A 57,671-nucleotide genomic window follows, 5' to 3' on the forward strand; every position below is an offset into this window, starting at 1 on the left:
CATCTTTTGACCAGTCCCCAGAGCAAGCAGCCAAGTGGTGGGAAAGGCCTCGCGATATCACACGAATCCTTAATCACCTACTAACCGAAACTCAGTGGAAACACGCCATTAATACTGACCATATTTCGGCAATCGGGCATTCATTAGGAGGTTGGACAGTGATGCAATTAGCGGGGGCGAAAATCGATAGAGCAACTTTAGAGGTTGAGTGCCTTAAATACCCTAACCCTCGAACTTGTGGGCTTTCTGCAGAGTTAGGGCTGTCAAACATTCAAGCTACAGAGCCAAACAATAAAGACCTTTCAGACCCTCGAATACAGCGCGTGGTTAGCCTTGATTTAGGGCTTGCTCGTAGCTTTTCGGTGCAAAGCCTCAATGAGATCAATGTACCCACTTTAATACTGGCTGCAGGGATTGATATTGGCGACTTACCTCATGCATTAGAATCTGGCTACATGGCGGAGCATATACCTATTAGTTCGAGACAATACAAAGTCTACGAAAACGCCACTCATTTCAGTTTCATTCAACCATGTAAAGCGGGAGCCGAAGCGATGCTTGAAGAGGAAGTACCGGGTGATAGCATTATTTGTAAAGACGGCTTAGGAGCTTCACGCGGTGAACTACATCAATTGATATTGAATGAAATTGTTGACTTTCTAAATCGATAAACTGAAAAGTAAACAAACTCAATCTAACACTTATGGCGAGCTTCGAAACTCACTCGGAGTTTGCCCAGTAATCCTTGAAAACTCTCGATTGAAATTGGACTTGGTTTGAAAACCTGAATTAAGGAAGATATCAGTTATCGTCTCATCACTTTGCTTCAATAGAGTCTTGGCGTACTCAACTCGATAAGCGTTGATCACCTTCGAAATATTCTCATTATGAGTTTGATTAACTGCTGAAGATACTTTCCGAGCCGGGATACCTAGCTTTCTCGCCAATCGATTTAAGGACAAATCCGGGTCTTTGAACACCTGATGCTCTCTCATCAACGAATCAAACTTAGCGACTATCTGCGTGACGCCTTTGTCTTCGTCTCCATCTAAGCTTACCGTTGATATCAGTGCATTAGCTTCGTCAGGTAAGCTATTTAGTGTTGGAAGTTCGCTCTGTTGTTGATTTTGCTTCTGAATCGGAGACGTACTGGTGCTGACAACAATCACAGCCCCAATAATCGCGGGAATAAGAACTAAGTAGCTAATAGATAGGATCAAGTCAGTGTGTTGTGCGTTGAGCAGCAAAATATCATACGAGATAATACCGTCCACGAGAGCTGAAAACAGCAAAGCAGAACCAGCAACACGTTCAGCAAGCAAAACATTCGAGACATCACTCAGCCTGACGTGCTCTGGAAAGTTAAACGATGATTTCAACAACAAGCAGCCAAAGCCGAGATATAGCGAGATCAGTAATATATCTATCGCCCCGCCCCAAAGATGCTCATAAAAAAATGAGCCAACCAGAACAGCGACAGGACCTAACCAATGCAAATGTGTATTGGGCTTACTTCGGTGAATCCCAGCAAAACAGAGCCATGCCGTTACAGGTACGCTTGCCCCTAGAACTGGCTGTAAGAAACGAAACAATGCGATATCTAACGTCCAACGTAACCCAACAACAGTAATCATCAACGCACACAACATAATAAACCAAAACGGTTTTTGGCTTGTTTGTGGGTAACGATATCTAAGCAAAACAGCCGTGATAAATAACAACAGAGCAGCAACAAATGGCAAGGGAATAGCGAGCATCAAAATTCCATTTTAATAACTGAGTACATAGCGGCGATAGCTCAATAAGTATCGATGATAACTTGAACTCATGGTAATTCATTCGCCATATATAATAAAGACTCCTAGTCAGGAGCCTTCTTATCAAAATCAGTGATAACTAAGTTTGGTCAGTTGCTATTAAGCGTTAGCCACTTGGCGCGCTGGGTGTTTGATAAACACAGCAACCACAGCCACGATTGCAAGAGCAAAACAGTAGTAAGAGTTAGCCACGATATCCAAAGGCGATAGGTTAAACACCGAACCTAATAGCAATACCTGAGCACCGTAAGGCAATACGCCTTGAATCACACAAGAGAAAATATCCAACAAGCTGGCAGAGCGACGTGGAGACACGTTGTTCTCTTCCGCCAATTTGCGAGCCACGCTACCGGATACAATGATCGCTACTGTGTTATTTGCAGTACATAGATTCACCATAGACACCAAGCCAGCAATACCTAGCTCACTCGCACGGCCATTCGCTTGCTTAGAGTGTGAAGAACCAAACGCACGAATCAAACCGCTCACTAGATTAGTCAGAAACGCTAATCCACCTTGGCGACGCATTAGCTCACTCAAACCACCAATCAGCATCGATAGTAAGAAGATCTCCTGCATGTTGCCGAAGCCTGCGTAGATATCTTTAGCGTAATCCGTCATACCGTAGTTCTCAATAGAACCTAGGCTCACGCCACCTGCCAGTAAGATACCAATCGTCAGCACGACGAATACATTCATGCCCGATACCGCAAGAATCAGGATAGTGATGTACGGCAGTACTTTCAGCCACTCGATTGGGCCGGTTTCAGGAACCTGAGTTGCCGTGCTGTTGAAAGCAAAGATAACGATCGCGATAAAAGCAGCAGGTAGTGCAATGCGGATGTTCTCTTTAAACTTGTCTCTCATCTCACAGCCTTGCGAACGAGTCGCGGCAATCGTGGTATCAGAGATGATAGAAAGGTTGTCGCCAAACATCGCGCCGCTTAAAACAACACCGGCTGTCAGTGGGATGCTCATGCCTGCTGAATATGCAATGCCTAACGCCACAGGTGCAACCGCAGCGATGGTGCCCATCGACGTACCCATTGCTGTCGCGATGAAAGCTGAAATCAGGAATATACCCGGCAGGATCATGCTCGTAGGAATCGCCGATAGACCAAGGTTTACCGTAGCGTCCACGCCACCAGACGCTTTAGCCACAGCAGCAAAAGCACCCGCCAATAGGTAGATCATACACATTGCGATAATGTCTTTGTGACCGACTCCACCCAAGAATTGTTCGATAGCACGGTTCAATTTATCTTTGCTTAGCAGCAACGCCAACATCACAGCAGGCAAAGCTGCAATTGGAGCTGGAAGCTGATAGAAAGCAAAATCGACGCCTTGCAGTGACAAGTACGTACCTACGCCAATAAACAGTGCTAGGAACACGATCAGAGGGATAAGCGCCACTGCCGAAGGGGCAATTACAGCATTAGAATTTTTTGAATTGGACATGAAACATCAACGCAATAGAACAGGAAGGTGAGCAGACTAATGTCACACTTAGAGCTTGTCAACGTCTAGACGTCTAAACGCCCAATTTAATGCAAAGTAATAAGCACGCCATTGAACATCACATAATAGAAAAGGCTATTTACTCACCAGTAAATAGCCTTTTAGAACAGATTGCTTTTCGAGAACAGATAGCGTTTACACAGAAGCTCGCTTTTGCTTGCTTAGTGCTGTTGCTAACTTAGCTTTTTTCTTGCTTAGTTTTTTTGTTGGAACGTCACTTGGTATTCGCCAATGCCTTGGTAATGGAAGGTCGTTGGCTTATCGAATCCCACCTCCACGATACCGCAGTAAGAACCCGTGATGATTGCTTCACCCGCTTGGAAATCAACGCCACGACGAGTCATGGTGTTAATCAGCCAGTAAATTGGGCTTGGTGGCAGTGTATTCGGATGCTTACCGTCGAATGTTTGAACTTGTTCGCCTTGAGTCACTTCGATATTGATCTCAGCAGAAGTGAACGCTTTTTCACGGTCAATCTCTGGGCCAATGAACAAGCCTTGGTTTACTAGGCCATCAGCAAGCTTTTCGTAGAACTCAGCACCGCTGTCATCAGCAAAACGTGACTGCATCAGCTCAAGAGCCATATGGCAAGAACCGATAGCATCGTTGATCTGCTCTTCGCTGTAACCTTCTTGGCTTGCAGGCAGGCTCTTAGCAAGCGTAAATGCAATTTCAGGCTCAACACGTACTACGTCGTTGTCAGCAAACAGTTCGCAAACCTCGCCTTGTTGAACGCTGGCCGAGAAGATAGGCGCAACAATGAACTTGTCTTCAGCTAAAGGAAGCAAACACTTCCAACCACCGACTTTGTCGCTCTTGAGATCGATCATTGATGATTGGATCTTTAGCGCATCTTCCAAGTTGTTCGGACGGTACTGTTCGTTCAATCTTGGTGCTTTGGTTCCCGCAACACGGCGACTCAACAGTTCTTCAGCTGCTTGTTTAAATACATTTATCATATAATATCACCTTTAGTTTTATGACCAGTATAATATCGGATTTCTTGAAGATTGAATAGACAATTAAACAACGACGTAATACCAATATTTCAAACAACAATTTTCACAGATTCCAAGCTCACACATGAAGAATTATGGCTTTTATTAAACCAAAAACATCACGGCTGAAACTAATCAGCAGACCATACATTCTTGAAATCTGGCCATCCCCAGTTAGTGATGGCGACGTTTTTCAAAATGCCTTGGAAACGCACGGTCTGTAGGTGATGGAACATAGGTATTAGCCAATAATCAGAAATCAAAGTAGACGCGATAGGTTCTAGCTCAGTCAAGTAATTAGGCAGTTCTACAGAGGCTTTATGACTATCTAATCGCTGTTTGAGCCAATCACTGTTCATATCTCCCAAAGCCGAATGCAAAACAGGATCATTCATCATCCACGAAAACAGCGAAGACGGAGCATTGTCATCGAGATTCAAGTTACACAGCACCAAGTCTTCTTTTAAATCGCCACTCTGAGAGAGCTGCGCCAGTTCGCGAAAGCTGTAGGTGTTCACCTCAACTTCCACACCATATCGTTTCAATATGTCAGAAACGCAGATGGCACATCGGTACAACGCATAATAGTCGTAAACCGCAATGCTCATCTTTTTCGGCAGTTGTGCTTCTTTCGAAGGCGTTCGATACAACTTCTGCCAGTTTGGCAATATGTTTTGAGCTAGAGAGACACTGAACAACCCCTTATTATGTTCCAACTGAGATAAAATCGCTTGTGGGTTGGTCAGTTCTGAAAGGTATTTTCGCTGCTCATTATTAAGCGGAGTTGCCGCAGAGTTTTGATTGAACAGGATAAATAAGCACCCATCCTCGACTCGGCTACGAAGGCCGTCTGTGTCTGCAGAAACAAGTTCCGTATCGCTTTTCCCTAACTGATGGAAACAAGAAGAATCTTCATAAGACGAGACTTGCATTTGGCTGTCATCAAACCGAGCACTGCCCGTCATTTGTTCCTCAAACTGCCAGATGGTCACCTCATCAGTTAACGAGCGACAACCATAATAGTGCTCAAATGCGGCGAGCTTGATTCGTTCATTATTGGTCTCAACCACTTTAAATGGACCGGTTCCAATAACAGCATGTGACACCGAGTTTAATGGGGACGGTTCACCAGTGACTTGTGCCGCGGGTTGAATCGAATATTTAACGCCAGCAAGTAAACCAGAAAAACCAGTATCTGCTTTGGTGAGTTGGAAGCTGATACTCAATGGTTGTTCACTGTAAATCGAAGCGACATGGGCCAGCTCTGTCTGATAGAAAGGTAGTAATTGTAAGGCAGTAAACAACGAAACTAGCTGCTTGGCGTCGACGGGGCTGCCATCGTGGAAGGTTAGACCTGGGCGTAAATAGAAAGTCCAAACCAATTTTTCAGCATCATATTCCCAATGGTGTGCCAGTTCAGCCTTCAACGTGCCCTTGCCATTACAAGTGACGAGGCAACTGAAGACTTGCCTGATCAAAAATCGTTCGCTACTGCGGTGAATATGATGCGGGAAGAGATCTTCAAACTTACGTTTGTAGGTCAATTGGACGTGCAGTAACCCTTCTCGCATCGTCGCGCCAGAGGTTTCTTGGAGGAGAGAGCCAAATACAGCACGGTCGTTGTCTAGAATTGAGAGTGCTTTTTCGTATTTGCCCTGCTCTATCAGTTTACTGGCAACATGTTGAGTCAATTCTTGATTGCTAAAACGTAAAGTCAGATTAGAACGTTGATTCCTGCCGACTTTTGGTTCCCACACCACCCACTTAGCCTGATGCATTTTCCCTAGCAAGGTTCGTGCATGGCGCAAACTGGTGAACAGCTTATCTGCAACCTCGGTTAAGGTCACCGAATGTGAGAGGTTAGGCTCGAACGAATCTAGCCTTGTGTAGTAACGCATCATGTTTAGATCAGACAAATAATGAACCCTTTTAGAAACAACCCTTCCTCATAAAGCCCATTATAAAACACATTAACCAAAAAGTAGCGCTAAAAGACGAAAACAGGAACATCTTAGTGAAAACCCATCTGTTTATTACTTCCTGTTAAATAACCATAATGAAAGGGTCAGCAAGGAACGACGAGTTCCCACCAAAGCCTAATACAAGAGAAGTAATCATCATGAGAAAATACTATCTTAATAAGCTTAAAAACACCGGCAGCCAGCTCGAAAGAGAAGCACTACGAACACTTATAGAGCTATGTAACTGGCGTTATTAGTACACTTTTAAGCACCGAGTTAACGCGAGTTGAGTACAACCTAATAGGCTCCTACCCCCAATATGAGTTAGGTCTCAACTCGCTTTTCCATTCCCAACACCCTCTCAACCCAGTTGTACCAATCGCTCACGCATTCAATAAATTTCCGTTGTCGACTCGACAAATTTAATTCGTTTTCTTAGTCAAACGAAAAGCCTTAAGGTTCGCCCCGAAGCAAGCAAGGAGCCTCAGAAAAACTGAAAGCTCAGCTAACAACTCATTTATTTGCAGTTACCAATCAGGTATTAACTAAGGAAACGCCATGCGTATCGCAATTCTTTCTCGCAACGAAAACCTATACTCTACTTCTCGCTTAAAAGCGGCTGGAGAAGCTCGTGGTCACCAGGTCGATGTTATCGACACGCTGCACTGTGATATAGATATCGCGAGTAACAATCCGAAGATTCGCTACATGGGTGAAGAGCTACCTCAATACGATGCTGTTATTCCACGTATTGGCGCTTCCATTACCTTTTACGGCACTGCGGTTGTTCGCCAATTCGAAATGATGGGCACTTTTTGTATCAATGAGTCAGTAGCTATTAGCCGTTCTCGCGACAAACTGCGCTCACTACAACTGTTGTCTCGCAAAGGTATTGGCTTACCAAAAACAGGTTTCGCTAGCCGCCCAGACAAGATTCAAGACTTGATCAAAAACGTAGGTGGCGCGCCACTGGTTATCAAGCTTCTTGAAGGTACTCAAGGTATCGGTGTGGTTCTAGCAGAAACAAACAAAGCAGCTGAAAGCGTTATCGAAGCCTTCATGGGCCTAAAAGCGAACATCTTGGTTCAAGAGTTCATTGAAGAAGCTAATGGCGCAGACATCCGTTGTTTTGTTGTGGGTAACAAGGTTATTGCAGCAATGAAACGCCAAGCTGGTGAGGGTGAATTCCGCTCTAACCTGCACCGTGGCGGCACAGCTCAACTGGTTAAACTAACCAAAGAAGAGCGCGCTACAGCGATCAATGCAGCTAAAATCATGGGGTTAAACCTATGTGGTGTCGATATTCTACAATCTAAGAATGGCCCAGTGGTAATGGAAGTGAACTCTTCTCCAGGCCTAGAAGGTATCGAGAAAGCGACAGGTAAAGATGTAGCAGACATGATTTTCGAATTCATCGAGAAAAATGCAAAACCAAACGCTAACCGAACTCGTGGCAAAGGCTGATGAATTACGGCTCCTCACTTTGATAATTAGGAGTTGAAGTTTGGGTCTAATGCACCAGACTGACAATAAGTGTTATGATTGGAAAAAATATGAATCAAAAAATTATCATAGGAAATACAGAAGCGTTATGCTTACCCGAGCTAGGAATCGCTGGCTTACATACTCGTGTTGATACCGGTGCAAAAACATCATCTCTACATGTAGACAACATCATCTGCATTAAAGAGAATGGTCAAAAATACGTAGAGTTCGATTTACATCCAGATATTTACAACCTAGAAGAAACTGTTCGCTGTAAAAGTAAATTAAAAGCAAACCGCAAAATCAAATCATCCAACGGTGAGTCTGAGCACCGCTGTGTGATAGAAACAATGTTAGAAATTGGTGGTAAACAATGGCCAATAGAAATCACACTAAGCAACCGTCAGGATATGACTTATATGATGCTGCTTGGTCGTCAAGGTATGAGTGACAAAGTGATTGTTGATCCTGCGGGTGAGTTTCTGCTTACCCACTAATTTAGCTGCTCCACGGCTAAATTAGTGGGTCAACAACGCAAACCTAGAGGCAAGTCTAAATGACTAGCCTTTATTATTTATGCCTGTTTTTTTTATCTTTAAAACCAAATCGCCAAACAGATTTAACCAAACCTTTGAGTTTGATTTTAGTCACTCGCCAATGTGTCACTGGCCTTCTTGGTGCACTCATCAACAGATGTTCAAACGCTTGCTCATTCAATTTCACTTGCCCTCCATGCGCCACCAGCAAGGTGTCGAGCTGCATGTCATAAATACGCGAGACCGATTCTCGATACTTATTGGGATGAAAAATTGGGAAAGGCGGAATCAGCTTCTTTTTAACCTCAACCATTAAGTCCGCCACATAGGCAATACTGTGTGATGGGCAATAGACGGAAAGATCTCTGTCGGTATGGCCTGGTGTTTCTAGAACTAACCAGTCATCAAACCCCGGAATGCTATCACCATCCGACAACTTGAAGTCGGGCTTTAACTTTCTTGAATACCACAAATTTGCTTTTGGCTTACCCAACCGGTTCGCCATCCATCGTGCCAATGCCAGATCAGTCAAGTGCATCAAAATACCATCAATGCCGTGATACCAATCCTTATCTCGGTTTGCTGCAACCAAATGACAATTGGTCAGCTTTCTGAGCTTGTGCGCTGCTCCTGCGTGGTCTGGATGCATGTGCGTAACGACAACCGTATGCAAATCAGCAAAATCACGCATAAGCTCAGTTTCGATGAAGTCCTTCAAATGCGGGATGTCGGCTCGACACGCACCATCAAGCAAGAGCAACCTGTCAGGGTACTCTACGAGATACATGTCTTGGATATAGCCTTTAATGGTATGCAGCTGCAAACCCACTCCTTGTGATAAAACAACTGGTCAGACCTATACAATAGCAAACCCACTTTCAATTGTGATCATTTTGTTAAAATTAATAATCTAAAACCGGATAGATTGATCGCATCTAGATTTCCATTGGTATCCACTAAATTATTCAAATCCAACGTTACTCAAAACCTACGTTACTCAAATTCAATGTTACTCAAAACCAATGTTACCCAAGTCCAATTTAACTCAGAGTAATGAGGGCACATTCCAAAGATGATCATCAATTTCATTCGATATTTTTCAGCATTATCGAATGCTCACATTACCGAAAACCTTGCTCAACAAGCCTTGCGCTTTAAGCACTGAGCATCATTTATCGTAACGACAAAACATGTGATTTGGTGACCTGAGTTATTCGGACTATATATGCGCCTCTAATTTATTGTCTGAGTGCTATACATGAACCAACTTATCGATGCTCTTTCTACCCAAGGTTACTTTGTTTGGGATGACTTCTTAACTCACGAAGAAGTAGTGGCATTGAGGGATTGCATTCCAGAGAACTGGAAAAAGGCTAGGATCGGCCGTAATGATGAAGTAACGCGAGAGTCGGCCATCCGTAGTGACAAAATTCAGTGGGTACGCCGCGATATGGGTCAACCAGCATCTCTGTTCCTAGACAAAATGGAGCAAATTCGTTTAGAGGCAAACCAAGCATTCTTTTTGGGTCTGTTCGAATACGAAGCGCACTTCGCTAAATACGAAAAAGGCGACTTCTACCAGAAGCACCTGGACTGCTTTAAAGGCAATGAAAACCGCCGCCTGACCACAGTGTTCTACATGAATGACGAATGGTCTGAGCAAGACGCAGGAGAGCTCGTGGTTTACGATCTAAAAGACAACCACATCGCGACCATTCCACCAAAGTCAGGCCGCTTATTTGTGTTCTTGTCTGAACAGTTCCCACACGAGGTACTGCCGACAAACACAGAGCGGTTCAGTATCGCGGGTTGGTTCCGTATTAACGGTGTGAAAGACAACCAATTGGATATCGCGCATTAAAACGGTATCCACATCGAACCGTCTTCTAAACCTCTCCATCGAGAGGTTTTTTTATGTCCAAAAAACGTCTTACAAGCCAAATACATCAAACGTCAAAACCATCAATAACTTTTCTCTTAAATAAAATCGAAATGAATCTTTCATATCACTGAAACGGTTTAGCCACGTAAGTGAAATATCCCCTGTTCAAGATAGCTTCAAACGATACCCCTACCGTCTCGTTAATACTCAAATTCAATACCTCTATATCGATTTCATCCAAAAGGAAAAGAAGATGAATAAGCTAATTTTGGCAGGCGTTCTTTCTGCAACAGTAGCAATGCCGGCGTTCGCAACGACTCAAGTCACATGGTGGCACGCAATGGGCGGCCAACTTGGAGAAACAGTAAACAAAATTGCGACCGACTTTAATGCGTCACAAGATGATTACGAGATCACACCAATCTACAAAGGTTCATATACAGAGACCTTAACAGCAGGTATCGCGGCATACCGAGCAGGTGAAGCTCCCAATATTCTACAAGTCTTCGATGCCGGTGCTGCAACCATCATGAACGCTAAAGGTGTCGCGAAACCGGTACAGGATATTCTGGTTGAATCGGGCTATAACTTTAATTCAAACGACTACCTAGCGGGCGTTCGTAACTTCTATGCCGACAGCCAAGGCAAAATGGTTGGTATGCCTTTCAACAGTTCAACACCGGTTCTTTACTACAACAAAGACCTTCTTGCGGAAGTGGGTGCCAAAGCGCCTAAAACTTATGAAGAACTCGAAGTGGTTGCTAAGAAACTGAAAGCCGAAGGACACATCGCGTTTTCTCAATCTCTAACGCCATGGATCATGTTCGAGAACTTCAAGTCTCGCCATAACCTGCCAGTCTCTGACCAGAATAACGGCTATGACGGCCTATCCACTAAAATCATGTTTAATACCAAAGACATGATGATGCACGTTAGCAAGATGAAAGAGTGGTCGGATCTAGGTTACTACAAGTATTACGGCAGCGATTGGGACGCAAACCAAACACCTTTTGAGCGCCAAGAAGTGGCAATGTGGATGGGTTCTTCAGGTTCATTCGGTGGCTTGCGTAACCGCGTACCTTTCGAGTTAGGCACCACATACCTTCCATACTGGAAATCGGTCAACCCTGATGCTGGCTTAACCTTCATTGGTGGTGCCGCTCTGTTTGCACTCAATGGCCATGACCAGAAACAGGACAAAGGTGTTGCAGCGTTTTTTGATTACCTGACAAAGCCTGAAACTCAAGTGTACTGGCACAAAACAACAGGCTATGTACCTGTAACAACTGCTGCCTATGAACTAGCGAAAGAGTCCGGCTACTACACAGAGCAGCCAGACGCAGAAGTAGGCGTTAAGCAACTAAGCCTCAAATCGGGCGAGTGGACTAAAGGCTACCGCCTAGGTTATTACCCGCAGATCCGTGAAGTGATGCACCGTGAGTTCGATAACATCTTTGCCGACCGTTCTAGCGTCGAGAACAGCCTAGACAAGGTCGAAGATGAGAGCAGCAAACTGCTGAAACGCTTCGCTCGTACGATGAACTAGACCGGTTAATAACTAGATCGACCAGAAAACTGGATCGATTAATGAAACGAAACTATTCACAAGCTTAAGGCTTAGCGAATCAGAGCCGTTCATCACTCCTCACTACTTGTCACTGCGTCGTTGAAAACGCTATGGCAAGGCGTGAGGAGACTCTTCCCTAGCGCCATTTCTTGCTCCAACAACGATAACTCAACGGGATACATGCCTTGATATCGCGCTAGTGGTAACAGCCGCTCATAGTGGCCACTGTAATTATTTTTAGGGATTACCCTGTGGAACGACGTCAACAATTCTTTCACTCTCCGCTGCCTTACCTATTTTTGGCACCTCAGATACTCATCATTGCGGTTTTCTTTATCTACCCAGCAGCAAAGGCGGTTTACCTTTCATTTATGCTGGAAGACCCTTGGGGCACCTCATCTATATTCGTCTGGTTTGAGAATTACCAAATGCTATTCGAATCGAGCGAGTACCTGAACTCGATTGGCTTTACTTTGATGTTCGCGATTGTGGTCTCTTTCCTTTCGCTTGCCTTAGCGCTGCTGCTCGCCGTAAAAGCCGACAACATCATTCACGGACAAGGCGCTTACAAAGTCACCCTCACTTGGGTTTACGCGGTTGCCCCTGCAATTGCAGGCGTTATCGGTGCTTTCTTGTTTAATCCACACATTGGCGTGTTTACCGAAATATTTGCGGTTATAGGTTGGGACTTTAGCTTTCAGACCGATCCTGTTGATGCCACGTTTGCTCTGATTTTAGTGTCGGTTTGGAAACAGATTTCGGTGAATTTCATCTACTTTCTAGCGGGACTTCAATCGATCTCTTACGCGGTAAAAGAAGCAGCGATGCTGGATTGTATCAGTGACTCGAAACGTTTCTGGACCATCACTTTCCCACTACTGGCCCCGACTGGCTTCTTTCTACTGGTCATCAACCTCACCTACTCGTTCTTTGAAACCTTTGGCGTGATCGACACCATGACTAATGGCGGCCCGGGTGGTGGCACAACGTCGTTAGTCTACAAGGTGTATCGAGATGGGTTTGTTGGCGCAGATTTAGGCGGCAGCTCTGCACAGTCTGTTGTGTTGTTACTACTGGTACTCACCCTTACATTTATCCAGTTTCGCGTTGTAGAAAAGCGTGTTCATTACTAGCCCACGACAGCTAGGTTTTAACGCGACAGGAGTTATTTATGAAAAGTAATAAGGTCTCTGACCACCTAATTTTAATTGCTGGGATGCTGTTTATGTTGGTCCCTATCTGGCTAATCTTCGCCAGCTCAACCCATAACCCAAACACCATTGTCAGCGAAGGTCTGCAATGGCTTCCAGGCGATAACTTTACGGCAATTTATAGCGAAGCTTGGAACAAAAGCATGGGCTTTAGTGGCGAAGTCACCGCCAGTAAAATGATCGCCAACTCGATGATCATGGGACTAGGTTTTGCGATCGGTAAGATCATCATTTCGATGATGGCCGCGTTTGCTTTGGTCTACTTTAGACTCCCTTACGCCACGGCGTGGTTTTGGCTGATCTTCGTGACGCTGTTACTGCCATTAGAGGTTCGTATTATCCCTTCCTATGAAGTTGTCGCTGGGCTTGGTCTTCTTAATAGCTACACAGGGTTGATTCTGCCTTTGATCGCATCAGCCACCGCGACCTTCTTTTTTAGGCAGTTCTTCAAAACCATCCCCGATGAATTATTAGAAGCAGCTCAACTAGATAATGCAGGCCCATTTCGATTCTTTGTCGATATCTTGCTGCCTCTTTCTAAAACCATGATCGCCGCTATTTTCATCATCATGTTTGTGGTGGGTTGGAACCAATACCTGTGGCCAATCATGATGACCACAGACGAAGGCTACAACACCATCGTGATGGGCATAAAACAAGTACTCAACAACATCAATGAAACCAGTTTACCGCGCTACGACTATGCTTTCGCCATGGTAATTTTAGCCATGTTACCACCCGTTTTAGTGGTGGTTGTATTTCAGCGTTGGTTTGTAAAAGGGCTAGTAGAAAGTGAAAAATAATAACGACACAACTCAAATGAACAATAACCGCATTCAATCACTCGATGAGTACAAGACGACTCACCAGCCTTCTCACCAAGCTATCCACAAAAATACAGAGGACACCCCGATGCCAAAGCTAAAACAAACGTTAGCGCACAACCAAGCCATTCACGATCGTACGCGCAAAGCTCCCATCATGCTGGGTATCAAAAACTTGGTCAAGACGTATGAAAACGGCCATCAAGCCGTCAAAGGCGTCTCGCTTGATATCGATGAGGGTGAGTTCCTGGTTTTGGTTGGCCCTTCTGGTTGTGGCAAGTCTTCTATCCTACGTTCCATTGCGGGTTTGGAAAGCATTTCTGGTGGCGAGATTCACTTAAGTGGTCGCCGTGTTGATAACGAAAAGCCAGCTCAGCGTGATATCGCAATGGTCTTCCAGAATTATGCGCTCTACCCGCACATGTCGGTTTACAAAAACCTAGCTTATGGCTTAAAGAACCGAGGTGTTAGTCAGCACCTTATTGAAGAGAAAATTGAGAAAGTCGCCAAAACGCTGAAAATCGAAGAATATCTAGATCGCAAGCCAGCCAAGCTTTCAGGTGGTCAGCGCCAGCGTGTAGCAATGGGGCGAGCAATCGTTCGCGACCCTCAACTGTTCTTGTTTGATGAGCCTTTGTCTAACCTAGATGCCTCACTGCGTGCTCACATGAGATTAGAGATCAAAAAACTGCAACGCGAACTTGGCGTGACCAGTGTTTACGTGACTCATGACCAAGTCGAAGCCATGACACTGGCTGATAGAATCGTGGTGCTCAACAAAGGCCAGATAGAGCAAGTCGGGACGCCACGAGAGGTCTACCACCAGCCAGCCAGTACTTTTGTGGCGAGCTTCATTGGCAGCCCTGCAATGAATTTTTTACCAGCAACACTCGACGACGGATACCTTGAGATTGGTGATCAGCAAATGTACTTACCCGAATACGCCCACGTAAAAAATACAGCCATCACACTTGGTATTCGCCCAGAGCACTCTGAAATTGGTTCAGAATTGATGATGAACACCTTGCCTCTTGAACTGCGTATCAGTGTGGTTGAGCCTTTGGGTCCAAATCAATTGGTTCATGGTCTGGTGAACGAGCAGCCCTTCATTGCAGTAACACCCGAAACGACACTGTGCCAAGCCGTCCCCCTAGGGCTAAGAATCGATAAATCCAACCTGCATATTTTTGACAATCATGGCAAACGCATTCACCCAAATAATTTCACGTCACAGGAGCCACACGAAGATACGACAAGCTTAACGACGGCTCTCGCTTAATCGAGTACACTGATATTTAATGCGTTTTTAAGGTGCGTCTTTAAGAAGGATTAATTATGTCGTCTATCATCGTAGGTCATAGAGGTGTAGCAGGTACTCACCCAGAAAATACCAAAGCAAGCATTGAACAAGCGGCGAAACTCGGTTTGAAATGGATTGAAGTTGATATTCAGCCCACTCAGGACGACCAACTTGTGGTTTGTCATGACCACACGCTTGAGCGCTGCAGCGATGGCAAGGGTCGTGTCGACGAACATACCCTTGCAGAACTGCGTCAGCTTGACTTTGGCAGTTGGAAGTCTGAGCAGTTCGCGGGTGAGAAAATACTGACGCTGAAAGAGTTGCTCGCACTTGTTGAGCAGTATGATCTCAGCGTCAACCTAGAGGTCAAAGTCGATAGCCGACATCAAGCACCTCATGTCGTGGATTTGCTGCACACCGAGTTGATTCATTCAAATCTAGACACCGACAGAATTTTGCTTTCAAGCTTCAGCCATCAAGTCGTTGCTGAAATCGCTCGTCATTTGCCTAGATACCGTGTCGGTGTGATCACAGAGCAACTGACTCAAGATGATCTTATGCTGATTGATGAGGTTAAAGCGTTCAGTTGTCACATGAACTACGAGCATCTGAAGCAGAGCGATCTTGATACACTTGGTGAAGCAAACATTCAAACATGGTGCTACACCGTCAATGATCCGTCTCGCTTCAAATTTCTCTCAAAAGTAGATGCTGTATTTACTGATTTTCCGAATCAGTTCAATCCTATAAATTGAGCTCGTAAATACCGCAAAAATAGCCCCGATAAACTTTCAAATAAACTCTCGGGATGCCTTAAAATTAACTCTCGGGAAACCATAAAATTAAGTAGAAAACACAAGTGAGTAGGAGTACATTCCGCTACTCACTTGGTTTCATCGCTCGTTCTATTTAGACAGCTTCATTGGTTACTTAATTTATGGATCTCATTTTTAGTCCAACCTTCCCAATTTTGGGTGCAATCTTCATTTTCGCCGCTATTGTTCGTGGCTTCTCAGGTTTTGGTTTCACCTTAGTGGCATTGCCATTGAGTGCGTTATTCGTGCCTGTTATCGAACTGGTTCCTGTTTTCATGCTGATCGACCTGTTAGGCAATATCCAATTGCTGCCGAAGGTTAAACATCACGTAAATTGGCGATGGGTTTCAAAGGTATTTATCCCTTGTTTGGCCTTCACGCCCGTCGGCTTGCTGTTGCTCAAATCCGTTAGCCAAGACACGATCATCTTGATCATCAGTGCCTTCATTCTTGCGTCAGCAATCATGATCTACAAAGGGTTCCAATACAAAAGCGAACCTAGATTTGCTCCCTATATTCTAGGCAGCCTTGCGGGGATAATGAATGGTGCAGCTTCCATGTCTGGCCCTCCGGTTGGCACGCATGCATTGGCAAGTCCTGTCGCACCACACATTACCAGAGCAGGCCTGATCGCATTCTTTGTATTGGCAGATTCGAGTGCATTTGTTTCGGCATCTATCGCTGGGTTAGTCGACCGTGATGTAGTTTGGCTAACTCTCGCGCTTCTACCAAGCAGCATGTTTGGCGGTTATGTGGGTTCTAAACTGTTCGAGAGATTTGGTGGAGCGAAGTTTAAGCCAGTCACCATTGCGTTACTAATTGTGATTGCGATATTCAGCGCTGGTCGAGTCTTACTGTAACTGGCTCTAGCGGTTGATTTTGGAAGTTGATCTCGCGAATGGGTTTCACGAATTGACTAAGAAAACTGGGTACCAATAACTACCATTCGATATGGATAGGAGTACCCATTTTTACGAGTTGGATGAACTCATCCATATCTTGATTGGTTAGTGCAATACAACCATCCGTCCAATCAAAGCTTTGAATAAAGCTCGGTGAACGGCGCTCACCATTTTTAATACCGTGGATCTTGATGTTCCCTCCAGGGTCGACATCATTTTCTTCAGCCCACTGCATATCCGAAGGTTGCGGGTAGCTGATATGCACCGAGCGGTGAAAATCCGATTCTTCCATCACATAATCGAGCTGGTATTCCCCTTCAGGTGTTCGGTTGTCTCCTTCAAAACGTTTATGCCCTTTCGGTTGTTTCCCTAACGCAATACGAAACTCTTGAATGACCTCATCCCCCTTAAGTAAGTACATTCTACGTTTCGATTTATCAACTTTGACTAAAGTAACCACTTGCGACAGAGAGTCTGCCTCAGAAGAAGGACCGGTTAGAGTGTAAGACTGTTGAGAAGAGCTTTGAGGAGGACGTTTAGATGAACCTTGAGACAGCTGGGCAACTTGTTCGCCAGAGTTACTGCTAAGAACATCATCCACAATAATCACATGTTTGGAATTTGAGATCACTGAAGAGGTTGAGTTAGAGGAAGACGTTGAGACACGCTGAGAGTGAGCAGGTTTCGACTCGAATACTATGGTTTCGATTGCCGTCGCGTCAGAAATTATCTTTTCAACCACAACCTTTTCAGCTTGCACACTCGAAGCGACAAACAGTAAACACAGTGATAAAAGCAAAAATAGACGCACCTTTAGCTTTCCTCAAAGCGCATGGACATGATTCGTGATTGAGTTTCCATGCCTAACGACTCATAAAAACCCTTAGCTTGCTGATTAAACTCCATCACTTCTAACCTAAGCTCAATAGCACCGCTCGCTTGCGCCCACTGATTAAACGACTTCATCAACGCTTTGCCGATGCCTTGGCTCTGAACCTGATCGTTTACCACAATCGTATTCACTCGCGCTATTTTGTGAGACTGAATGAAGCTTACCCCTTTACTCTGCGTTACCTTCCCCACCAAGAAACCAACAACCTGTTGAGCGTCAACCGCAACTAAGAAAGTGCCAACCGGATCAAGCATCAATCCCAACCAATATTCTTCACTATCAGCTAAGCCATGAGAAGCGGGAGCAAATACCATAGGGGCACCAAGATGATGTTGACGATTTATTTGCATAGAGAGCTCTAAGATCGAGCTAATATCAGTTACCTTAGCGTTCCGGATTTGCATATCACTACCTTTTTAAATTCAATAACACCTTAGCAAAAATAGCTTAGCTGTGCACCGTTCTACTCTTTTAACAAAACTTTCGAGCTAGAGCTTAATGCCACTAATTACATGACACGATAACGAAGAACAGCTCCCAATTGGGAGCTGTTCTTATATCTAAATCTCGGTTAGTTCTAAACGAATGACGTAAAATCAATCAGATAAGAAACGATTAAAAACCGTTAAACATTTTGGGTCTGCTTTTTTTGATTATTACGGTATAGGTCAAATTGAACAAACCATTCATAGCGACATCTCTAAACTTACTTAAGAATTTTAGAGTTTTAATACGAAGTGATTTTTTAATACGGAATGTTCTTTCTCCGATCACAGAGTCTGAAGCCCCTCCAGTTAAACCAGCAGGAGAGACACCATAAGTTGGTTGTTTATGAAGCCATACATTTCTAATGAAGACATCAACGGGGTAGAGGAATCGTTCGCTTTTTTCTATAAATGTTTTTGCCACATGAGGGGTGATCATATAGGCAGTCATACATAACGGTGTTTTAATATGTCGCACTAGACTTTGTTCGTCATCTAGGTTTTCAACAACATAGTTATACTCTCTTTTGTTAGAGTAATTTTCTAACCGAATATAACCACACTCTTCAATATGTTCACTGGCGTGCTGAACCGTTTTTTCGAAGACATCAACATCAACCATTACATCATCTTCAAAGATAATAATCGGCTGATTCAGTTCAATACACTTTTCCCATGCCAAATAGTGGCTACTGTAACAACCAATTTCACCAGGAACAGCGACCCTTCCATTCAATGCATAAAAGGCGGCTTCATCATAACGATTCATCAAAGGGTGGCCTTTAGATAAGCTAGCATCAACGCCACTCAGCTTTTCTATGTCTAATTTCTTAATATTTGAAAGTTGTTCTTGGCTAGATAAAAATCGCTCTGACTTTCGCTCCAACGAAATGATGATAGACTTCACAGTAAAAAACACCCACTAATAATTTAACCAATAAGAAATTAATATAAATATCAACAAAAGTAACCCCCCTATTTCTCATAATTAGAACCAATCTAAAACAAATGTTGTTCATTATTCCAATTATGTTCAACTTCGTGACTCTGTAACGTAAATTGCTCCCAATTGATAACATTTATTGTCTTAAAATGTTATCAATTACTAAACAAAGTGATATTAAAACACCATAGGTTAACCGCGCGATTGCATATAAATACAATTGCACACCAATTCAGCTTGTATAATATTCCTTAAGAATTGACGAGAAGATATAATCAATAGATCTTCACTCTCTGGGTATTAAGTCTTTTATATTAAATACTTCCAATAAACCACCAATTGAGAGAATACAATCGTTCACTGAAACTAACCTGCACCTCCCACCTCAGAAACAACACAACAAAAGACTTTATTATGATGCTCTACAAAGCTCAGGTATAGGCGAGTTAATATTAATATCAGGCTAAAGATCTTGGAAAATTGTTCCGCAAATCTCGGAAACAATGCTAGCCATTGAGTGCTACTATCTTCATAGAATTAATATACTAACTATTGGATACCTTATGATTAAGTTCGCTGTAATTGGAACCAATTGGATTACACAGAAATTTGTTCAAGCTGCTCATGAATCACAATCGATGCAGTTGGCTGCTGTTTATTCACGAAATCTAGCCAGCGCGGCGCAGTTCGCCCAAGAATTTGACGTTGAAACGACGTATGACTCACTCGACGCATTGGCAAATGACAACACAGTTGAAGCCGTGTACATCGCTTCACCAAACTCACTGCACTGCGAGCAATCTATCTTGATGATGGAACACGGCAAGCATGTCATCTGTGAGAAGCCTGTCGCATCGAATATTGAAGAAGCAACACACATGTTTGAGGTCGCTCAGAAGAACGGGGTGGTGCTGTTTGAGGCGTATAAATCTCAGTATCTACCGAACTTTGAGCAAGTTCAACTCGGCTTAAAAAAGATAGGCAAAGTGCATAAAGCGCACATCAACTACTGTCAGTATTCATCGCGTTACCAGAAATACCTAAACGGCGAGAATCCAAACACCTTCAACCCAGCTTTCTCTAACGGTTCATTAGTTGATATTGGCTTCTACTGCGTAGCCGCGACTGTTGCTCTGTTTGGTGAGCCTGAGAATGCGCTGGCTTCAGCAAAGCTACTTGACTCCGGTGTGGATGCGCATGGCTGTGCGATCTTCCAGTATCCAGAATTTGATGTAACCCTTGCGCACTCTAAAGTCAGTGACTCTTATGCGCCAAGTGAGATTCAAGGTGAACTAGGAGCGATCATTATCGACCACATAGCCGAATGCACCGATATTAAGATTCGCTACCGTGATGGCAGTGTTGAAAACCTCACTCAAGCACAGAGCGAAAACTCAATGAGCTACGAAGCACAAGCCTTTGCAGGTTGCATTGGGGGTGATAAAGAAACTCAAGCTCAAGCCAAACTGCGAGCTTTAACCGTTGCCAAGTTGATTACAGAGATGCGCCAACAAGTTGGTGTCGTTTATCCTGCCGATAAATAACATCACTGCTCGCTTAACCAGCTGATTTTTAACAAATAGTGATTTATGCATAACTAAATTTAATCTTTACGACAAACAACCGGATTAGTCGATTGGGGTACCATCTGTTTAAATCCGCGTTCGATATCTATCGTATTAATTTAATTTATTGAAGGTGTGTAAAGTGTTTTCAGTTGATGATCGCGTTGTAGCAACAAAAGGTGTTGAGCTAGGTGAAATGGTTGTAATTGGCCTAAGTGCTGGTGGCGGCTACGTTCACGTTACAACAGTAGAAGGCGCAATAATGACGCTTACTTACCCTGCAAAAGACCTTAAAAAAGCATAGTTTAACCGCTACGCTCTTTTAGTAGTCATTCTGCTAAAGGTAACAAATTTGAGGCTTTGGCTGACTTCATTCTTCTGCATTAGAGTGAGCAGCCAGAGCCTTTTTTATGCCTGAAATTCCTCTCCGCCCTCCCGTTAGTTTACTCATCACAGTAAAATCAAATCCAACGAATAATTAATTTGGCAAAGAGTAACTACACCACGTACTTATTATTGCCAAATGCTGATTGTTTTCGAATGCTGATTGCTTCCAAATACTGATTTTGAGCTAGTGCTTATTGTCAGCGGCAGTTTCTGGTACATTAGCATTATCTTATACTTGTAACGACCATAAATAAGGGAAGCTATGAAGCTTTACATTTACGACCACTGCCCTTTCTGTGCAAGAGTTGCCTACATTGCTCAATCTCTCGGCTTGAACATCGAACTTGTTTCTGTGGATTATGATGATGCCCAAACCCTTATCGATCTGATCGGTAAAAAAATGGTGCCAGTCTTACAGAAAGACGATGGTTCTATCATGGCCGAAAGCCTAGACATCATTGCTTATTTCATGGATTTGAAATCAAAGGATGAGCAACGTGAACCTTCAGAGCAAGCTGCTCTTTTCCAAAGCCGATCTTTTCCTCTCACTCAACAGATCGGACGCCCACGTTGGTGGAACCTCGACTTAGCTGAATATCGTTCGGCTGGAGCAAAAGAAGCTTGGCGTGTTAGTAAAGAGACCGAAGGCTTTAATTTTGAAGAGCTCTTAGAAAAGACCCCACAATACGTTCAACTGATTAACCCATTGCTGAAAGATGCAGAGCTTCTATTGGAGCTAGAGAATGGTGAATCATCGCTACCTTTGATTGATCAAGCTCTTTATTTCTCATTGCTTCGCGGTTTCTACGTAGAGCCAAGTATTGAATGGCCACCGGAACTTGATTGCTGGATGGAACGCAAAAGCAAGGACCTTGGTATCGGGCTGCTTAAATAGACTAAAAACCGAAGCCTAGTGCTTCGGTTTTTATTTATGTTTCAAATTGATTTCTGACCCGTCCTAGATAAAGCGGACAATGCCCAATCAGAAAATTGGAAAGTAGCATGAATCAGAACCCAAGAAGCCGAGAAACGGTTTGAATGGGATGAATCAAAATTGTCTTAGATATATAGATCGTCAAATTCCCATCACGACATCATGGCGCTCTTTTTGATCTTTATGCAATTAAAATAGACACTTACAAAGCGCTTACATTTATTTCATAATTACCACATATAATTCAGTAACTTTCTATAAAAGGGACTGACAATGAGGCTTAAACTTATATCACTTGCTTTGATTTCCGCCGGATCAATTGCATCAGAAACAGAAACACTTTCCAATATTTCTACAGAACAAAGCGAAACGCTTTTAGTCACATCAAAATTTCACGGATACAAAACAGAGAATGATAGTGAATTTAGATATGTTGATACTGTTGATTTAAACGGCATAGATTGGGCTTTTTGGTACGGTGAAAACCGTTCACAATCAAAGCCAAAAACAAATCTTATCAGCGATGTAAAAACATTTGGTAAGTTTGAGTTCCAAGCTCAAAAACCAGCTCACGGCAATGAATACTTATGGAACAGTGGCAGCTCTAGAGATTTTCTGGGCGAATCAAATCATGCGATTCTCGTCAAGCATGGCGGCGGCTTTGAGTTTACCGTAAAGCCCGGCAAGGCTGGAGAATTCAAGCTAGATCTATATACGCATAACTGGCTTGCTATGTCAGAGTTCACAGCATGTTTGAAAAATGACTGTGTAACCATTACAAACTACTACCCGTCGCACATATCAACGACAAAAAATAGCGTTGAGTTTTCAACTGATACGGCAGCAGATGAGCTAACTATCACATATAAAGCAAAGAACGATCAATTCAGCTGGAAAGATAACGACCCTTACCATGCGCTAGAAGCAATCAATTTAAGTGAGGTGAAATAATGAAAAAGCTAATAATTGCAACGGCGGTTTTAGCCTCATTTTCTACAAACGCTGGTTTGACCCAGTTTGATCGATCAGTTCAACAACACAAAGAATTTGCATTGCAAACAAAGTTTGATTTTGCTTGTAAGATGAATGTAGGTTCAGCTACGCTAATTGACCCATTTTGGGTCATCACTGCAAGCCATGTAAGCGGCTCGAAATCTGACGGGTATCAAAACACTGTGACCTGTTATTCATACGAGAAAGACGAAAATGGCGTTTATCAGCAGATAACGCAAAAGGTTGCGAGCACGAATCCGGCGGGTCAATTTGGAGAATACAATTTCCCGTATAAAAATGATCGCGGTTTTGGTGATTTCGCCCTTGTTCGACTAGATACGCCGATCACAGAAATCGAGCCAGCAAAACTACCTAGAGAGGGGATGTTTGATTACTCGAAAGTTTACCAGGTTAATCAAATTGGTTACGGCAATTACAACCACAGAAACGGCGGAACTAAACAGGTAATGCACAGTGAATATGAAGATCGCTGGCTTGCTGAATATTCATATGATTTCCGTACATTAGAAAAGACGGACTTAAACTGGCTTACTATTCATGGTGATTCAGGTTCAGGCATCACCATTGAAAAAGACGGTGAACTTTACTTGATCGGTGAGATTGGTTTGCAGTATAGCACCAGTGAAATCGGCGGCTGGACTGATACGTTTGATGATGTGATCTCGCGTTTACCATTCATTCACAAGACGATGAAAGAGCATGGCTTTAGCTATGCCGAGCCAATTGATTTTGACGCTATCAAATGGACGCCGGAAACACAAAACGATATTGATAACTTGCATGCATTTTATTCTTACTGGCGCGCCAGCAACGTTGATTTCAATGAAACAAAATGGCTAAATGATGGAAGTATTCAAAGCGCATTCTATGCGACAGAGAGCGATAGCTACACAATTGAAACAGTAATAGAAAAAGGGCAAAAGCCTTTTGATGTATTTATTGATGGCCGACAAGTTGCTCACAATGTAGACGCAACTGATCAGGCTTTGAAACTTACTCTAAACGCATTTAAAGCAAAAGGCGATGTAGTGAAAGTAGAGTTTAAATTGATTGAACCAGGTGAGAACTTAACTATAGATCATTTTTTGGTTAAGTCGGTTGAACAGTAATATTTGATTATTAGCCCCAGCCTTATGGCCGGGGCTTTTTATTAAAATACACTTAACTTGGGTTTTACGTTTAAGGCTTTATCAGAAGTAGGTTGTTATTTTTAGGGGCGCTGATGAAATTGCCACCTCGAATAAAGCAGCTAGATCACTAGATCACTAGATCACTAGATCACAAACGAAAGATCAAAGAAGTCGGCGTCGCAAACCTGTTCGCTCCAAGATTCGCGTTGAAATTTCTTCAACCGATAGCGAAGACGTGTTGATGTAAGGTATCGCTTCTCGGCGAAACATCGACTCTACCGTTTGCAACTCATACAAGCATTGCGAATCACTCGCGTATTCACTGCCAGCTAAACGGTTCTCTCGAATTTCAGTCAACCTTTCCGCATCAATGGTTAAACCAAAGAGCTTATGTCGGTAAATCTCAAACTCTGGCAACAGTTTCAAGCGCGCTAAATCATCATGAATAAATGGGTAGTTCGCCACGCGTAAACCAAACTGCATCGCCATATACAAGCTAGTCGGTGTTTTACCGCTTCGAGAAACACCAAGCAAAATGATATCGGCTTCTTCTAGCCCTTTCAGCGTGATGCCATCATCATGAGCCAGCGTGTATTCAATCGCAGCAATACGGTCGAAGTACTTCACTGAATCTTTATTAACACTACGTGAGCGCTGCAGCTTCGGCACCGGAGACATTTGGGTATCGTCTTGCACTTTCTGCACAATACTCTCCAACACGTCATAACAGTGAGCTGGTGCCTTAAGCAATTTCGCTTTGATATCGGGAATCACAATCGAAAAAAACACCAACGGTTCTAACCCGGTATCACGATACGAAATTTCGATCTCTTTTAATAAATCAGAAAGTTTGTCCTCACTTTCCACAAACGGAAAGGTTTTTTCATTGGCTTTGAAAGGGAATTGACCTAGAACAACATGCCCTAAAGTCTCACATGTTATGGCCGTTCCATCAGAAACATAGAATACATCACGACTTTGGATATCAATTTGCATTTTTTATTTAATGTTTAAAATTATTTTGAGTAGGATGGGAACCATAATATATATAACGAAACCCTGCTGACTATTACGTCCCCCACAGCTTTAGAAAATAATTTACATTTTTTTAAACTGATACGTAATCGTTTGCCTTTAAATCCCTACAATGCTTGCTATGTTTCTGGAGAAATAAATGCAAAATAACACCCTATGGTTCAATGGCCTTTCCATGGAAGATGTCGACAAAGTCGGCGGTAAGAATGCTTCACTTGGCGAGATGGTTTCTAACCTAGCCAACGCTGGCGTATCAGTACCTAATGGTTTTGCTACCACATCTTATGCGTTTAACAACTTTCTTGACTACAAAGGTCTTGATGAGCGCATTCACCAACTCCTTGATGAACTTGATGTTGAAGACGTTGACGCACTGCGTAAGACAGGTGCAACAATTCGACAATGGGTTCTAGACGCACCCTTCCCAGAATCACTAGAGCAAGATATCCGTGATAACTACCGCGAACTGATTGAAGGCAACGAAGAATTGTCTGTTGCGGTTCGCTCATCGGCAACAGCTGAAGACCTTCCAGATGCTTCTTTTGCAGGCCAACAAGAAACCTTCCTTAACGTGAAAGGTATCGATGCGGTTATCGAAGCAACGAAACACGTATTCGCTTCACTGTTTAACGATCGCGCTATCTCTTACCGAGTACACCAAGGCTTTGATCACCGCGGCATTTCACTGTCTGCGGGCATCCAGCGTATGGTTCGCTCAGACAAAGCTTCTTCAGGTGTGATGTTCACGCTTGATACTGAATCAGGCTTCGACCAAGTGGTATTCATCACCTCTTCTTGGGGCTTAGGTGAAATGGTCGTACAAGGCGCGGTGAACCCAGATGAGTTCTACGTTCACAAGCCAATGCTAGAAGCGGGTCACTACCCAGTGGTTAAAAAGACATTTGGTTCTAAGTTGATCAAGATGATCTACTCAACCAACCAAGAGATCGGCAAGCAAGTTGATATCATCGATACGGATACCCAAGAGCGTAACGAGTTCTCACTGAACGATGAAGAGATCAAAGAACTAGCGAAACAAGCGATAATCATCGAGAAGCACTACCAACGTCCGATGGACATTGAGTGGGCAAAAGATGGCATCGACGGCAAGCTTTACATCGTCCAAGCTCGTCCTGAAACCGTATGTTCTCAAAGTGACCAAAACGTTATCGAGCGTTACGAGCTAAACAACAAGGCGGATGTCTTAGTTGAAGGCCGTGCTATCGGTCAACGCATCGGTTCAGGCCCTGTTCGCTTAGTTGATTCTCTAGACCAAATGTCATTGGTTCAAGAAGGCGACGTACTGGTAACAGACATGACAGACCCAGACTGGGAACCTGTGATGAAGAAAGCCTCTGCGATTGTGACTAACCGTGGCGGCCGTACTTGTCACGCAGCAATCATTGCTCGTGAGCTAGGCATTCCTGCCATAGTTGGTTGTGGTACCGCGACAAGCAGCCTGAATGATGGCGACACCGTAACAGTGTCATGTTCAGAAGGCGAAACAGGCTACGTTTACAACGGCGAACTCGACTTCGAGATCAAACGTTCTGAGGTTGATGAGCTACCAATGCTGCCAACCAAAGTAATGATGAACGTGGGTAACCCAGATCGTGCCTTCGACTTCGCCCAAATCCCGAACGAAGGTGTTGGCCTTGCTCGCCTTGAATTCATCATCAACAAGATGATTGGTATTCACCCTAAAGCTCTGTTGAACTTCGATGAGCAAACGGATGAGATCAAAGCAGAAATCAACCAGCGTATTCGTGGCTACAAAGATCCTATCGATTTCTACGTAAGCAAGCTAACAGAAGGCATTGCTACAATCGCTTCTGCATTCTGGCCTAAGCGTGTGATCGTACGTATGTCTGACTTCAAGTCGAACGAATACAGCAACCTAGTCGGTGGTAAAACGTTTGAACCGCATGAAGAGAACCCAATGCTGGGCTTCCGTGGCGCATCTCGTTACATCTCACCAGTATTCGAAGACTGTTTCGAGCTAGAGACTCAAGCAATCAAACGCGTTCGCAACGAAATGGGTCTTAAGAACGTTGAAATCATGATCCCATTCGTTCGTACCCCGAGCGAAGCGGCATCGGTTATCGATATTCTGGCTAAGTTCGACCTCCGCCGTGGCGACCAAGGTCTGAAAGTCATCATGATGTGTGAGCTACCATCAAATGCAATCTTGGCTGATGAGTTCTTGAAGTACTTCGATGGTTTCTCTATCGGTTCGAACGACATGACACAGCTAACACTTGGCCTAGACCGAGATTCAGGTGACGTTGCACACTTATTCGATGAGCGTAACCCAGCGGTGAAAGCGATGCTGAAAATGGCAATCGATGCAGCAGCTAAAGCGGGTAAATACGTAGGAATTTGTGGCCAAGGCCCATCAGACCATGACGACCTAGCTGAATGGTTAATGGATCAAGGCATCAGCTCGGTTTCGTTGAACCCAGATACGGTTATCGACACGTGGTTGAAGCTTGGTAACGTTGCAAACAAGTAACGCTTAGCGTCAACAAGTAGATACAACAGAAAGTAGATATAACAAAGCCAGTCATCGCGACTGGCTTTTTTGTTCACCGAGAGCCAACAAAGATAACCTGCCTAACATAACAAACATTGGTATCGCGCTGACCTTACGTTATCCTTTACGCAATTCTTCATTGAGAGGTTTGTCACCAACACAAGCCTAACTTCAAGACCGATAAGAGTGTTATGAATTCTACTACCGCAACTCCCTCGCCTTCTCTTGGCCGACAACTCTATACAATGACATGGCCAATGCTGTTTGGGGTGCTTTCCCTTATGAGCTTCCAGCTTGTAGACAGTGCTTTTATTGGCCAACTGGGAGTGCTACCGCTCGCTGTTCAGGGGTTCACACTTCCTATACAGATGATCATCATCGGTATTCAGGTCGGGTTAGGTATCGCGACGACCGCGGTAATCGCAAGAGCCATCGGCGCGAATGAAACGCGCTACGCTAAGCAGCTTGGTGGATTAGTGATTGCGATGGGCAGCGTGTGCGTCGCGCTTTTCTCCGTCATCATCTATCTGCTGCGTGGGCCAATTTTACAGTTGTTGGATGCGCCACCGACGGTATTACCGATCATTGACTCTTATTGGATCTATTGGTTAGTTAGCTCTTGGACAGGTGCGCTTCTCTACTTCTTCTACAGTGTGTGTCGTGCCAATGGTAATACCATGCTGCCCGGTTCAATGATGATCGCGACCAGTATCATCAACTTAATATTGGACCCGATTTTCATCTTTACGCTCGACATGGGCATCAATGGAGCCGCCATTGCGACCATCTTAGCGTTCGGTGCGGGTATCTTTATCGTTGCACCAAAGGTCACCAAGAAGCATTGGATGACCTTCGACTGGCACGACCTCGACATCAGCAAGAGTGTTCGCTCCATTGGTAACATCATGGGGCCTGCGATGATCAGTCAGCTGCTGCCTCCTGTTTCATCCATGTTCGCCACTAAGCTGCTTGCTGGCTATGGTACCGCTGCCGTTGCAGCTTGGGCATTGGGTTCACGTTTTGAATTCTTCTCGATTGTCGCTGTGCTAGCACTAACGATGTCGATGCCTCCGATGATTGGCCGCATGTTGGGAGAAAACAACCTCGAAAACATACGTAAGCTCGTTAAGATTGCGGTGATGTTCGTATTGAGTTTCCAATTGGTGATCGCACTAGTGACTTGGTTATTCTCTGGTGGGCTAGCGAATCTCATGACCAGTGAAAACGAAGTCTCAACGATTTTGAACTATCACCTACTGATCGTGCCTATTAGCTTAGGTCCATTGGGGATTTGTATGCTGATGGTTTCTATTTCTAACGCTCTGGGCAAGTCTTACACCGCATTAACGATTTCAGCGCTGCGCCTATTTGCCTTCTTCCTGCCTTGCCTGTGGGTTGGCTCTCAGCTTGCGGGTATTGAAGGTCTATTCTGGGGCGCAATGGCAGGTAATGTGCTTGCCGGCACCTGTGCATGGTTTATGTATCAGCGCGCGCTAAAACAAGTCGAGCTTAAACTGCCAAGCGAATAATCAAACAGAACACTCCAAAATAAATAAAGCAGCAACTTCAGCTGCTTTTTTAGGATCTAAATCCTAGTTTGCATCCTATTAAAAAGCTGTTTTTTTGTGAATTTAACTCTCTAATACAACCTCATTTTCAATTAACCACCTATCTTTACTCACCACCGCATTCACTAGTTAAATACTTAATTGCCATGCATTTACAATACCAATCAATCCGACTTTTTGCCTTTCCTTATAACTTGTCCTAGATCATCAAAGGGTTCAAAAATGCAACCTTTGGTTTTAAATATGTAAACCTTGATGCGGTTTAAGAAATTAAACCTCACTTGGCTACCTTTAGTGATCTTGTTCAAATTTCGCTCGTGATATAGGTCTAAAACTTACGATTTGTTGATATTTTGAACGTTCATCACAGGTTTACAGAAGTTTACCGCATCTTGCGGGGGTACCACCAAAGGAGTAGATTTCAGTCATTGAGTTCAAAAATGTAAACCGAAATCATGAATGTAAAACAAGTTCGATTCACCGATGAAGACAGAGAATGCTTAAGCAATTACTTCCGCTTAGCAGACACTATCGCCGATTTGATTGGTCCTTACTGCGAAGTGGTCATCCATTCATTTGAAAGCTTGGAAAACTCAGTCGTGAAGATCGTCAATGGTCATCATACGGGTCGTGAAATTGGTTCACCGATCACCGATTTAGGTTTACGCATGTGGAGCACGTTCGAGAAAACTGGCGAAGTTTCTCCGAAGAGCTATTTCACCAACGCAGCAGATGGGTCCCTAATGAAATCAACCACCTGTGTGCTGGCTGGTCCACAGCAAAAACCTATCGGCATGCTGTGTATCAACATGAACTTATCTTTCCCATTCCCAGAAATCGTCAAGACGCTGATGCCGCAGTGCAATGTACCTCAAACCATTGTCAGCGAGACCTTCAGCAACAATGCAAATGATGTGATTCAGCAAGCATTGAGTTCAGCCATTAAAGAAGTTGACCAAGACGAGACGATTTCTTCCAAAGGTCGTAATAAAGCCATCATCCGTTGCTTATTTGATAACGGAGTATTTGAGCTAAAAGAGACGACTACACAAGTATCAGAGCAGCTTGGGATCAGCCGTCAGGCGGTTTACAAGTTTATCCGTGAATTTAAATCAGAATAAAACCAATAATTTAGGAGTTACATCGTGAAACAGATCATTGCCACTGAACAAGCACCTGCAGCTATCGGCCCTTACTCACAAGGTACGTCTTACGGCGACATGGTTTATACATCAGGTCAATTACCTCTCGTTCCAGAAACCATGCAGTTTGTTGAGGGCGGTATTAAAGAGCAAGCTCGTCAGTCTTTGGAAAACTTAAAAGCTGTATTAGAAGCGAGCAATGCGGGACTGGACACAGTACTTAAGACTACCTGCTTCCTATCAGACATGGAGAACTTCGTTGTCTTTAACGAAGTGTATACCGAGGTGTTTGGTACTGAGAATGCACCTGCTCGCTCTTGTGTTGAAGCAGCAAAACTACCAAAAGACGCACTGGTTGAAGTTGAAGCCATCGCATACAAAAAATAACCGATTTAGGTATTAATGGGTATCATAGGAGATTCTCATGAGCGTTTCATTTATCGCATTAAGCGTACTGTTCTTTGGGTTCTACGCACTGCTGTCGAACTTCAAAAAGCAAAAGAAAAGTTTTAACTTCCGCGTACTCAGTGCGCTTGCTGCTGGCTTGTTGTTCGGTGGCGCAATTCAACTTGTTTTCGGTGTCGGTAACGTTGCGACATCTGGCTTTGCTGAACTGATTTCCGTATTCGGTAAAGGCTACATCAAACTTCTACAAATGATCGTTATCCCACTGGTATTCGTGGCGATGATCTCTTCGATCATGAACGTTGAAGGCGGTGGTGCGCTATCTCGAATCGCACCAAAAATCATCGGTATTCTACTTTTCACTTGTGCAATCTCAGCAGCCGTTGGTATCGCAAGTATTTACCTATTTGGTATCGATGCGAACGCGCTAGTAAGCACTATCGGCACAAACAGTGCGATTGAAGCTCGCGGTGATTCTCTGGTCGCAACACAAGATGCGATGGCGAGCAGCGGTCTGTCTGGTATGGCTCTGTCTATCATTCCAACCAACATCTTCGACATGCTAACGGGCTCTCAGCGTACTTCTACGCTATCAACTGTACTGTTCGGCATGTTCCTTGGTTACTGCATCCTTCAAGTGAAAAACCGTAAGCCAGAGAAAGTGCAAAACTTCGTTGATTTCATCAACTCTGCAAAAGAAGTGGTGCTTTCAATGGTTCGTGAAATCCTGAAGCTAACGCCTTACGGTGTATTCGCTCTGATGACCACGTTCATGATGACCAACGACCTATTCGCACTTGCAGAGATGGGCCGCTTCCTTCTAGCAAGCTACGTAGCAATTGGCGTTATGTTCGGCATCCACTTCGTCATGGTGTCAATGTTCGGTCTTTCTCCTGCCAAGTTCATGAAGAAAATCTGGCCAGTACTCGTGTTCGGTTTCGGGTCTCGTTCAAGCATGGCAGCTATTCCACTAAACGTTGAAATACAAACTCAGCGCCTAGGTGTAGACGAAGAAACAGCAAACATGTCAGCGACATTCGGAACCAGTATCGGTCAAAACGGTTGTGCCGGTATCTACCCAGCAATGCTAGCAATCATGGCGGCACAGGTCATGGGCATGCCTGTAGACTTGAGCTTTATCCTACAACTGATAGCTGTTATAGCGATTGCTTCATTCGGTATCGCAGGTGTTGGTGGCGGTGCAACGTTCGCAGCAGTAGCGGTACTGACCATCATGGGGCTAGACATCACAGTAGTCGCGATTCTAGTGTCTATCGAAGCGCTAATTGACATGGCTCGTACAGCGCTGAACATCTCAGGCTCTATGTTGTCTGGTGTTCTTACAGCGAAGAAGAATGGCTCATTGAATACTGAACAGTACGACGCTGACGTTACAGCGACAGTATCAAAAGAAGCAGCAGTATAATTCTCAAACTTAATTAAGAGCACTCCACGTGAGTGCTCTTCTGTTTTTCCTGAGTTCAGGTTATTTAGGTAGTAAATATGAAAGTTGTTGTTATAGGCGGTAGCGCCGCTGGTATGAGTTTCGCAGCAAAGTACAAACGTAATCAACCATCAGACGAAGTCATCGTTTTAGATAAGCGTAGCTACATCTCTTTCGGAGCCTGTGGCCTACCTTACTTTGCAGGCGGCATGTTTGATGACACCGAACGGATGATCTCCCGTACACCAGAACAAGCCATCAAATCAGGTTTAGATGTTCGTGTAGACACAGAAATGGTGTCGTTCGACCGCACTGAAAAGCAAATTACAGTGCGTCACCAAAACGTAGAGAGCACTATCGATTACGATATGCTGGTGATTGCGACAGGCGCACGTCCGATCGTTCCGTCATTCGGTGAATACAATCCAGAACACGTATACACACTCACAAGCATGGAAGACGGCTTGGCAGTTAAAGAGGCGCTAAAGGATAGTAACAAGCAGCGTGTGTGTGTTATTGGCGCAGGCTTTATCGGCTTGGAAGTATTCGACGCTGCACATGGCTTAGACAAGCACGTAACGATCATCGAACGTGAACAGCACATCATGAGCCGTCAGTTCAGTCCAGAAATCATTGAAGTAGTTGAAGGTGCGATTCGAGAATCCGATGCTGACCTTAAAACCGGTTGCAGCGTATCTGCAATTCGCGATGCCGAGCAAGGTGGTTACATCGTAGAAACCGATAACGGCAATGTAGAAGCTGATGTCGTGATCCTGTCACTCGGCTTCAAACCAAACACTGAAGTATTCGAACTACCAAAAGCGGCAAATGGCGCTCTGTTGGTGAATGAATATGGTGCTACTGAAGACGCTTATATCAATGCTGTAGGTGACTGTGCCGTTGTCCATCATATGGCACTAGGCAAACCCGTTTATGTTCCTCTTGCAACTACAGCCAACAAACAAGCGCGCATGATGGCTGACAAGCTAGCCGGAAAAGATACTTATATGTCAGGCTTCTTAGGTTCATCTTGTTTGAAAGTGCTCGACTACGAACTGGCGTGTACTGGCGTAAATGAACTTCTAGCGAAAGAACATAACTTGGATGTGAAAGTATCGACCATTTCAGATAAGAACCAAACCGATTACTACCCTGGCCAGGAAGACATCAAGGTGAAGTTGGTTTATCACCCAGAGACCAGGGTTCTTCTAGGTGGTGAGATCGTAGGTAAGAAAGGAGCCGTTGGCCGCATCAATGCACTTGCAGTCGCTATCACAGCCAAGATGACCACCCAACAACTAGGTTACATGGATTTCTGTTATGCCCCACCTTTTTCACGCACTTGGGATGCTCTAAACGTGGCAGGTAACGTCGCTAAATAAGCGAACTGATTGTACAAACTCCAAAGAGTATTCATTGAAACATCAAGGCAGAGCGATTACGCTCTGCTTTTTAATACTAATCACAGTAAGCAAGTGATCAAAAATAGCGTAGGGAAAAGGTTTGAGAACAAGGCAGAATTTTTCGATAAGTAGTTATTCTACAATCAAAAATTTTAACGCAGTTATCGAGCGTTCTAACAAGCTAGGCTAATCAGTTATTTACTACCATTGGTATTAATACTATAACGCCAGACACCGGTGTTTAACCAATGGGTAATCTGCCGTTTGAAGTATTCGAACGCTATCTTATCAGACTCGAGACGAAAAAAAGCCCGCTGATTTCTCAGCGGGCTTTTCAATGGTGGTGGAGGGATAGGGATTTGAACCCAACCACTAAAAAATTAAACGCTTATTTTACAATGAGTTACTCGAATTATCGAAAATCATTTTAATCGTTTGTCTTGTACAGATTAAACCTTACTTCACCGTTTAACGTCAAGATCTATCAGATTGATATGTTAGTAAGTTAGTTACTGAACTAACTTACTAATTTTGTCCTTCGGACTGAGTAACTGGCACACTTTTGGACAAAAGTGAGCCAGTGACCTTTCTATTTTAGCTACCCCTAAATAACTTTTCGTATCCCAAAACACTAGCAGGTAAGGCTGAACGCAGTGCTTGAGATGGAAGGAAACAGACATAAATTTCCATCCCCCGAACCGTAGTGTCAAATTCACTTTATGCAGGATTTAAGTAAAACATGCAAAATGTGCCCTCTGAAAGAGGCTCTATCCCAAAGAGTGTTACGAATCTGGTCAAGATTTTGAGTCTTCCAGGCTTTTTCTTATCAAATGCAACCTGTTGAACACTTGGAAGTTATGCGAGATAATTGCAGAACAGTAGAGTGAAATCTGAGAGATCTTAATGATAACTCAGCCAAAAAAGGGTTAATCTCTCATAAGGAAGCATCATGGAAAACTTTAGGATTCAGCTATTTTCTACAAGTCAGCTTGGAGGAATCCTAGACATAGGATATACAGCAAAACAAAGTGAAATAGTGGGTGATCTTTTATTTTTGTTTAATGCCGAGTTTGATGTTGCAAACCAGACTATTAGTATGGACTACAAGCATCAGTATAATGAAGCCTTTCAAGGAAGGCTTACAGGTTTTGTTAATAAATACAAGTCAATTCTTCCGAAAATTCAAAGTCTAACCACAAAATTTCAATGTTTGAAATCCGATGAATGGTTTTTCACGCTGCCCCCTATAGATTTGAATACGAGACTTAAGTTTGAGTTGGAAAAGGAATTAAACCAACTAAACGGGCTAAAAAGTGAAATCACTGACACTGATATTGAGAGCTTTTTTTCTGGTGTATTAGATAATTATGAAATCGTTACATTCGATCTAGATAAGACTAAAAAAATAAAGGTAGGTGAGGGTCGAAAAAATAAAAGGACATGTAGATTTTGCAACCTCCAGTCACCAGACGTAAGCTTCAAAAAGGAAGCACACGCAATATCTGAAGCACTAGGTAACAAAAAGTTAATATTGAATGAAGAATGTGATTCTTGTAATGAGTATTTTGATGAAAACGTAGAGCGAGATTTTGTTTTTTATCATGATCTCGCAAGAACGATGTTTGGGATTAAAAACAAAGAAAACAAAACACCCAAAATGAAAGGTAAAAACTTTGAGTTTTTCAAAGATGAAAATATGAATTTAAATATCGCTGTTGTTAGTGATAATGAAAACGAAACCAACCAAGAGACACCAAAGAGTGTGTCCTTCAATACTGGCAATAAAATCAGAATACAAAATATATATAAAGCTTTGTGCAAGTTTGCGTTAAGCGTAATGGATAAGGAATATATAGGTTACTTTACAGATACCATTCAGTGGATTAGAGGCGAAAAAGAAACTGCGTCGCTACCGATAGTTGCAGTTCTCAATAGCTATCATTTTTTCACAGAAAGACCTGAAATAACCTTGTTTTTTAGAAAAAATGACAACTACGACCTTCCGTTCACTGTTGTTGAGTTTAGGTTTACATATTACATGTATATTTTTATCGTACCTTTTTCAAGTCAGGATAAATGCCAATTTCTAAATGAATCAGAGTATGAACAATTTCTAAATTGTTTCACCCATATCAAGGCTAAAGGCGACTTTAGATTCCAAGATTTTTCTCAAAATATAGAAAGAGAATTAAAGTACACCATTAACTTCGAACAAAGAGAGACGAGAAATTCAAGCAACTCGGATGCGGTAAACCGTACCTGTTCTTGAGGGATTATGTTACCCAAGATTTCAAAGTAGCGATAGCTAGAAATACCATAAAGCATATTGAAGTTCGACTTTACCTTACAGCTTAATTACAAAAAGGAGTTTAAGATGTCTAACACCAATAAATTTGATGAGCTAATCAAGGATCAAGAAAACTGGATAAGTCAGTTAAGCAATTCTTTAAGCAATCTTAAGAAGTACAAAAGTGGGGAGCTTAGCTGTAGTGAAGAACACTTTAATCGAATTAAACAGGAGCATCATAATTTAGCCAAAGCAGTGAGCGCCATCTCAGAAAGAATTAATAATGTAAGGTAAGGACACATAACATAGGTTTAAAGCTTCATGACATTTTTCCTGATGTAAACGGTACGGTTTTGAGCAAGGTGCTAAATCATTATTGTCCAGTTTCTAGACATGCCTTTCTGTGGTATTGCATAGCAATTCAGGCAAAACACAGCCCGTTAAGAAAGCCGTTTCTGCTCACTTTTGGGAGTTCCCGTGCAGTTCCATTCTGGTGTCTGCCATAACCTCAAGTATTGCAAGCTCAGCAGCGTAACACGTTGCTGAGTAATCGCACTAAACAGTAAAGGGGCATTTCTGTGTCAGGGTAACCTGTCGGTTTGGTTAGTTTAATTTTGGTCTTCATGGCTTGCCATGGTCGGGAGTTAAGAGGCTCGCCTCTTGCCCGCAGTTCACGTTCATCTTTTGCGAAGCAAAAGTGTGACGGGAGCGCAGCGGGTTGCTATACCGTCTCACTTTTTTTAGAGACGGTTTTTGGCGGTTTACCTCCAAGCTTATTTTACTGAGATGTGCTCAACTGAAAGCTATTCACAGCATCAACCAACTCTTCTGGGGATAGCGGTTTCGCATAATGTCCGTAGGTCATCGTATTGTGTTTATGACCAACTATCTGAGCGACCAGATGCTCTTCGATGCCCGCCTTTTTCAGTTCATCAACAACGGTATGACGGAATGAATAGGCGGTTGGGCGTTGTCCCGCTTTGAAGTGACAGGCATCAAGAACATCACCAAAATTGTCTCGATAATCTTTAGACCAATCTAGATCATCCCCACGGGGAGTTAAGTCGAAGAGTTGAGTCGCACCTTGTTGTTTACGTTGCTCTACATAATCAAGAAAGCCTGACTCGAGTATCGTCTCGTGTATGGGCACTATTCTGTTGGAGGCGACATTTTTCAGGTGTTGGTTTTCCGCATCATCGGAAAAATGGATACATGGGATATGACTTAACTTGATATCCTTGATGCGAAGCTGACAAGCTTCTGAAGGACGGCAGCCTTGATGCATCTGTAACTTGGTTATCCAGTCAAATTGCTCACCTTGTTCCTTATAGGCTCGACTAGAGAATAGCTTTTTCAGCTCTACCGCCTTCCAACGCCTGCGTTGACCTTGGCTGTTTGTCTTCTTTGGTAGCTTCACCACCATAAATGGATTGCTTGCTATCAATTCTTTTGCCACGCACCAATTAAAGAACTGCCGATTTGCGGCCAGATAGTCTTTTAAGCTCTTATGACTAAGCTTACGCTGTATCAGTTCATCTCTGTAAGCCATAGCAAGGCTGTTGCTTGGGTTTTCTCGCCCTTGGCTTGATAGATAGTTTAGAAAATCACTACAACGCTGCTGTAGCTGTTTAATCGTCAATTGAGTCACGCTCTCAAGCTGTTTGGATTCAATGAACTGAGCCAGCGCCTCTTTTCCAACATTCACTCTCGGCGATGTTGCCTTTGCTTCTACGGTAGGTCTCAGTATTGGTGCATTCGTCGTTGTCTCGGGTTGAGAGTGATAATTTTGACGTAACTGATTAATACTATGAGCAAGTTCAGCTTTGAACTCAGCAAAACTTAATATCGTAGCTTTGGCTCTGTCGAAAAGAGCATGGAGTAATTGAACCTGTTCGATATTTCTCAGGTAAGCGACTTTACGTTCACGAGTTAGAAGAGAGAATTTATACCAATTAAAGTAAAAATGTGATCTAATTAAGGCCGTCGAACTCTTACAGAAAATCGTCATGGATAGCCTTAATAATACTGATTTTAAAAAGCTAGCAAGCCAACAAAAAACCATTCAAATGAAGGTTCGCTTGCTAGCACTAGCCCACTTCAAAGAAGGTCACTCGCGCACTCAAATTGCCAAATACCTTAAAGTCAGTCGAACTAGTGTAAACAAATGGGTTCAAGTATTTCTTGAAGAAGGATTGGAAGGGCTTCAAGAAAAACCTCGCACAGGCAGACCTGCATACCTCAATGCAGAACAACGAAAACAACTCAGTGCATTCATTAAGAAAGAAGCAGAGTCCCCTTCAGGCGGGCGCCTTGTCGGGAGCGATATACATGATTACATCGTGAAAAACTTTGATAAATACTACCACCCTAATTCTATCTATTATCTCCTCGACCACATGGGCTTCTCTTGGATAACTTCTCGCTCCAAACACCCTAAACAATCACAGCAAATCCAAGACGATTTTAAAAAAATTCAAAATAGAAACGATCCTTAAGATCCCCGGCCATATCGGGCTAGAGAGTGTTGATGTCTGGTTTCAAGATGAAGCTAGGTTTGGTCAGCAGAACACAACGACACGTCTTTGGGCGACTCGTGGAACGAGGCCTCGCGTGGTAAAACAACAGCAATTTGAATACGCTTATTTGTTTGGTTCGGTATGCCCTGAAAGAGGAATTGGCGAAGCCATAGTGGTTCCTTGGGTTAACAAGGACATAATGACAAATCACTTAGAGCAGATATCTAAGGCTACAGAAAAAGGACGTCATGCTGTCGTTATAATGGATGGTGCAGGCTGGCATACCGATGATATTGCGAGAGAATTTAATAACGTCAGTACTATTAAGCTTCCTCCCTACTCGCCAGAGCTTAACCCTATAGAGCAAGTTTGGAGTTGGTTGCGACAACATTATCTAGCGAATCAAAGTTTCACGGATTATAACGACATTGTTTCCAAGGTTTGTCGCGCTTGGAATGAATTTCTTGAGTGCAAAGATCGTGTCACAAAAATGAGCAGAAGGGATTGGATAAACCTGATCAGTTAATTTTCCGGATTGGTATTAAACTCTTTGGGATAGCCACTGCTACGCAGTGAAAGTGGGGTGGCGATGCGTGTGTAGTATACGCTATTTGGAAGTCTCAATAAGTACATCTGTGCTACCTTTCTGTGCAAGATGATTTTCGAGGCTTTAGATACGAAAAAACCGCTGTAAAAACAGCGGTTTAATCTTTAAGAGTGGTGGAGGGATAGGGATTTGAACCCTAGAACCGCTATTAACGGTTGCCGGTTTTCAAGACCGGTGCTTTCGACCACTCAGCCATCCCTCCAACAAATTGTCATTAACAGATTAATGCACTGCTAATGTTATTACTCGTAATACGAGTAATTATATTTAAAGCCTGGCGATGTCCTACTCTCACATGGGGAAACCCCACACTACCATCGGCGCTATTGTGTTTCACTTCTGAGTTCGGCATGGAATCAGGTGGGTCCACAATGCTATGGTCGCCAAGCAAATTTTGTTTAATTGACGCATTAGCGACAATTAATAATTCGGAAAACTGATTTAAAAGTATCTCTTCAAACTCATTCAAGGTCTGTCTTTCTATTGAGTCCACAAAACCCCTTGGGTGTTGTATGGTTAAGCCTCACGGGCAATTAGTACAGGTTAGCTCAATGCCTCGCAGCACTTACACACCCTGCCTATCAACGTCGTAGTCTACGACAACCCTTTAGGACACTTATAGTGCCAGGGAAAACTCATCTCAAGGCTCGCTTCCCGCTTAGATGCTTTCAGCGGTTATCGATTCCGAACTTAGCTACCGGGCAATGCCATTGGCATGACAACCCGAACACCAGAGGTTCGTCCACTCCGGTCCTCTCGTACTAGGAGCAGCCCCTTTCAATTTTCCAACGCCCACGGCAGATAGGGACCGAACTGTCTCACGACGTTCTAAACCCAGCTCGCGTACCACTTTAAATGGCGAACAGCCATACCCTTGGGACCGACTTCAGCCCCAGGATGTGATGAGCCGACATCGAGGTGCCAAACACCGCCGTCGATATGAACTCTTGGGCGGTATCAGCCTGTTATCCCCGGAGTACCTTTTATCCGTTGAGCGATGGCCCTTCCATTCAGAACCACCGGATCACTATGACCTGCTTTCGCACCTGCTCGAATTGTCATTCTCGCAGTCAAGCGGGCTTATGCCATTGCACTAACCACACGATGTCCAACCGTGTTTAGCCCACCTTCGTGCTCCTCCGTTACTCTTTGGGAGGAGACCGCCCCAGTCAAACTACCCACCAGGCACTGTCCGTAATCCCGATTCAGGGACCAACGTTAGAACATCAAAACTACAAGGGTGGTATTTCAAGGACGACTCCATCACATCTAGCGACGCAATTTCATAGTCTCCCACCTATCCTACACATGTAGGTTCAATGTTCAGTGCCAAGCTGTAGTAAAGGTTCACGGGGTCTTTCCGTCTAGCCGCGGGTACACTGCATCTTCACAGCGATTTCAATTTCACTGAGTCTCGGGTGGAGACAGCGTGGCCATCATTACGCCATTCGTGCAGGTCGGAACTTACCCGACAAGGAATTTCGCTACCTTAGGACCGTTATAGTTACGGCCGCCGTTTACCGGGGCTTCGATCAAGAGCTTCGACCGAAGTCTAACCCCATCAATTAACCTTCCGGCACCGGGCAGGCGTCACACCGTATACGTCATCTTACGATTTTGCACAGTGCTGTGTTTTTAATAAACAGTTGCAGCCACCTGGTATCTGCGACTCTCGTCTGCTCCATCCGCAAGGGACTTCACTGATAAGAGCGTACCTTCTCCCGAAGTTACGGTACCATTTTGCCTAGTTCCTTCACCCGAGTTCTCTCAAGCGCCTTGGTATTCTCTACCCGACCACCTGTGTCGGTTTGGGGTACGATTCCTTACAATCTGAAGCTTAGAGGCTTTTCCTGGAAGCATGGCATCAATGACTTCACTACCGTAGTAGCTCGACATCGTATCTCAGCGTTAAGAAAGTCCGGATTTACCTAAACTTTCCGCCTACGTACTTGAACCTGGACAACCGTCGCCAGGCCCACCTAGCCTTCTCCGTCCCCCCATCGCAATTGTAAGAAGTACGGGAATATTAACCCGTTTCCCATCGACTACGCCTTTCGGCCTCGCCTTAGGAGTCGACTTACCCTGCCCCGATTAACGTTGGACAGGAACCCTTGGTCTTCCGGCGAGGGAGTTTTTCACTCCCTTTATCGTTACTCATGTCAGCATTCGCACTTCTGATACCTCCAGCATGCCTTACAGCACACCTTCAACGGCTTACAGAACGCTCCCCTACCCCACATACCCTAAGGTACGTAGCCGCAGCTTCGGTGTATAGCTTAGCCCCGTTACATCTTCCGCGCAGGCCGACTCGACCAGTGAGCTATTACGCTTTCTTTAAATGATGGCTGCTTCTAAGCCAACATCCTGGCTGTCTGAGCCTTCCCACATCGTTTCCCACTTAGCTATACTTTGGGACCTTAGCTGGCGGTCTGGGTTGTTTCCCTCTCCACGACGGACGTTAGCACCCGCCGTGTGTCTCCCGGATAGTACTTACTGGTATTCGGAGTTTGCAAAGGGTTGGTAAGTCGGGATGACCCCCTAGCCTTAACAGTGCTCTACCCCCAGTAGTATTCGTCCGAGGCGCTACCTAAATAGCTTTCGGGGAGAACCAGCTATCTCCAGGTTTGATTGGCCTTTCACCCCTAGCCACAAGTCATCCGCTAATTTTTCAACATTAGTCGGTTCGGTCCTCCAGTTGATGTTACTCAACCTTCAACCTGCCCATGGCTAGATCACCTGGTTTCGGGTCTAATCCTAGCAACTGTACGCCCAGTTAAGACTCGGTTTCCCTACGGCTCCCCTAAACGGTTAACCTTGCTACTAAAATTAAGTCGCTGACCCATTATACAAAAGGTACGCAGTCACACCACGAAGGTGCTCCTACTGCTTGTACGTACACGGTTTCAGGTTCTATTTCACTCCCCTCACAGGGGTTCTTTTCGCCTTTCCCTCACGGTACTGGTTCACTATCGGTCAGTCAGTAGTATTTAGCCTTGGAGGATGGTCCCCCCATATTCAGACAGGATATCACGTGTCCCGCCCTACTCGTTTTCACTGATTATGATGTGTCGGTTACGGGGCTATCACCCTTTATTGCGAGACTTTCCAGACTCTTCACCTGCATCATTAAAAGCTTAAGGGCTAATCCAATTTCGCTCGCCGCTACTTTCGGAATCTCGGTTGATTTCTCTTCCTCGGGGTACTTAGATGTTTCAGTTCCCCCGGTTTGCCTCCTGTTGCTATGTATTCACAACAGGATACTTACTTATGTAAGTGGGTTTCCCCATTCAGGAATCCCAGACTCAAAAGGTTATTACTACCTAATCTGGGCTTATCGCAAGTTATTACGCCTTTCATCGCCTCTGACTGCCAAGGCATCCACCGTGTACGCTTAGTCACTTAACCATACAACCCGAAAGGGTTTCTATTTGCTTTCACTTTCCTTTTTATTTTCACTTTTAAAAAGTGAAGACAAACAGGAGCGAAGACAAATAAGCGTATGGCAACTAACCAAGGTTTTTGGTTGTCATCAAGAAGGGTTAATTCTTGATAACTGTTTGCCGGACTCAATTTACTTTTTTGTTTCCACTTTTTAATAAAAAGTAGAATCAAAAAATGAACAATCATTTCTGATCATTCGAATACAAGACACTTGAATGTGTTTGTTGTGTTCATACCGTTCTTATTAAATAAGAGCAGATAAACATTGAGAACTTTTAAATTTGATTTAAATAACTTCGTTATTTAAATCAGTCAGCTTTCCAAATTGTTAAAGAGCAAGAGTTTTTCGAGTTTTAAACTTTCAAAACCATTTTTAAAGACTCTCATCAGACTGTTGTCATCAAAGAACGTTTAAAGATGGTGGGCGATACCGGGCTCGAACCAGTGACCCCCTGCTTGTAAGGCAGGTGCTCTCCCAACTGAGCTAATCGCCCATGATAGTTCTTTTGTCTTCACTTTTAATAAAGTAAAAATAAGAACCATTCTTCATGGAGAAAGAATGGTGGAGCTATGCGGGATCGAACCGCAGACCTCCTGCGTGCAAGGCAGGCGCTCTCCCAGCTGAGCTATAGCCCCATATTTTTATTTCCTTGGGAGGAAATGGTGGGCGATACCGGGCTCGAACCAGTGACCCCCTGCTTGTAAGGCAGGTGCTCTCCCAACTGAGCTAATCGCCCCAAATTTTATTTCCTTGGGAGGAAATGGTGGGTCGTGCAGGATTCGAACCTGCGACCAATTGATTAAAAGTCAACTGCTCTACCAACTGAGCTAACGACCCTTTTTACTTCTTGAAGGAAGTGGTATCCCGTAGGGGAGTCGAACCCCTGTTACCGCCGTGAAAGGGCGGTGTCCTAGGCCTCTAGACGAACGGGACACTGCAATTTATCTCTACTTTAAAAAATAGAAACAAACTTTGAAGAACCTTGGGAGTTCTTCTTCTCTTTGCTTTTCTAAACCTAATCAATCTGTGTGGACACTTGTCGTGAGTATCTTCGTATAAGGAGGTGATCCAGCCCCAGGTTCCCCTAGGGCTACCTTGTTACGACTTCACCCCAGTCATGAACCACACCGTGGTGATCGTCCTCCACTCTCTCCGAAGAAAGGGCGGTTAAACTAACCACTTCTGGTGCAGCCCACTCCCATGGTGTGACGGGCGGTGTGTACAAGGCCCGGGAACGTATTCACCGTGACATTCTGATTCACGATTACTAGCGATTCCGACTTCATGGAGTCGAGTTGCAGACTCCAATCCGGACTACGACGCACTTTTTGGGATTCGCTCACTATCGCTAGCTTGCTGCCCTCTGTATGCGCCATTGTAGCACGTGTGTAGCCCTACTCGTAAGGGCCATGATGACTTGACGTCGTCCCCACCTTCCTCCGGTTTATCACCGGCAGTCTCCCTGGAGTTCCCGACATTACTCGCTGGCAAACAAGGATAAGGGTTGCGCTCGTTGCGGGACTTAACCCAACATTTCACAACACGAGCTGACGACAGCCATGCAGCACCTGTCTCAGAGCTCCCGAAGGCACACCTGCGTCTCCGCTGGCTTCTCTGGATGTCAAGAGTAGGTAAGGTTCTTCGCGTTGCATCGAATTAAACCACATGCTCCACCGCTTGTGCGGGCCCCCGTCAATTCATTTGAGTTTTAATCTTGCGACCGTACTCCCCAGGCGGTCTACTTAACGCGTTAGCTCCGAAAGCCACGGCTCAAGGCCACAACCTCCAAGTAGACATCGTTTACGGCGTGGACTACCAGGGTATCTAATCCTGTTTGCTCCCCACGCTTTCGCATCTGAGTGTCAGTGTCTGTCCAGGGGGCCGCCTTCGCCACTGGTATTCCTTCAGATCTCTACGCATTTCACCGCTACACCTGAAATTCTACCCCCCTCTACAGCACTCTAGTTCACCAGTTTCAAATGCAGTTCCGAGGTTGAGCCCCGGGCTTTCACATCTGACTTAATGAACCACCTGCATGCGCTTTACGCCCAGTAATTCCGATTAACGCTCGCACCCTCCGTATTACCGCGGCTGCTGGCACGGAGTTAGCCGGTGCTTCTTCTGTTGCTAACGTCAAGAGATAACGCTATTAACGTTACCCCCTTCCTCACAACTGAAAGTACTTTACAACCCGAAGGCCTTCTTCATACACGCGGCATGGCTGCATCAGGCTTGCGCCCATTGTGCAATATTCCCCACTGCTGCCTCCCGTAGGAGTCTGGACCGTGTCTCAGTTCCAGTGTGGCTGATCATCCTCTCAGACCAGCTAGGGATCGTCGCCTTGGTGAGCCATTACCTCACCAACTAGCTAATCCCACCTAGGCATATCTTGACGCGAGAGGTCCGAAGATCCCCCTCTTTGGCCCGTAGGCATTATGCGGTATTAGCCATCGTTTCCAATGGTTATCCCCCACATCAAGGCAATTTCCTAGGCATTACTCACCCGTCCGCCGCTCGACGCCCATTAACGCACCCGAAGGATTGTTAGTGTCGTTTCCGCTCGACTTGCATGTGTTAGGCCTGCCGCCAGCGTTCAATCTGAGCCATGATCAAACTCTTCAATTTAAGATTTTGTCGGCTCAATGAATACTGACTTCAAAATCCATTCTCACTCGAAAGTAAAAAGTAATTTTAAAGCTATTATCTTTCCAACAGAAAGATAATGAATTGACTGTGCCAAATACTTTCTTTCTACAAGAGAAAGTAGTTATTCGTATTGGTCACTCAGTTCATTGAAACCAAAGTTGATTCCGAGGAATCTGTTTTACTTCTCTTAATAAAAAGGGAAGATAAAACGTTTTGATATTCATCAACGAGTGCCCACACAGATTGATAGGTTTAAATTGTTAAAGAGCTTTGCTTATCGAAACTTTCTTTTTACAAAGAAACCCTTGAAAGCGGACGTGAATTCTAGCGATTTAATTTCAAGTGTCAAACACTTTTTAAAATTAATTTCTTTCGAACTTTCCGTCTTACTGATTACCGCTGAAGCCTTGTGGCGTCTGCCGTGTCAGTGAGGCGGCATTATAGAGATCATCGAAAACATGGCAACCCCTATTTTAATAAAAATTCAAAAAAATTGCTTAAGGGGCTACTTTTACGTCAAAACCCGCTTTCACAGGTTAAAGCTCATACAATCAAGAGCATATAACTTAGAATTTTGCGACTAGATCTTTCGAGAATGCCTCTATATCCAGTTCGATACTCCACTTTTCACTTAGCTCCACTATGTTATCTAGCGATTGCTGAACCGTTTTTATTGTCAATGTATTGTTATCTAGGTCGTATACCTGTTTTTGCGTAGTGTAATAGAAGTAAAGGATAGTTAATGCTTCTCGATCGCCTTGCTCAGCTTTCGGTTGAATACGCTTGAGCTTACGATAGATTTGATTGTGAGTTTGTTTGAGGTTCCACACATAAAGCGCTTCTTTAAAGTACTCATGCCCTTTCACTCGGCTTGCGATAAACGCATTCAAAGCGACAGATAAGATCACCCCAAGTACGTTCAAATGAAAGTTTCCTGTCGATTCACCAGTAATAGAATTAGCCGAGCCAAACAATTCAATCAGAATGGTGCCGAATACAATGGCAAACAATGCAAGCGACCCAACTAATGACACCAACAACAGGTTCATCTTCTTTCTATATTCTTCTTTATTGATCTTTTGTAACTTCACCGACAGCTTCCTTATGTAAGTCACCTAATAATTTGCGCATACTATCTATGTAAACCTTGCTTCGCTTCAACCTTTACCATCTTGTAATGTGGTCACTCTCAATTTAATACGTATAGTTCTTCTGGTCAGTACTATACATAACTCCATTTGACTTCATTAATAGAAAAGAGTTACATACCGCCATAATTTTGGTTATTCATCAATTCATGTTGATAAAGTCTGTTTCGCTTTATCACATACTGACAAGGTACATTCCATGCGTTCATTTGTATTACGCGCTCGCGCAGCCCCTACAGAGAGCAAACTTATCTTAGAAGGTGTTGGGCAAGATGCTCATACTGAGATTCTGGCTCATACTCTGATGAACACGATCTTCGTTGCTCAATCACACCGTGAGAATGTCACCGTGCACCTTGTATTAGAAAGTACTAAAGACTTTTCACGTACGATCACTTTCGATTCAAATGAGATCACTAACATTGGTGGCTTTCATGAATCGGCATTGTTATCAGCGGTAGTAAGAGCGGTTGATGCTTCTCAAGGCATGACAAAAGAACAGACACGCCAGGTTGAGCCGGGCATCACTGTTCGTACTATGAGTTTTGAAAAGTTGGTTAAAGAACTGGCTGAAGACCACCAGCTGTACATGATGGATAAGAAAGGCGACTTTATCCGTGATGCAGAGATTGCGGGGAACCCATGTTTCCTTCTGACTGACCACATCCCTATGCCGAAGAAAAGCTACAACAGCTTAAAACGTCTAGGAACAGAGAAAATCAGTTTGGGTCCAAATATGCTGTTCGCTTCTCAGTGTGTTGTGTTGATCAACAATGAATTGGATGTACGTGGTTTTTGATATCCACAGCTCTCTCTACGAGAGTTTTCTCTAAAACAGCAGGTCACTCCAAAACAGCAGCTCGCTATAAAAAATAGCTAGCCCTAAAATCATAAATGGAGCGATATACGCTCCATTTATAGTTAAATTAGCGTGCTAATTAAAAACGCACTTCGACGGTCATCCCTTCAATCCAATATTCTCTAGGCAAATCAGCCGTAAAGTTCAATGCTACTTTGAGATATGCCGGTTGCCCTTCAAAAGGGCTTGCTAATTGAGTAGGCAACTTACTGACGATTTCTACCGAATCTGCAATCTCAGCCTCAAAAGTACTACCATTAGGAAACCTTACCTTGGTATGAGCTCCTATTATCGCATTCTCTAAATATTTAGGGTCTAAATACGCGACCACTTGCGGGGTGGTATTCTTCGCTATCGTTACAAGCTCGTCACCTTCGAACACTCTCTGTCCTTCAACGACATGGATATCGACAACGCGGCCTGCATAGGGAGACTTAATCGACAGCTCTTGTTCAACTACACGTTTAAGTGCTAGATCTTTCATTAACGCACGTCTAGCCTGACTAACCGGCCCCGCTAATTCTCTTTCTTGTTCAGCTCGTTTCGCATTTTGAAAATCAAGTTTTTGTCCATTAAGCTGATTATTGAGTGAATTACTCATTCCTACGATACTTGCGTAATCCACATCGGACACCTGGCCTTTCTTCCTATATTCTTCATAGCGCTTTTGAATTTGCTGTACCGTATTTAGATTACTGCGCGTTTCTGCAATACCTTTCAAATGCAGTAGGCCAATGTCCTCAGAAACGCTTACTTCTAACCCCAATAATTCAGAATGAAGAAATTCAATTTGAGCTTCAACTTCCTTATTCGTCAACTGAATTGCTGTCTCTGATTTTAATATTTGACTTCCATCTTCGACAGGGAGCGGACCGACTACTCCTGCAACCTTAGAGGTCAAGGTCACAGGGTGCGAGGTAATGATTGCTGGAGCAATAACCAAAAAATTGGTCTTGAAGAAAAAATACGCAACGAATAATAGTGGGCTAATCACCAAGCTTAAAATTAAATACCAACGGAAGCGGTAGCCTCCTCTTTTCGCTTGTCCGTACGCAACTTTGACACCATCATCCGATTGAGGTTTGTTCTTTTTATCAAGATGAAATTTCACTTTCATTGTTAAAACCTTTTGCCTTTTTTCAATACCCACCAAGGAGCCATACTGGATTCTTCATGACTTCTTCTAAATAACTCATTAACCATAGAGAACGCGGTAATCAATCGCATAAAGAATTGATAAAATGGATACAAAACTAGCCATTTAGCCATTCTTAGATCCTCTTTCTCCCTTTCAGAAACTAATCCAATATAGACAACAAAAAAGAGCCCCACTGTTGACAAGTACACGCAATAAATAAGGAGCAAAAGTGCCACAACAAAATCGATGGAATAAGCCCAAAATATATAAAACATGAATATCGAAACTAAAATGGGCAGCAATATATTTTGTAGAACACCATAAACTAAAGTGAAGATAAAATTTCCCCAACCAAGTAATCGAGGCGTTAGACCTTCATTATGTTTCCTTAAAAACAGAAATAATAAGTCTCCATCCCATCTTAATCTTTGTTGCACCAGTCCTTTCAAAGTGTCGGGTACATCTGTATGACCCACAGCTTTAGGTGTAAAAGCGAGTTTATTATTTGGATGTCGTTTCTTGTACTGTTTGAGCCTCATCGTTAAGTCGAGATCTTCAGCTGTATGAGTATCCCACCCTCCAACTTGCTTCAGAATATTCTTTCTAAAGGCACCAAAAGCCCCAGATATATTATTGAGAACCCCCCAATTGGATAGTCCAGTCTTACCAGCCTGCATCGATAACATATACTCAAGAGACTGCATTCGCGTAAGCAAATTTTCTTGCCAGTTTCTAACACGTAAAGCACCTCCAGAAGCAATCACATTCTTATCAGTAAATTGCTTCATCATTTGTAACGCCATGTCGTTGTCAAAAGAAGTATCACCATCAACATTAATAACAAAATCACCGGTAGCGTTATCTAAACCAGCATTTAACGTTGATACGCGACCTCCTCTTTGCCACTTAGGAATGACGCGAACATCTCTGTTTCGCACTTTTCTGTGTCTCTGCTCCCCTCGTATTGCAGCTAAGTAGGTAGCTTCATTTTGAGTTGCTCCGTCGACTACGGCTAAAATCTCGATCTTTCCGGGATAAAGCTGTTCAACAAGCGTGTCGATCGTTATCTCTATTGCATCTCCTTCTCCATAACAAGTAATGACAAACGAGATGCTTGGGTATTCTTTTATCTCTATATCACTGGCCGAATAAGACCAGCGAAAGATTCCACTTAACACAAGCAGAAAGAGTGGGAGCTCAACCATAATCATCATGGGAAAAAGCATTAGCCAAAGCTCCGAGTTCTCTAGAAGCATCCCCCAAAAGTACTGTTGGAGATCAAGGCTAACTGACAGCATAGATTTCACTGACTTTACTATCTAACCAATATCCAACATCTTCTTTCATCGCAGGGTCGGGTATACCCCATGCGAAAACATTCAGAGTAAAATCATCATCTTCAATCAGAGAACAAAGCGCTCCTATTTTGCCGCGTAATACTTCTATATGTTCCATCTTAGCTTTGGGCATTAATACAAAAAGAACATCGCTTTTAAACTGACAACAAATATCAGAATCTCTAAACAAGCCATTCAATCGCTCTGTAATTTGCTCGATTAAAGCAAACATTTTAGCGTCTCCATTTTTTGACACATACTGAGCTAAATCAGGTAAATATAACCCCAATAATAGATGTTCTTCTTCATGGCGAAGTGCGATTCGATTAACCCAGCTAAGAAGGTTCGAAAAATAACCTCCATCTACTTTCCCGCTTAACGACAGCTCAGGAGCTGATAATTTCACTCCATGACGGAATATATACTCCCCCTGTACACCAAGTTTCAGCGAGTACACCTTCCTTACGACCAACTTTGAAATCTCGTTTTTTGTACCACACTCGAAACAAGAAGCTAATGTCTCCGCCTCTGCAAAAGAATGAGAGCACGAGTTACATGCATGGGTTTCTAAAGGACGGTCATAGTCCACCCCAATATGGCGAAGCTGAGTTAAGCACTTAGGGCATTCTAATTTTTGATTACGTTTAAATAGCCCTTGCTCTGCAACATGACCACACGTGAAACAATGAAGAGAGGTACGCTCAGTAATATCGATGTCTTTGCAAGAAGGACACGCCTCGATGTAATTTAAATGAGCACTAGCACATTCATGACACACTCTAACTCGATCAATTAAGTCCTCAATTTCAAAAGTGTCTCGCTTGGTCTCTGATAATACAAAGCGGTAAGTTGAACTTAGCTCCGGATAGTAGAGCTCAACTAATGGATAAGAATAAATCGATCTATGAGACAAATATTTGTGAGGTGATAATCGACGTGTTTGATCCAAGCCTAACCACCCAACAAGAGGATCCAATGTTTCCGAGGAGTTGATAATACTTTCCAACGTTCTGCGATGTTGAATCACCTCTTCTTCAACACTTTCTGGATTTAAAATACCGTCGGATAAACATTCTGATAATGCACTATCTTCTACAACATAAATCTTCCAAGACCAAAACTTCCTACAGCGATGCAGTTGACTCATCACGTCGTCTTGCGAACTAAGATCGCCATTTAAAATAATGACACCACCCAATAATTCAGGGAGTTGATTAATTTCACTGACTGGCACGATCTCTAATGGTTCTCTGATCTCAAGTACAGGAGTTCCAAGGCAGTAAATTTTCAACTTATCTCTCATTCATTAACTCCACTCTTTTGACGCTATCACCGTCAAATAAACGTAACATTTGAAATTTCAAGCGATGCTATTGCATTATTTATCCTTATACAAATACTAGATATCGATATGAAAACCGTCCAATCATTAGCCAAAAAGATTAAATAACCTCACCAATTAATTAACACGCTAGAAATATTAGTCTTGTTAATAATTGGTACCAGAGCGGTCACATACAAATCTAAAAGTTAAAGTTGATGGCGGTTGCAGAGACTTTCGAAACAACCGTCTTCTCAAAAAAACAGTCAAATATTCATGCTTTAATAAACATTAAGACAAAAAAAGAGCTCAAATAAGTGAGCTCTTTTGATTATCTATCTCTCGGTATAGATGGTGCTATCTCAGAATCGGCCTGATTAACCAAAGATGAAGCTGTATAGGAAGCCTGCACCCATCGCCATGCTTAGGATAACGAATAGGAATGCTGCAATCATTTGGTTTTTGAAGATTGATTTAAGCAGAATAACTTCCGTCAAACTTGCACCCGCACTACCAATGATCAATGCCATTACTGAACCCAACGCCATACCTTTTTGTACTAAAGCTGCACTTAGTGGGATGACAGCCTCAGCACGAATGTACAGTGGGATACCAATTACAGCGGCTACAGGAATCGCATACCACATACCTTCACCAGCGTACTGTGCAATTAGGTCTGTAGGAATGAAACCATAAATGAATGAACCAATCGCGATACCCATCATCAGGTAAGGGAAAACTTGTTTGAAGTCTTTCCAAGTTGAGAACCAAATTCTCATCCAACGGCTAGGTTCTTTCTTCTCTACGATTTCCGCAGTCGCGCTTCCATCCCTTGAGCAGCATGACACAGTCACTTGTGGTTCTTCTTTCTTCGAATCGCAACAAGATGTCTCTTTTGCCATTACAGGTGCAGGTTCGCCACAGGCACTTGTACCACATGAAGATTCCGCTTTAGTCGGTGCTGCTTTCTTAGGAACAGAGTCACCACAGCTAGTACCGCAATTTGAGGCTGAACCGGTTGACTCATACGCCTCAGGTTTTACGTAACGCTCAAAACCAAGCTTCTCAAGTGCGTAACCTGCCACTACCGACACCGTCATTGCGACAAGGAAGTAGAACACAGCCACTTGCCAGCCGAAGGTAATCAAGAATAAACCAATGATCACTGGGTTCAATAATGGGCTACCGAATAGGAACACCATCATTGGACCGAAACCCGCTCTTGCACGCAGCAACCCTTTTAAGAAAGGAATGGTCGAACATGAACAGAAAGGCGTAATTGCACCCAGTAATGCTGCAACCACATAACCCTTACCATTACGTGAGCTCAGGATAGATTGAATCTTTTCTGGTGTCAGAAACTCTTGAAGAACCCCAACAATGTAGCTGATCGCCAAGAAAAGGATGATTAGCTCTACTGCTAAGAAGGCGAACATATCAAGAGCGTCTTTTAGCATTGCTAACATTTCATTGCTCATAATTAACTCCACAATGGATTGAAGGCCGGACTCTATGAGAAAAGTAACCAACCCTTAATTTCGAATATTCTCGAATTATAGAAATAAACAGCTCCAGATCAAAATTTATTTCGACAAAAATCGAAATGAATTCCGAAAACACTATTTTACAATGACTTACATAGCCACAATTTTTAAATTTGAATTGCTCTTATATTTCGACTAACATCGAAATTAAATCTTGAGGAGTTAATATGAACTTAGAAGTCGTTGCGAAAGCACTTAAAGAGTTGGGCCACCCTGTTCGCCTAACCATTTATAAGAGTGTTGTTAAAGCTGGCTACCAAGGCATTGCAGTTGGCGGCCTACAAGAAGAACTAGGCATTCCCGGTTCTACCTTGTCTCATCACATATCAAGCTTGGCGTCTGCGGGTTTAATCAGCCAAAGACGAGAAGGAAGAACGTTATTCTGCGTGGCTGAGTATGAGTGCCTAGAAGGTGTGATTGATTTCTTACAAGACGAGTGTTGCGTGAATGAACAGCGCAACTAAGGCACCTTTGAATAGCGCAAATTTGAATAAGGCACCTTTGAAGCTTGAACAAGTCTGGGCTGAGTATCAGCAAGCGTTAAAGTCATTCCTGTATTCCAAGGTCAGCAACTCTGCGGATGTAGACGACTTGCTTCAAGAGATCTTAATTAAGACTTATCAAAACTTAGATAAGGTGCAAGATACAAGCAGCGTAAAATCGTGGCTATTCCAATTAGCCAATCACACCATTATCGACTTCTATCGTAAGCATGCTCGTCAACAACGTGATAGCCAAATTGATGCTGAAGATCTGTGGTTTACCGATTTGGACCACAACTCTGAGTTCAAGCAGAAGCTTTCATTGTGTATTGAACCTTTTATTCAGGCACTGCCAGAACAAAGTTCATCGTTATTGCTTGCTGTCGACATCAAAGGCCAAAGCCAGAAAGAGATTGCAGAGGCGCAGAACATCAGCTACTCAACGGTTAAGTCTCGCGTTCAGAAAAGTCGTGGGGACCTTAAAAGCTTGTTTGAAGAGTGCTGTAACCTGTCACTGGATCAACAAGACAATGTGATTGACTGCGAGCTCAAACCAGACAACGATTGCAGCAACTGCTAATAACTAATAACTAATAACTAATAACTAATAACTAATAACTAATAACTAATAACTAATAACTAACTCGAACCTGTTATTCAAATACAACAAAGCCAGCAATTGATGCTGGCTTTGTTGTTTTCATAATCTGTAAATCACCTTGCTTCAGCTAAGCTAGTGCTTAAGCGAACCTAGCTACTCTGCTTCCACTTACTACGCGGCTTCCGCTTTAACAACTGCTTGATAGCGCCCCGGTTTATGATTCATTGCTAGAATCAAGTTGGTGACTATCGCACCAAGCACAGACAGAAGAACCAATGACACGTCAACAATGAACAGAGAAAGCACAACAATCGTGCAGTCCAGTGCCATCTGAACCTTACCCGCACGAATTCCAAAACGTTCTTGTAAGAACAACGCCAGAATGTTGAAGCCACCTAAGCTCATCTTATGACGGAAAATCACCAGCATTCCGGTACCAATTAAGCCACCACCAAGTAAAGCTGCATACAATGCATGAATTTCGGCAATTTGAATCACGTGATACAAGTGATCCACAGCGAACGAAACAATCGAAACAGCAATAAAGGTGTTGATGGTGAAGCGCCAGCCCATACGAGCAACCGACAGAATATAGAAAGGTAAATTAAGCGCGAAGAACACTTGGCCAAAGCTTAGATCTGTTACTTTGGTAATGAAAATTGCTAGACCAGCCGTGCCTCCGGTGAGCAAACCGACTTGGTTGAAAAAGATAACGCCGAGTGAAACCAGTGCGCTACCTAAGAGCAGTGCCAGTAAATTTTCGCGAAGGTTATGATCTTTATCCATGTGAATGACTCTCCCTGAATCTTTTAACATCGCGTTTCAGTAGTTTTGAAACGATTTATGCCCAAATTTACGATGTTTGACAGATAAGTCGAGTGAATGGCCAATGTTGATTAGTGATTAGTTTGTATATTAGTTTTTACAGTTTTGTGAAATCTTCAATTAAACAGACAGTTACAATCTTGCATTTGAACTTTCATTCTTAATTACATACTTCTATCTATTAACCAGTAAACTTCGAGTTTTCCTATTTATTGGTCACGTTTCGCCCTAATTCTAACGACGCATAAATCTATGCATAAAACGCATATACTAAATCACAAATGGTCATTTGATACATACCTCACTCGTCATTATGATGCGCGACTTCTTACAACATTGAGCGCATGTAAACACCGTATGTTTTCACAATCTCTTTTTGCCCAACTGGCCAGAATGACGCTATTTCTCGTCATTAGTTTGGTTATTGTGCATCACAGTCAGCCATTGATTGATCTCTTGGCTCAGCATGCCGTGAGCAGTGGATGCCACCAGCAGTCAGCTCATGAGCATTCTGGGCACGAACATCACCATGAGATGACTGATCAACACATGTCAGCGCAAGACCACTCACATCACCACCATTAATTTAAGAGTATTAGAATGAGCATTTTCCGTTTTCCTTTACTGGTATGGCTTGGGATAGGCATACTTATTATCAGTCTAGGGATCAGACAATCATTCGGCATTTTCATGATGCCAATTTCAGAGCATTTTGGCACAGGTCGCGAGTTTTTCAGCTTCGCGATTGCGCTACAAAATCTATTGTTCGGCGTGTTCCAGCCATTTGTTGGTATGGCAGCTGACAAATGGGGAGCCAGACGCATCATTATTGCTGGCGCATGTGCTTACGGTTTAGGTTTACTTCTTACCTCAATTTCTACCGAATCGAGCATGCTTTACGTTTCACTAGGTGCACTGGTTGGCCTTGGGTTAAGCGCGACAAGTTATGTGATCGTGCTTGGCGCAGTAGCGAAAGTAGTACCGGCAGAGCACGCGGCTAAAGCGTTTGGCTTAACCACGGCCGCAGGTTCATTTGGTATGTTCGCGGTGATTCCGGGCGCGCAATACATGTTGAACGAATTCGATTGGCAGAGTGCAATGCAAGTGTTTGGCGTGCTGTGTTGTTTCATGATCTCTTTTGCCCTATTTATGCGAGCGCCTAAAGCAGCCTTAAACAAACAAGCGCAAGTAGAAGAGAACCAAACACTGAAAGAAGCACTGTCTGAAGCGTTTGCTCATAAAGGTTACTGGTTAATTCACGCGGGCTTCTTTGTGTGTGGTTTCCATGTAATGTTTATCGCAACGCACTTACCTAGCTACTTAGCAGATAAGAACTTGCCTGCGAGCAGCGCGGCGATGGCACTGGCTTACGTTGGTATCTTCAATATCTTCGGATCTTACTTCTGGGGAGTGATGGGCGATAAGTTCAGCAAACGTCATGTAATGTCGGCACTGTACTTAGTACGTACTGTAGTTATTGGTGCGTTTGTGACTTTGCCAGTGACTGAGTCTACCGCGGCTATCTTTGGTGGGGCGATTGGTTTCTGTTGGTTGGGTACGGTTCCGCTAACGTCTGGCTTAGTTCGTCAGATCTTCGGTGCTCGTTACCTGTCGACGTTGTACGGCTTGGTATTCTTTACTCACCAAGTGGGTAGCTTCTTAGGCGCTTGGGTTGGTGGTCGTATTTACGATTACTACGGTTCTTACGAGCCAATCTGGTGGTCAACGGTGGTACTGGCATTTGCAGCAGCGCTTATCCATTTACCTATCAATGACAAGCCGATTGAGCGACTGAAACTGGCAATGGCTTAGCGTTTAACGCTGACTCCCCCAACAGCAAAAATCGATAAGCAATCCAATAAGAGAGTGGATATTGAAAGGAGCACATCCTGAGATATTCGCTCTCTTTTTTATTGGCCGTTGTAATCGAAATTATAACTAGCGAAACTTGCATAAACCTCACTGAATAATAAGACTATTCTTTTCGTTTTAATTTATAGTATCTACTCGCTCCTTTAAAACTAATTCGCAGGCTTATGGAATACCTAGATCAGACCGCCCTAATAGCAATGGCACTCATTTTTGCAGGCTCATTTGTACAAACTGCAATCGGCTTTGGTTTGGCCATTGTGGCTGCCCCACTGTTGTTTTTGGTTTCACCAGACTATGTACCTGCGCCTATCTGTTTAGTTGGCCTATTCATCTCGTTATTCAACGCCTTTAAACACCGTGCAAACATTTCTATTGGCGGATTAAAAATCGCATTACTAGGACGCATTCCAGGCTCACTGGCAGGCGGTGCCTTGCTGGTGATGGTTTCAACGAGCGTGTTGTCACTTTGGTTAGGTTTATTAGTGGTATTTGCAGTGATTGTCAGCTTGCTTCCGTTTAGGTTAGAGCCGACGCCTGCCAAAATGGGCATCGCGGGATTCTTCTCAGGATTCTTTGGCACCAGTTCAGGTATTGGTGGCCCACCGATGGCGCTACTGCTTCAACACCAAGATGCAAACCAGCTTCGTGGCAACTTGTCTGCCTTTTTTGTCTTTAGTTCAATCATTTCGTTGATTGTTCAGATCCCAATTGGCTTCTTCACTATGCACCATTTGATCATCACCATACCTTTGCTGCCTGCTGCTTGGTTGGGTTACAAAGTGGCGTTAATGACCACGCAAAGTATTCCTAAAGAGAAGATACGTATTGGTTCTTTACTGTTATGTTCTATCAGTGGCTTAACTGCCATTTGGCAAGGCTTAGCTGGTTAGTATAGAGATAACGTAAGTACTGAAGGTTGCTTACGTTTTGTAACTATTTTGATGACAGCTCACTCATCTCGATAAGCAAGCTCATATGACTGACTAGTGACGTTATCCATTATGCTCAAATACCCTAATGCGGCGCCTTATTTAAGCTTTAAAGTCAGTACCACACTGTCGTAAACATCTCTATCTGGCGGTAACGATTCCCTCTCATTCACCATCAATGAACCATTACTGCATAAACCATTTTTTCATGATCTTTTTGTATACAGAGCTGAGACTGTTCAAATTAGACTAAATGTTCAATTGAGAGCGTAGTTGCATTCACTATATCTCTATATACTCGAACAATCATTAGCCAGGCAGATGAGCACGCTCAGTATTAAGGACATTCATATGAAACAACTTGGATTTAAGCAAGTTCTTTTAGTCGCAGTATCAGTAATAATCGCAATAAGTGTTGGTT

Annotated in this window: 47 protein-coding genes, 6 tRNA genes and 3 rRNA genes (2 of these 56 only partly in view); 30 read left to right on the forward strand and 26 right to left on the reverse strand. The window is 43.6% G+C overall.

Annotated features, from left to right (window positions below; translation table 11 throughout):
- Nucleotides 1-671 carry the 3' portion of an alpha/beta hydrolase family protein gene (locus tag K08M4_RS20465; protein WP_086051259.1) on the forward strand. The gene continues 364 nt to the left of window position 1, outside the view, so only the last 671 of its 1,035 coding nucleotides appear in the window; its start codon lies off the left edge, out of view; it ends in the stop codon at nt 669-671.
- Nucleotides 672-701: 30 nt separating this feature from the next.
- Here the strand turns inward: K08M4_RS20465 and K08M4_RS20470 are convergent, their stop codons facing one another.
- The 4 genes from K08M4_RS20470 to K08M4_RS20485 form a co-directional block, all read right to left on the reverse strand.
- A complete protein-coding gene (locus tag K08M4_RS20470; RefSeq protein WP_086051260.1) occupies nt 702-1,760 on the reverse strand; it encodes a helix-turn-helix domain-containing protein in 1,059 nt (352 codons plus the stop codon).
- Between the two features lie 156 nt (nt 1,761-1,916).
- Complete coding sequence (locus K08M4_RS20475; protein ID WP_086051261.1) at nt 1,917-3,275, reverse strand: Na+/H+ antiporter NhaC family protein; 1,359 nt, start codon at nt 3,273-3,275, stop codon at nt 1,917-1,919.
- Between the two features lie 254 nt (nt 3,276-3,529).
- Nucleotides 3,530-4,294 carry a hydratase gene (locus tag K08M4_RS20480; RefSeq protein WP_086051262.1) on the reverse strand — a complete coding sequence of 255 codons (765 nt, stop codon included), beginning with the start codon at nt 4,292-4,294 and terminating at the stop codon, nt 3,530-3,532.
- A 170-nt stretch (nt 4,295-4,464) separates the two neighbouring features.
- Complete coding sequence (locus tag K08M4_RS20485) at nt 4,465-6,249, reverse strand: SgrR family transcriptional regulator (RefSeq protein WP_086051263.1); 1,785 nt, start codon at nt 6,247-6,249, stop codon at nt 4,465-4,467.
- Nucleotides 6,250-6,852: 603 nt separating this feature from the next.
- On the opposite strand from K08M4_RS20485, the gene rimK reads away from it, so the two are divergent.
- Entirely contained in the window at nt 6,853-7,758 is a 906-nt protein-coding gene (rimK, locus tag K08M4_RS20490) for a 30S ribosomal protein S6--L-glutamate ligase (RefSeq protein WP_019824669.1), read from the forward strand.
- An 89-nt stretch (nt 7,759-7,847) separates the two neighbouring features.
- Nucleotides 7,848-8,276, forward strand: a complete 429-nt coding sequence (locus K08M4_RS20495; RefSeq protein ID WP_086051264.1) for an ATP-dependent zinc protease family protein — start codon at nt 7,848-7,850, stop codon at nt 8,274-8,276.
- 73 nt (nt 8,277-8,349) lie between these two features.
- On the opposite strand, the gene K08M4_RS20500 is transcribed toward K08M4_RS20495, so the two are convergent.
- Nucleotides 8,350-9,138: an MBL fold metallo-hydrolase gene (locus K08M4_RS20500; protein WP_086051265.1), complete on the reverse strand. Its 789-nt coding sequence runs from the start codon at nt 9,136-9,138 to the stop codon at nt 8,350-8,352.
- 435 nt (nt 9,139-9,573) lie between these two features.
- On the opposite strand from K08M4_RS20500, the gene K08M4_RS20505 reads away from it, so the two are divergent.
- From K08M4_RS20505 to K08M4_RS20535, 7 genes are all read left to right on the forward strand, one after another.
- Nucleotides 9,574-10,176, forward strand: a complete 603-nt coding sequence (locus K08M4_RS20505) for a 2OG-Fe(II) oxygenase (RefSeq protein ID WP_086051266.1) — start codon at nt 9,574-9,576, stop codon at nt 10,174-10,176.
- Between the two features lie 274 nt (nt 10,177-10,450).
- Nucleotides 10,451-11,743, forward strand: a complete 1,293-nt coding sequence (locus K08M4_RS20510; protein ID WP_086051267.1) for an extracellular solute-binding protein — start codon at nt 10,451-10,453, stop codon at nt 11,741-11,743.
- A gap of 272 nt (nt 11,744-12,015) precedes the next feature.
- The gene (locus K08M4_RS20515; RefSeq protein ID WP_086051268.1) at nt 12,016-12,897 is read left to right on the forward strand and encodes an ABC transporter permease subunit; all 882 of its coding nucleotides are present in this window, start codon (nt 12,016-12,018) and stop codon (nt 12,895-12,897) included.
- A gap of 38 nt (nt 12,898-12,935) precedes the next feature.
- A complete protein-coding gene (ugpE, locus tag K08M4_RS20520; RefSeq protein WP_086051269.1) occupies nt 12,936-13,778 on the forward strand; it encodes a sn-glycerol-3-phosphate ABC transporter permease UgpE in 843 nt (280 codons plus the stop codon).
- Nucleotides 13,768-15,078 carry a sn-glycerol-3-phosphate import ATP-binding protein UgpC gene (locus K08M4_RS20525; RefSeq protein WP_086051270.1) on the forward strand — a complete coding sequence of 437 codons (1,311 nt, stop codon included), beginning with the start codon at nt 13,768-13,770 and terminating at the stop codon, nt 15,076-15,078. The genes ugpE and K08M4_RS20525 overlap by 11 nt, the downstream gene beginning before the upstream one ends.
- 56 nt (nt 15,079-15,134) lie before the next feature.
- Entirely contained in the window at nt 15,135-15,854 is a 720-nt protein-coding gene (locus tag K08M4_RS20530; protein ID WP_086051271.1) for a glycerophosphodiester phosphodiesterase family protein, read from the forward strand.
- A 182-nt stretch (nt 15,855-16,036) separates the two neighbouring features.
- Nucleotides 16,037-16,774 carry a sulfite exporter TauE/SafE family protein gene (locus K08M4_RS20535; RefSeq protein ID WP_086051272.1) on the forward strand — a complete coding sequence of 246 codons (738 nt, stop codon included), beginning with the start codon at nt 16,037-16,039 and terminating at the stop codon, nt 16,772-16,774.
- 79 nt (nt 16,775-16,853) lie between these two features.
- Here K08M4_RS20535 and K08M4_RS20540 read toward each other — a convergent pair whose 3' ends face one another.
- The 3 genes from K08M4_RS20540 to K08M4_RS20550 form a co-directional block, all read right to left on the reverse strand.
- Nucleotides 16,854-17,627 carry a L,D-transpeptidase family protein gene (locus K08M4_RS20540; RefSeq protein ID WP_086051273.1) on the reverse strand — a complete coding sequence of 258 codons (774 nt, stop codon included), beginning with the start codon at nt 17,625-17,627 and terminating at the stop codon, nt 16,854-16,856.
- Between the two features lie 2 nt (nt 17,628-17,629).
- Nucleotides 17,630-18,112 carry a GNAT family N-acetyltransferase gene (locus K08M4_RS20545; protein WP_086051274.1) on the reverse strand — a complete coding sequence of 161 codons (483 nt, stop codon included), beginning with the start codon at nt 18,110-18,112 and terminating at the stop codon, nt 17,630-17,632.
- 211 nt (nt 18,113-18,323) lie between these two features.
- Nucleotides 18,324-19,100, reverse strand: coding sequence for a glycosyltransferase family 25 protein (locus K08M4_RS20550; protein ID WP_086051275.1), 777 nt, complete (start codon nt 19,098-19,100; stop codon nt 18,324-18,326).
- Between the two features lie 599 nt (nt 19,101-19,699).
- On the opposite strand from K08M4_RS20550, the gene K08M4_RS20555 reads away from it, so the two are divergent.
- The 5 genes from K08M4_RS20555 (at nt 19,700) to K08M4_RS20575 (ending at nt 24,145) form a co-directional block, all read left to right on the forward strand.
- The gene (locus K08M4_RS20555; protein WP_086051276.1) at nt 19,700-20,680 is read left to right on the forward strand and encodes a Gfo/Idh/MocA family protein; all 981 of its coding nucleotides are present in this window, start codon (nt 19,700-19,702) and stop codon (nt 20,678-20,680) included.
- A gap of 163 nt (nt 20,681-20,843) precedes the next feature.
- A complete protein-coding gene (locus tag K08M4_RS20560) occupies nt 20,844-21,005 on the forward strand; it encodes a hypothetical protein (protein WP_009846296.1) in 162 nt (53 codons plus the stop codon).
- Nucleotides 21,006-21,350: 345 nt separating this feature from the next.
- On the forward strand, nt 21,351-21,983 hold the full coding sequence (gene grxB, locus K08M4_RS20565) for a glutaredoxin 2 (protein ID WP_086051277.1): 633 nt from the start codon (nt 21,351-21,353) through the stop codon (nt 21,981-21,983).
- A gap of 312 nt (nt 21,984-22,295) precedes the next feature.
- On the forward strand, nt 22,296-22,973 hold the full coding sequence (locus K08M4_RS20570; protein ID WP_086051278.1) for a hypothetical protein: 678 nt from the start codon (nt 22,296-22,298) through the stop codon (nt 22,971-22,973).
- Nucleotides 22,973-24,145 (forward strand): S6 family peptidase, encoded by a 1,173-nt coding sequence (locus K08M4_RS20575; protein WP_086051279.1) that lies wholly within the window; start codon nt 22,973-22,975, stop codon nt 24,143-24,145. The genes K08M4_RS20570 and K08M4_RS20575 overlap by 1 nt, the downstream gene beginning before the upstream one ends.
- A 183-nt stretch (nt 24,146-24,328) precedes the next feature.
- Here K08M4_RS20575 and ppsR read toward each other — a convergent pair whose 3' ends face one another.
- A complete protein-coding gene (ppsR, locus tag K08M4_RS20580; protein WP_086051280.1) occupies nt 24,329-25,162 on the reverse strand; it encodes a posphoenolpyruvate synthetase regulatory kinase/phosphorylase PpsR in 834 nt (277 codons plus the stop codon).
- A gap of 178 nt (nt 25,163-25,340) precedes the next feature.
- Here ppsR and ppsA point away from each other — a divergent pair, with 178 nt between their 5' ends.
- The 8 genes from ppsA to K08M4_RS20620 all read left to right on the forward strand — a co-directional run bounded on the left by ppsA (nt 25,341) and on the right by K08M4_RS20620 (nt 36,277).
- Complete coding sequence (ppsA, locus tag K08M4_RS20585) at nt 25,341-27,713, forward strand: phosphoenolpyruvate synthase (protein WP_086051281.1); 2,373 nt, start codon at nt 25,341-25,343, stop codon at nt 27,711-27,713.
- Between the two features lie 212 nt (nt 27,714-27,925).
- Entirely contained in the window at nt 27,926-29,263 is a 1,338-nt protein-coding gene (locus K08M4_RS20590) for an MATE family efflux transporter (protein WP_086051282.1), read from the forward strand.
- A 494-nt stretch (nt 29,264-29,757) separates the two neighbouring features.
- Nucleotides 29,758-30,423 (forward strand): helix-turn-helix transcriptional regulator, encoded by a 666-nt coding sequence (locus tag K08M4_RS20595; protein WP_198299338.1) that lies wholly within the window; start codon nt 29,758-29,760, stop codon nt 30,421-30,423.
- 24 nt (nt 30,424-30,447) lie between these two features.
- Entirely contained in the window at nt 30,448-30,831 is a 384-nt protein-coding gene (locus K08M4_RS20600) for a RidA family protein (RefSeq protein ID WP_086051284.1), read from the forward strand.
- Nucleotides 30,832-30,868: 37 nt separating this feature from the next.
- Entirely contained in the window at nt 30,869-32,275 is a 1,407-nt protein-coding gene (locus K08M4_RS20605) for a cation:dicarboxylate symporter family transporter (protein WP_086051285.1), read from the forward strand.
- 77 nt (nt 32,276-32,352) lie between these two features.
- Nucleotides 32,353-33,675 carry a CoA-disulfide reductase gene (locus K08M4_RS20610; protein ID WP_086051286.1) on the forward strand — a complete coding sequence of 441 codons (1,323 nt, stop codon included), beginning with the start codon at nt 32,353-32,355 and terminating at the stop codon, nt 33,673-33,675.
- 970 nt (nt 33,676-34,645) lie between these two features.
- On the forward strand, nt 34,646-35,965 hold the full coding sequence (locus K08M4_RS20615; protein ID WP_076008407.1) for an HNH endonuclease: 1,320 nt from the start codon (nt 34,646-34,648) through the stop codon (nt 35,963-35,965).
- Between the two features lie 105 nt (nt 35,966-36,070).
- Nucleotides 36,071-36,277, forward strand: coding sequence for a hypothetical protein (locus K08M4_RS20620; protein ID WP_086051287.1), 207 nt, complete (start codon nt 36,071-36,073; stop codon nt 36,275-36,277).
- Nucleotides 36,278-36,761: 484 nt separating this feature from the next.
- Here K08M4_RS20620 and K08M4_RS20625 read toward each other — a convergent pair whose 3' ends face one another.
- Nucleotides 36,762-37,991 (reverse strand): tyrosine-type recombinase/integrase, encoded by a 1,230-nt coding sequence (locus tag K08M4_RS20625; RefSeq protein ID WP_232460251.1) that lies wholly within the window; start codon nt 37,989-37,991, stop codon nt 36,762-36,764.
- On the opposite strand from K08M4_RS20625, the gene K08M4_RS22045 reads away from it, so the two are divergent.
- Nucleotides 37,990-39,025, forward strand: a protein-coding gene (locus K08M4_RS22045) for an IS630 family transposase (RefSeq protein WP_157665725.1) whose coding sequence is annotated in 2 segments (ribosomal slippage) — nt 37,990-38,448 and nt 38,450-39,025 — 1,035 coding nt in all. Because the reading frame shifts where the segments join, the coding sequence is not laid out codon by codon here. The genes K08M4_RS20625 and K08M4_RS22045 overlap by 2 nt on opposite strands.
- A gap of 192 nt (nt 39,026-39,217) precedes the next feature.
- Here K08M4_RS22045 and K08M4_RS20640 read toward each other — a convergent pair.
- The 10 genes from K08M4_RS20640 to K08M4_RS20695 all read right to left on the reverse strand — a co-directional run bounded on the left by K08M4_RS20640 (nt 39,218) and on the right by K08M4_RS20695 (nt 46,285).
- Nucleotides 39,218-39,308, reverse strand: a tRNA-Ser gene (locus K08M4_RS20640).
- A 70-nt stretch (nt 39,309-39,378) separates the two neighbouring features.
- Nucleotides 39,379-39,494, reverse strand: a 5S ribosomal RNA gene (gene rrf, locus K08M4_RS20645).
- A 124-nt stretch (nt 39,495-39,618) separates the two neighbouring features.
- Nucleotides 39,619-42,511: ribosomal RNA gene (locus K08M4_RS20650) — 23S ribosomal RNA — on the reverse strand.
- 454 nt (nt 42,512-42,965) lie between these two features.
- A tRNA-Val gene (locus K08M4_RS20660) sits at nt 42,966-43,041 on the reverse strand.
- Between the two features lie 66 nt (nt 43,042-43,107).
- Nucleotides 43,108-43,183 (reverse strand) — tRNA-Ala (locus K08M4_RS20665).
- A 25-nt stretch (nt 43,184-43,208) separates the two neighbouring features.
- Nucleotides 43,209-43,284, reverse strand: a tRNA-Val gene (locus tag K08M4_RS20670).
- A 25-nt stretch (nt 43,285-43,309) separates the two neighbouring features.
- Nucleotides 43,310-43,385: transfer RNA gene (locus K08M4_RS20675), tRNA-Lys, on the reverse strand.
- A 20-nt stretch (nt 43,386-43,405) separates the two neighbouring features.
- Nucleotides 43,406-43,481: transfer RNA gene (locus K08M4_RS20680), tRNA-Glu, on the reverse strand.
- A gap of 123 nt (nt 43,482-43,604) precedes the next feature.
- Nucleotides 43,605-45,173, reverse strand: a 16S ribosomal RNA gene (locus tag K08M4_RS20685).
- The 16S, 23S and 5S rRNA genes sit together here with 6 tRNA genes alongside, the layout of an rRNA operon.
- Nucleotides 45,174-45,760: 587 nt before the next feature.
- A complete protein-coding gene (locus K08M4_RS20695; protein WP_086051290.1) occupies nt 45,761-46,285 on the reverse strand; it encodes a DUF3087 family protein in 525 nt (174 codons plus the stop codon).
- 256 nt (nt 46,286-46,541) lie between these two features.
- On the opposite strand from K08M4_RS20695, the gene trmY reads away from it, so the two are divergent.
- The gene (gene trmY / locus K08M4_RS20700) at nt 46,542-47,141 is read left to right on the forward strand and encodes a tRNA (pseudouridine(54)-N(1))-methyltransferase TrmY (RefSeq protein WP_086051291.1); all 600 of its coding nucleotides are present in this window, start codon (nt 46,542-46,544) and stop codon (nt 47,139-47,141) included.
- A 139-nt stretch (nt 47,142-47,280) separates the two neighbouring features.
- Here the strand turns inward: trmY and K08M4_RS20705 are convergent, their stop codons facing one another.
- From K08M4_RS20705 to K08M4_RS20720, 4 genes are all read right to left on the reverse strand, one after another.
- Nucleotides 47,281-48,354: an HlyD family secretion protein gene (locus K08M4_RS20705; protein ID WP_086051292.1), complete on the reverse strand. Its 1,074-nt coding sequence runs from the start codon at nt 48,352-48,354 to the stop codon at nt 47,281-47,283.
- Nucleotides 48,321-49,637 carry a glycosyltransferase family 2 protein gene (locus K08M4_RS20710; protein WP_198299354.1) on the reverse strand — a complete coding sequence of 439 codons (1,317 nt, stop codon included), beginning with the start codon at nt 49,635-49,637 and terminating at the stop codon, nt 48,321-48,323. Before K08M4_RS20710 ends, K08M4_RS20705 begins: the two co-directional genes overlap by 34 nt.
- Nucleotides 49,624-50,979: a TackOD1 domain-containing metal-binding protein gene (locus tag K08M4_RS20715; protein ID WP_086051294.1), complete on the reverse strand. Its 1,356-nt coding sequence runs from the start codon at nt 50,977-50,979 to the stop codon at nt 49,624-49,626. Before K08M4_RS20715 ends, K08M4_RS20710 begins: the two co-directional genes overlap by 14 nt.
- Nucleotides 50,980-51,374: 395 nt before the next feature.
- A complete protein-coding gene (locus tag K08M4_RS20720) occupies nt 51,375-52,475 on the reverse strand; it encodes a permease (protein ID WP_086051295.1) in 1,101 nt (366 codons plus the stop codon).
- Between the two features lie 233 nt (nt 52,476-52,708).
- Between K08M4_RS20720 and K08M4_RS20725 the strand changes: the two genes are divergently transcribed.
- Complete coding sequence (locus tag K08M4_RS20725) at nt 52,709-53,005, forward strand: ArsR/SmtB family transcription factor (RefSeq protein WP_065612849.1); 297 nt, start codon at nt 52,709-52,711, stop codon at nt 53,003-53,005.
- Nucleotides 52,989-53,603, forward strand: coding sequence for an RNA polymerase sigma factor SigZ (sigZ, locus tag K08M4_RS20730; protein WP_086051296.1), 615 nt, complete (start codon nt 52,989-52,991; stop codon nt 53,601-53,603). The genes K08M4_RS20725 and sigZ overlap by 17 nt, the downstream gene beginning before the upstream one ends.
- Nucleotides 53,604-53,795: 192 nt before the next feature.
- Here the strand turns inward: sigZ and K08M4_RS20735 are convergent, their stop codons facing one another.
- Nucleotides 53,796-54,410 (reverse strand): DUF6198 family protein, encoded by a 615-nt coding sequence (locus tag K08M4_RS20735; protein ID WP_086051297.1) that lies wholly within the window; start codon nt 54,408-54,410, stop codon nt 53,796-53,798.
- Nucleotides 54,411-54,870: 460 nt separating this feature from the next.
- The gene (locus tag K08M4_RS22500; protein WP_198299339.1) at nt 54,871-55,020 is read right to left on the reverse strand and encodes a hypothetical protein; all 150 of its coding nucleotides are present in this window, start codon (nt 55,018-55,020) and stop codon (nt 54,871-54,873) included.
- Nucleotides 55,021-55,049: 29 nt separating this feature from the next.
- On the opposite strand from K08M4_RS22500, the gene K08M4_RS20740 reads away from it, so the two are divergent.
- The 3 genes from K08M4_RS20740 to K08M4_RS20750 all read left to right on the forward strand — a co-directional run.
- Nucleotides 55,050-56,261 carry an MFS transporter gene (locus tag K08M4_RS20740; RefSeq protein ID WP_086051298.1) on the forward strand — a complete coding sequence of 404 codons (1,212 nt, stop codon included), beginning with the start codon at nt 55,050-55,052 and terminating at the stop codon, nt 56,259-56,261.
- Nucleotides 56,262-56,485: 224 nt separating this feature from the next.
- Nucleotides 56,486-57,211, forward strand: a complete 726-nt coding sequence (locus tag K08M4_RS20745) for a sulfite exporter TauE/SafE family protein (RefSeq protein ID WP_198299340.1) — start codon at nt 56,486-56,488, stop codon at nt 57,209-57,211.
- Nucleotides 57,212-57,601: 390 nt separating this feature from the next.
- On the forward strand, nt 57,602-57,671 hold the beginning of the coding sequence (locus tag K08M4_RS20750) for a methyl-accepting chemotaxis protein (protein WP_086051300.1). The gene runs 1,835 nt beyond the window's last position; the window shows 70 of its 1,905 coding nt (coding positions 1-70); it begins with the start codon at nt 57,602-57,604; its stop codon lies beyond the right edge, outside the window.

Origin of the sequence: Vibrio syngnathi, assembly GCF_002119525.1 — a bacterium.
Lineage (GTDB): Bacteria > Pseudomonadota > Gammaproteobacteria > Enterobacterales > Vibrionaceae > Vibrio > Vibrio syngnathi.

Excerpts from the sequence above, each read along its gene's own strand:
- K08M4_RS20475 (WP_086051261.1), bottom strand. The coding sequence starts at position 3,275 with ATGTCCAATTCAAAAAATTCTAATGCTGTAATTGCCCCTTCGGCAGTG.
- K08M4_RS20480 (WP_086051262.1), bottom strand. The coding sequence starts at position 4,294 with ATGATAAATGTATTTAAACAAGCAGCTGAAGAACTGTTGAGTCGCCGT.
- rimK (WP_019824669.1), top strand. The coding sequence starts at position 6,853 with ATGCGTATCGCAATTCTTTCTCGCAACGAAAACCTATACTCTACTTCT.
- K08M4_RS20495 (WP_086051264.1), top strand. The coding sequence starts at position 7,848 with ATGAATCAAAAAATTATCATAGGAAATACAGAAGCGTTATGCTTACCC.
- K08M4_RS20505 (WP_086051266.1), top strand. The coding sequence starts at position 9,574 with ATGAACCAACTTATCGATGCTCTTTCTACCCAAGGTTACTTTGTTTGG.
- K08M4_RS20510 (WP_086051267.1), top strand. The coding sequence starts at position 10,451 with ATGAATAAGCTAATTTTGGCAGGCGTTCTTTCTGCAACAGTAGCAATG.
- ugpE (WP_086051269.1), top strand. The coding sequence starts at position 12,936 with ATGAAAAGTAATAAGGTCTCTGACCACCTAATTTTAATTGCTGGGATG.
- K08M4_RS20530 (WP_086051271.1), top strand. The coding sequence starts at position 15,135 with ATGTCGTCTATCATCGTAGGTCATAGAGGTGTAGCAGGTACTCACCCA.
- K08M4_RS20535 (WP_086051272.1), top strand. The coding sequence starts at position 16,037 with ATGGATCTCATTTTTAGTCCAACCTTCCCAATTTTGGGTGCAATCTTC.
- K08M4_RS20545 (WP_086051274.1), bottom strand. The coding sequence starts at position 18,112 with ATGCAAATCCGGAACGCTAAGGTAACTGATATTAGCTCGATCTTAGAG.
- K08M4_RS20555 (WP_086051276.1), top strand. The coding sequence starts at position 19,700 with ATGATTAAGTTCGCTGTAATTGGAACCAATTGGATTACACAGAAATTT.
- grxB (WP_086051277.1), top strand. The coding sequence starts at position 21,351 with ATGAAGCTTTACATTTACGACCACTGCCCTTTCTGTGCAAGAGTTGCC.
- K08M4_RS20570 (WP_086051278.1), top strand. The coding sequence starts at position 22,296 with ATGAGGCTTAAACTTATATCACTTGCTTTGATTTCCGCCGGATCAATT.
- K08M4_RS20575 (WP_086051279.1), top strand. The coding sequence starts at position 22,973 with ATGAAAAAGCTAATAATTGCAACGGCGGTTTTAGCCTCATTTTCTACA.
- ppsR (WP_086051280.1), bottom strand. The coding sequence starts at position 25,162 with ATGCAAATTGATATCCAAAGTCGTGATGTATTCTATGTTTCTGATGGA.
- ppsA (WP_086051281.1), top strand. The coding sequence starts at position 25,341 with ATGCAAAATAACACCCTATGGTTCAATGGCCTTTCCATGGAAGATGTC.
- K08M4_RS20590 (WP_086051282.1), top strand. The coding sequence starts at position 27,926 with ATGAATTCTACTACCGCAACTCCCTCGCCTTCTCTTGGCCGACAACTC.
- K08M4_RS20595 (WP_198299338.1), top strand. The coding sequence starts at position 29,758 with ATGAATGTAAAACAAGTTCGATTCACCGATGAAGACAGAGAATGCTTA.
- K08M4_RS20605 (WP_086051285.1), top strand. The coding sequence starts at position 30,869 with ATGAGCGTTTCATTTATCGCATTAAGCGTACTGTTCTTTGGGTTCTAC.
- K08M4_RS20610 (WP_086051286.1), top strand. The coding sequence starts at position 32,353 with ATGAAAGTTGTTGTTATAGGCGGTAGCGCCGCTGGTATGAGTTTCGCA.
- K08M4_RS20615 (WP_076008407.1), top strand. The coding sequence starts at position 34,646 with ATGGAAAACTTTAGGATTCAGCTATTTTCTACAAGTCAGCTTGGAGGA.
- K08M4_RS20620 (WP_086051287.1), top strand. The coding sequence starts at position 36,071 with ATGTCTAACACCAATAAATTTGATGAGCTAATCAAGGATCAAGAAAAC.
- K08M4_RS20625 (WP_232460251.1), bottom strand. The coding sequence starts at position 37,991 with ATGACGATTTTCTGTAAGAGTTCGACGGCCTTAATTAGATCACATTTT.
- trmY (WP_086051291.1), top strand. The coding sequence starts at position 46,542 with ATGCGTTCATTTGTATTACGCGCTCGCGCAGCCCCTACAGAGAGCAAA.
- K08M4_RS20710 (WP_198299354.1), bottom strand. The coding sequence starts at position 49,637 with ATGCTGTCAGTTAGCCTTGATCTCCAACAGTACTTTTGGGGGATGCTT.
- K08M4_RS20715 (WP_086051294.1), bottom strand. The coding sequence starts at position 50,979 with ATGAGAGATAAGTTGAAAATTTACTGCCTTGGAACTCCTGTACTTGAG.
- K08M4_RS20720 (WP_086051295.1), bottom strand. The coding sequence starts at position 52,475 with ATGAGCAATGAAATGTTAGCAATGCTAAAAGACGCTCTTGATATGTTC.
- K08M4_RS20725 (WP_065612849.1), top strand. The coding sequence starts at position 52,709 with ATGAACTTAGAAGTCGTTGCGAAAGCACTTAAAGAGTTGGGCCACCCT.
- sigZ (WP_086051296.1), top strand. The coding sequence starts at position 52,989 with ATGAACAGCGCAACTAAGGCACCTTTGAATAGCGCAAATTTGAATAAG.
- K08M4_RS20735 (WP_086051297.1), bottom strand. The coding sequence starts at position 54,410 with ATGGATAAAGATCATAACCTTCGCGAAAATTTACTGGCACTGCTCTTA.
- K08M4_RS20740 (WP_086051298.1), top strand. The coding sequence starts at position 55,050 with ATGAGCATTTTCCGTTTTCCTTTACTGGTATGGCTTGGGATAGGCATA.
- K08M4_RS20745 (WP_198299340.1), top strand. The coding sequence starts at position 56,486 with ATGGAATACCTAGATCAGACCGCCCTAATAGCAATGGCACTCATTTTT.